We start from the raw sequence: 47,112 nt of genomic DNA, 5'->3' as shown, positions 1-47,112 counted from the left end.
TAAACCCCCCCGGGTCCGGGGGGCTCCCCGGCATTGTGGTCCTCGACACCTGGGGGGGGCGGCGCTGCGGGGCCCCCCCAAAACAGGGGGCGTCCCAAACCCCTCCGGGCGCCGCTTTGCCCCGCGGCCCCCGAGCCGGAAAGTTGAGATCGTGGACTGGGATAGCCGTCAGCTCACGCCGGCAAAAGTGCCTTGCATGAGCAGATCCGGCAGATAGCTTGCCGGCTTGTCGCCAACCGCCTGCCCACCGGTCAAGCCGCCTTGTATTTCAGGGCCGAAGAACGAATACGGAAAGGGCGTGACCGGCCGGCTCACCGCATCGAGCCGTGCCCGAAGGTCTTCGGGAATGTCGAAATCAAGCGCGCCGAGATTGTCCTTGAGCTGGTCAAGCCTGGTGGAGCCGACGATGACGGACGCAATGCCTGGCCTGTTTGCCGCCCAGTTCAGGGCGACCTGGGCCATGCTGCGGCCGAGCTGGCCGGCAACCCTCTCCAGTTCGGCGACGATTTGCCAGTTGCGGTCGGTGAATTTCTGGAAACCGGGATTGGTCGAACCACGCATTGTCTCCAGCCGGCCACCATCCTTGACGATTGTATCGAAACGGCATTTTCCGCTGAGCAGGCCGCTGGCCAACGGACTCCAGACCATGATTCCAGCGCCATAGCGCGTGCCGAACGGCACGAACTCGTGCTCGATGTTGCGCTCGGCCAGCGAATATTCGAGCTGAAGCGCCGAAACCGGTTCATAGCCGCGATGCTCGGCGATCGCCTGCGCCCGGCTTGCGTACCAGGCCGGCACGTCGGACAGACCGACATGCCGGATCTTTCCGGCGCGCACCAGATCGTCCAGCGTCCGCATCACCTCCTCCGGTGGCGTCAGCCTGTCCCAGGTATGGAGGATGTAGAGGTCGATGTAATCGGTGCCGAGCCGCTTCAGCGAACCGTCTACCGCCCGCAGGATGTTCTTACGGCCGTTGCCGCCGGCATTTGGATTACCCGGTTCGGCGTTGTAGGTGAATTTGGTACTGATCACCGCCTTGTCGCGCAGCCCACGCTCGGCGATGAATTCGCCGAGCCAGGTTTCGGCCGTGCCACCGGTATAGAGATCGGCGGTATCGAACAAATTGCCACCGGCTTCGACATAGGCATCAACCAAGGCGCGCGCCGTTTCCTTCTCCGCGCCCCAGCCCCATTCCGTGCCGAACGTCATGGTGCCGAGCGCCAGACGAGTGACACGCAGCCCGCTGTTGCCGAGCGTGTAGTAGGACATGGTCATGGATTTTCTCCTGAAATTTGAAAACGGGATTGAGGTCCTTGCCTGGGATATGCAGTCAGGCCTTGGCCAGCGTATCGACCACCACCTGGAACCGACGCGGATCGAAATAGTCGTGGTAGGCGCTGATCAGACCGCTCTCGAAGCGGAAGATCGCGATATTGCTGTTGGTGTATTCAGAGCCGCCAATCAGCATCGCGCGGTTCTTGTACTCAACGACGATCGCGTCCGAATCCGCTGCCGGATAGACGGCTGTCAGCTGGGAGTCGAAGGATTCGAAATTGCCGAAGAGGCCTCGGAAGGCCGCCAGGATCGCGGCCTTACCATCGATGCTGCTTCCAAATCCTGCCGGCGGGTAGAAGACAAGGATTCGGCCATCTTCAGCCCAAAGGTTGCCCCATGCCTCAATGTCCTTGCGGTGCATCAGGTCAAAGAATTTACGCACTGTCTCGAGATTACGGGTTCGTTCGGACTTGAGGTCGGTCATGGACGTCTCCTTGGCTGCTCGGCGATTGCCGTGTGATGCAGCCAAAGATGCGTTCTTCTTCCCTATCCGATAAGATTGCATTATCCGAATGGACTATGCGATACCATGCATGAATGGATCGCGATCTGCTTAGCCACCTACCTATAATCGTTGCCGTCGCGCGGCGTGGCGGCTTCGCCTCGGCGGCCGCCGAGCTCGGCATGAGCCCGTCAGCGGTCAGCCATGCGGTGCGGCTGGTGGAGGAGCGAATCGGCCAGCCGTTGTTTGCCCGCACCACACGCAGCGTCTCGCTGACCGAGGCTGGCACCGCCCTCGTCGCTGCGGCGGAGCCGGCGCTGGAAGACATTGCCGACCGGATCGAACGCATCCGCTCTGTCAAAGGCCGGGCAAGCGGACTGCTCAGGATCAACGCGCCGCGTTTGGCGCTGCCTCTGGCGCTGATGCCCATCCTGACGGCGATGGCGGAACGTTACCCTGACGTGACGGTGGAGATCGTCACCGACGAACGTCTGAGCGATATCGTCGGCGAGGGTTTCGACGCCGGCATCCGGCTGGGCGAGATGATCGCCGAGGATATGGTGACGGTGCGGCTGACTCAGCCGTTCCGGACGACCATTGTCGCCTCTCCGGCCTATATCGGCCGCCACGGAAAGCCGCGAACAATTGCTGATCTCTCCACCCGCAACTGCATCGGCTATCGGCTGTTGCGATCACGTGCGCTCTACCGTTGGGATCTGTCAGACCAGGGCAAGGATATCGGCGTCGAGACGCGCGGCAGCGTCGTCGTCAGCGAACCGCTGTCGGCAAAAGACATGGCCCTTGCCGGCATCGGCCTCGCATATCTGTTCGAGCCGCTTGTCAAGCCCGACATCGAGGCAGGCCGGCTGGTCGAAGTCCTTGGCGAGGCATCGATCGAGGAACCGGGACTGTTCCTCTATTTCCCGCGCCGCGCCGCGATGGCCCCGAAGCTCCGCGCCTTTATCGACACCGCGCAAGAAATCGGCCGGGCATCCTCGCGGACACCCGGCCGAAAAAGCCTTTCAAACGAATAGTTTACTTCTTGACCGCTGCCGCGACTTCCGCCGCGAAATCGGTCTCTTCCTTCTCGATGCCCTCACCGAGCGCGAAGCGCAGATAGGCGGCGATTTTGGCCGGCGCGCCGATCTCGCTTTCGGCATCCTTCAGCGCCTTCTCGACGGTGATGTCGGGATTGAGCACGAAAGCCTGCTTGAGCAGCACGACCTCTTCGTAGAACTTGCGCAAACGGCCCTCGACCATCTTCTCGATGATCGCTTCCGGCTTGCCGGACTGGCGCGCCTGGTCGGCGAAGATCGCCTTCTCGCGCTCGACCGCGGCCGGATCGAGCTCTTCGGTGGTCAAGGCCATCGGGTTGGTGGCGGCGACATGCATGGCGACTTGGCGGGCAAAGGCGTTGGCGGCCTGCGCGTTGCCTGTCGTCTCGATGGCGACCAGCACGCCGAGCTTGCCAAGGCCATCGGCAACCGCATTGTGGACGTAGGTTGCGACAGCGCCGTGCTCGACGGTGAGCTTGGCCGAGCGGCGGAAGCCCAGATTCTCGCCGATGGTGCCGACTGCGTCCTTGATGGTCTCGGTGACCGACTTGCCCGAGCCCGGATAGGGAGCAGCGGCAACGGCCTCGGTCTTGCCGCCATAGGCAAGCGCGACCTTCGCGACATTGGCGACGATCTCCTGGAACGCAGCATTGCGCGCAACGAAATCCGTCTCGGAATTGACCTCGACGATCGCTGCCTCGCGGACGCCGGAATCGACGCCGATCAGGCCTTCGGCAGCAGTACGGCCAGCCTTCTTGTCGGCCTTGGAAATGCCCTTCTTGCGCAGCCAGTCGATGGCTTCTTCCATGTTGCCGTTGGTCTCGTTCAACGCCGCCTTGCAGTCCATCATGCCCGCGCCGGTCAAGTCGCGGAGTTCTTTGACCTGTGCAGCCGAAATGCTCATTGTCGCCTCTTTGTCTAAATGCACCGACGCACCATCGAGTTTCGATGATGCGCCTGGTGCCGGTAGCGCTTACCGCGCCAACATATTGGAAAGATGAAGGCCGCAGCCGGCCTTCGCTATTATGCTTCCGGGGTCTGGGTTGCCGGGCTCTCGGCGGCCGGGGTCGGTTCGAGCGCCGGCTCGACCGGAGCCTCGACCGATGCGCCGATGTCGACGCCGAGTGCGCCCTGCTGGCGGGCGATGCCGTCGATCGCAGCCTTGGCAATCAGATCGCAATAGAGCTGGATGGCGCGGGCCGCATCGTCATTGCCGGGGATCGGGAAGTCGATCTTGTCCGGGTCGCAGTTGGAATCGATGATGGCAACGACCGGGATGCCGAGACGCTTGGCCTCGAGGATGGCGATCGCTTCCTTGTTGGTATCGATCACGAACATCAAATCGGGCGTCGAACCCATATCCTTGATGCCGCCCAGCGCCTTGTCGAGCTTCTCACGCTCGCGGTCGAGGTTGAGGCGCTCCTTCTTGGTCAGGCCCTGAGCCTCGCCGGCCAGCATCTCGTCGAGCTTGCGCAGGCGCTGGATGGAATTCGAGATCGTCTTCCAGTTGGTCAGCATGCCGCCGAGCCAGCGCGAGTTAACATAGTACTGAGCCGAGCGCTGCGCGGCATCGGCGACGATGTCGGAGGCCTGGCGCTTGGTGCCGACGAACAGCACGCGGCCGCCCTTGGCAACAGTGTCGGAAACCTGCTTCAGCGCCTGGTGCAGCAAAGGCACCGTCTGCGAGAGGTCGATGATGTGGATGTTGTTGCGGGCGCCGTAGATATAGGGCGCCATTTTCGGATTCCAGCGGTGGGTCTGGTGGCCGAAGTGAATGCCAGCTTCCAATAGCTGGCGCATGCTGAAATCAGGCAGAGCCATTCTTATTTCCTTTCCGGTTAGCCTCCACGGACACAGGCATTTTTTGGACTTGGTCCTCGAACGCCACCGGAGGTTTCCGCCGGATTTCTCCCGGGCAGACACCAAAGTCCGTGTGTGGAATGTGCGCGCATATAGAGGGGATGCGCGACAAACGCAAGCGCTGTGGCGTCTTGCGGCTCAGCGTGCGGCGATCAGCGCACCGGTGCCTATCATGGCGCCGCCGGCAAACCTGTTCATCAGCCGCATGCGCCTTGGCGTCTTGAACCAGCTCGAAGCCCGCCCGGAGAGCGCTGCGTAGAAGCCCATGGTGACGATGTTGACGCAGATCACGACCGCAACCACGAGCAGCCCATCGGCGAAGGTCATCGTATTGAGGTCAAGAATCAGCGGCATGATAGAGGCGTGGAACAGGATCGCCTTGGGATTGCCCAATGCGATGGAGATACCGAGGAAAAACGATCGAGACAGTCTTGCCTGGGTTGCGTGCTGTCCATGCGATCGCGCGGAGGCCGATCGCCACATCCGGATGCCGAGAAACACCAGATAGGCAGCACCCGCATACTTCAGGATTAAAAAAACCCATTCGAAGGCCTGTACCAGCGCCACGAGACCGAGCAGTGCCAAGGTGACCAGCACCGCGTCGCCTGCGGCGATGCCGAGTCCAGCCAGGAAAGCGCGAACGAAGCCAAGCGAGACGCCATTGGCGATAACCGTGAACATCGCCGGACCAGGCGTGGCGGCGGCAAATGTGATCGCGGCGCAGTAAGCCAAAAATGCCGTCAATGTCATCGTCGCATCTTCCCCCTCGGCACGCGCACACGCCGGAAAACAGCGACGATCTCCTCGCGGCTGCACTCGATGGCGCCGAGCCGCACCGCGCGGTCGCGCTCGAACCCGGTTATGTCATAATGCGGCGCCGATGTCTTCGGCGGCCCTTGGTAGGACGAGCGCTTGATGCCGAGCTGCGCGGCGAAGCGATGCAACTCGTCGGTGTCGTCTGCCAGCAGATGACACCAGCGGTGGCCGACCCATTTCCAGATCGCCGCATCGACATAGACCGCCATGAGGCTTGCCGCACTCCTTCATCTTGCGCCGACCAACACGCCGCTAACGATGATAGAAGGGATTAGCATAGAATATGAAGCCGCCGCCGGCCTGGAGTTGCGCTATGGTGCTGGTGATGGTCTCCTGCATGCGGTCGTGCAGTTCGACGAGTGCCGCCTCGACGGAGCCTTTATAGGCGTGCAAGCCTAAAGGGTCCGGCACCCGGATATGGGCGCGGCGTGGGCCTGCCGGCTGCGGCACGAAACGGTCGATCGTATCGCGCAGTGTACCCTTGCAATAATCGTTGCGGATCCGCTTCAAGTGTTCGGCGATCTCCTCCTGCGTGATGCGCGGATTGGCTGAAGCCCAGGGCCCGACACGCCGCAAGCGCTGGATCGTATCCGCCAGCGTTCGGACCTGCTTCCGGCTTCCGGTATCATCCGTGTTTTCTCGCAGCCAGCGGCGCGACCGGCGCAAAAGCTCGCCACTGTCGAGCGTGCCGGCGCCGACCGAGACAAGTTCAGCAAGGCGACGGCCGAGTTCCACGAGCAGGTCCTTCTGACGTGCGTCATACGAAACCCGCTCATCGGACCGCAGGCCATATGCAGCCTCATCGCGCGACAGCAATGTCGCATAGATACGATGGACGCGCTCCGGCAGCGAATCGGCGGCATGGCGTTCGATCTTCAGGCTGCGCTCGACGTAGGCGCACTCCTTTGCCAGCGCTGCCTCGACATTCCCCGTGAAAGCGAGCTTCCAGATCACGGGCGCGATCCAAACTTTGAAATCCGGATCCGTCAGGCGGCCGCGCTTCAGCGCTTCGAGCCCCATCTCGACCGCGCCCGGCAGCAGCGGGGCAACGATGTTGGCATGCCAGCCGACGCCGCCTTCGGGATGCAGGAGAACGCCGTGCCCTTTCAGCGCCCAGGCCACCGAATGTTCCTTGGCGGCCCCGCTATTGCCCGGGATTTGGGCGATTAGATTGTTGGCCAGCCAGAATTTCTGCATCAGCCGGCCAAGCCCGTTGACGACGCCGTGCGTGGCCCAGGATGCCGCCAGCGGGCTTACCCGCGAGACGACCTCCTTGTCGATCATCCAGTCGGTAAAGAACTCCGGATGGTTGGGCGTGATGAACGTCGCCTTGCCCGCGCCGCAACAAGCCTTCAACCTTTGCCGGTCGTCCTCCGGAAAATCGATGTGGCGGACATTGGCGACGCCGCGCAGACCGGCCAGACGGTTGAACGGCAACAGGTCGCGAAGCCCCGGAATGCCGTGCAGCATGACAATGCGGTTGACGAATGTCATGGCCTTGATCAGCGTCGCATTGGGCCGCGGCGCCACAAAAACGTCGATCCTGCTCAACCTGCTCCCCCCGCGGCGCTTACCGTCGTAAGACGTTGATATGCAATTGCGGCATGCTCAAGTCGGTGCAACATGCCCGCAAGATCAAGCGCCACTATCGCGGAGAGCAGCCGGCAGCAGCTTGCCGTCGGTTCGAGCCTATTTCGACGGGCAGGTCTTTGGCTGATCGAACAGCGACAGATTGACCAGCTTGCCGGTCATCGAGAACTCGCCATAGTCCATTACGAGACCGCGCGTGATGCCGTTCTCGTGCAGCTTGAAGCTGATCCGGTATTCCGGCACTTCCTCGCCGCCTTTGTCGGTATCGTCGAAATAGGCGATGTCAACCGGCCAGTATTTGTCGCTGGCGAGCTTGGCCAGCGCCGGCACTTCCGGATCAGTCTTGTCGGCATTGGCTTGCTTGCCGACGACGACGGTGGTGGTCATCACCTTGTTGGCATCCTCCGAGCCGTCGAACAGGTTGGTTTCGTAAAAACGCTCGCCCTTTTCCGCCTTGCCGATCATTTCAACCATTTGCTGGGTCGGGAACTGGGTCGCGGCGAGTTCCAGGCTGTTCTTCTCGGGCTTGTCGATTTCGACCTTGAGACCATTGGCCTCCTTCGTTGCCGTCCCCTTGACCTCCTTGTCGAGGTTCTGGTCGACAAAGGACTTGTTGACGAAGGAGAAGGTCTTGCCTTCGGCATCCTCGAAGGTGGTCATCTGCTGGTCGGTCAGCCTAGTATTGTCGTTGGTGACGATCTGGGTGACCAGGCGGAACTTTACCGTGTAGCCCTCGCAAGGCGAGCCATTGAACTCGTAGACCATACGGCCCGATATGCCGGTGATCCCCGAGCGATCCGACGCCTTGTCCAGGGTGATATCATAGACGGCACGGTGCGCCTGCAGCGCCGGCACCGCAAAAGCGGGAGCCGCCCAGGAAGCCGCTGTCAGAAGAACGGCGTTGAATGCGAGGCGCGTTGCGCGCATGGGGTGCTCCGATCATCGCGGCTAATGGCAGGCCGCATGGAAAGATGGTCCAGCTTAAAAAAAGTCGTGGCGGAAGCGAGGCAAAAATAGCAATTTCGGCCCGGCCTGCGCGGCACCTTCAAGCAATAGGGAAATAGCATGAGCGAAACAATCGAAAAGCGGCTAAGCGATCTCGGCGTGACGCTGCCGGCTGCCGCTGCGCCCGCCGCCAACTACGTTCCCTATTGCAGGACCGGCAATCTGCTGTTCACCGCCGGGCAGTTGCCGCTCAAGGAGGGCAAGCTCCAGGCGAGCGGGCTGCTTGGCCGCGATGTCGACACCGCGACCGGAAAGGAAGCCGCAAAATACTGTGCGATCAACATATTGGCGCAGGCCCAGGCGGCACTTGGCGATCTCGACAAGATCCGCCGCCTGGTGAAGATCACCGTCTTCGTCGCCTCGGCACCGGATTTTGTCGAACAGCATCTGGTCGCCAACGGCGCCTCGGATTTTCTCGTCGCCGTGCTCGGCGACCGCGGCAAGCACGCCCGCTCCGCCGTCGGCACCCCCTCCCTGCCGCTTAATGCCGCAGTGGAAATCGAAGCGATCTTCGAAGTCGAATGACCGGGACTGCGACCATGACCGACCTTTCCTGGCTGACTGCCCGGCCCGTCGCCCATCGCGGCCTCCACGACATGAACAAGGCGCGCTGGGAGAACACTCTTTCCGCCTTCGCCGCGGCAGCCGAGCGCGGCTATGCGATCGAGTGCGACGTGCACCTGTCATCCGACGGCGTCCCCGTCATCATCCACGATGGCGATCTGCGGCGGCTGACCGGCGAGGACGGCTTCGTCTGGCAGCGTACGGCTGCTGAGATCACGGCGCTGAAGGTCGGCGGCACCGCCGACCATTTGCCGACGCTGCAGCAGGCGCTTAATCTGGTCGACGGGCGTGTGCCGATGGTTGTCGAGCTGAAAGGCGCTGCCGGACACGACGAAGGCCTGGTCGAAGGCGTCGGCAAGATGCTCAAGCGCTATAAGGGCAAGACCGCGATCATGTCGTTCGACCATTGGCTGATCCGCGAGTTCCCGAAACATGCACCCGGCATACCCGGCGGGTTGACCGCCTACGGCAACGACAACCATCTGATCGAGGCGCATTTCGCCATGCTGGCGCATGACATCGCCTTTATCTCCTACGCCGCCGGCGACCTGCCGAACCGGTTCGTGTCGTTCGTACGTGAAAGGCTCGGCATGCCGGTGATCACCTGGACAGTGTATGACCAACCTGCCGTCGACCTGACCTTCAAATATGCCGACCAGATGACGTTCGAAGGATTCGAGCCCGATCTTGTGCGGCTTGCTTGAACGGGCTTGTATGGGTTCGCAGCGAGCTTAAGTAAGCCACATGGATCAAGGGGACGACTGCGACAGACAAACGGCGAATGCGGAGCTGTCGATCCGCATCGCCGCGGGCATCGGCGCCTTCACCAGCGCGGAATGGGACAGCCTCGGCGGCACTACGCGGGGCGAGGCAGAAAACGCCTACAACCCGCTTGTTTCATTCGCTTTTTTGAGCGCGCTAGAAGATTCCGGCTGCGCCGTTCGACGCACCGGCTGGCAGGGTCATCATCTCAGGCTGGAAACCGCGCAAGGCAAGCTGCTCGGTGCGGTCCCCTGCTATCTGAAGTCGCACAGCCAGGGCGAATATGTCTTCGACCATGGCTGGTCGGACGCATTCGAACGCGCCGGCGGGCGCTACTATCCGAAGCTGCAATGCGCGGTGCCGTTCACACCCGTCACCGGCCCTCGCCTGCTGGTCGGCAAGCGCGAGGACAGCCCCACCGTCAAGGCCGGCCTTGCGGCCGGCCTAAAGGCGGTGACGGATAAGCTCGGCGTGTCTTCCGCGCATGTCACCTTCGCGCCGGAGGATGATGTCCAGATCTTGGCGGCAGCCGGCTTCCTGCATCGCACCGACCAGCAGTTTCACTTCTTCAACGAAGGCTTTTCGAGCTACGACGATTTTCTCTCGACGTTGGCCTCGCGCAAGCGCAAGGCGATGAAAAAGGAGCGGCGTGAGGCGCTCGCCGACGGCATCTCGATCGACTGGCTGACCGGCAAGGATCTGACCGAAAAAGCCTGGGACGACTTTTACGCGTTCTACATGGATACCGGCAGCAGGAAATGGGGCCGGCCCTACCTCAACCGCGATTTCTTCTCCTTGATCGGCGAGCGCATGGCCGACGACATCCTGCTGGTGATGGCCAAACGCAACGGGCGCTACATAGCCGGCGCCATCAACTTCATCGGTTCAGACGCGCTCTACGGCCGCAATTGGGGCTGCATCGAGGACCACCCGTTCCTGCATTTCGAGGTCTGCTACCATCAGGCGATCGATTTCGCCATCTCGCGAAAGCTGAAGGTGGTTGAAGCCGGTGCGCAGGGCGAGCACAAGCTGGCGCGCGGCTACCGGCCGGTGACGATGCATTCGGCGCACTACATCGCCCATCCAGGTCTGCGCAATGCAGTGGCCGACTACCTCCAGCGCGAGCGGCGCGAAGTCGAGCGGATGAGCGAATATCTGGAAGAGCACACCCCGTTCCGCAAGGACATGGCGGAGTAGCAAAACCCGCCCGATCGCTCAACCACGTTCGAGCCTGCATGGCCGATGTCGACCGATCGTCTTGCCCGCCCGCAACAGCTTCGCTACACGAGACCGCGAGCCAAGAACCGGAGCGTGCGCCATGGCCGAAGCAACCTACGACAGCAGCAACATTTTCGCAAAAATCCTGCGCGGAGAAATCCCTTCGCACCGCGTCTACGAGGATGATGCGGTCATCGTCTTCATGGATGTGATGCCGCAAGGACCGGGTCACACGCTGGTCGTGCCGAAAGCGCCGTCGCGCAACCTGCTCGACGCGGATCCGGCGGTGCTTGGCCCCCTCTTCGCTCACGTGCAGAAAGTTGCGCGGGCAGTAAAGAAGGCCTTCGATGCCGATGGCGTCACGGTCATGCAGCTCAACGAACCAGCTTCGGGCCAGACCGTCTACCACCTCCATGTCCATGTCATTCCGCGCTTCGAAGGCATCCCCTTGAAGCCGCACAGCGGACAGATGGAACAGCCTGAAGTCCTGGCTGAGAACGCCGGCAAGATACGGACGGCGCTGGCAAACTGAATCGGGGCGAAGCCGCTCGGCCGACACTCGACCACAAGCTTCATGAAAAAAGCCCCGTTGCCGGGGCTTTTTTACTTGCAGGATTGTCAGTTCTTACGCGGCAGTTGCGGCACCAGGCTGCGCTTGCCGCCATCCTTGCCCTTCGGCTCCGACTTCTGCGCCACCGCCTTTTTCCCGGCGGGCTTTTTCGCCACCGCCTTCTTGGCTTTCGGCACGTCGTCCGGCTCTTCCTTCTTCGGCTTCACCGGCGCCTCGTCGGCGAGCGATTCGAGCTTCAGGCCGGTCTCGCCGGTTTCCTTCTTCTCGACGGTGACACGCACCGTGCCGCCCTTCTTGAGCTTGCCGAACAGCACCTCGTCGGCCAGCGGCTTCTTGATGTGCTCCTGAATGACACGGCCAAGCGGCCGCGCACCCATGCGCTCGTCATAGCCCTTGTCGGCCAGCCAGGCGATTGCATCCTGCGACAGGTCGAAGGTCACGCCGCGTTCGGAAAGCTGCGCTTCCAGCTGCATGACGAACTTCTGCACCACCTGATGGATGACCGGCACCGGCAGCGAGCCGAACGGAATGATCGCATCGAGACGGTTGCGGAACTCCGGCGTGAACAGCCGGTTGATCGCTTCGACATCGTCGCCTTCGCGTTTGGTCGAACCGAAACCGATCGCCGCGCGCTGCGCGTCGGATGCGCCCGCATTGGTGGTCATGATCAGGATGACATTGCGGAAGTCGATCTGCTTACCGTTATGGTCGGTCAGCTTGCCGTGATCCATGACCTGCAACAGGATGTTGAACAGGTCCGGATGCGCCTTTTCGACTTCGTCCAGCAACAGCACGCAATGCGGATGCTGGTCGACGCCGTCGGTCAGAAGGCCGCCCTGGTCGAAGCCGACATAGCCGGGAGGCGCGCCGATCAGCCGCGAAACGGTGTGGCGTTCCATATATTCCGACATGTCGAAGCGGATCAGCTCCACGCCGAGCGAGGCGGCGAGCTGCTTGGCCACTTCCGTCTTGCCGACACCGGTCGGACCGGAGAACAGGTACGAGCCGATCGGCTTTTCCGGTTCCCGCAGGCCGGCCCGCGCCAGCTTGATGGCCGAAGTCAGCGCGGTGATCGCGGTGTCCTGGCCATAGACGACGCGCTTCAACTCGATGTCGAGACCTTGCAGCACCTTCTCGTCGTCGGCGGAAACCGTCTTCGGCGGGATGCGCGCCATCGTGGCGATCGTCGCTTCGATCTCCTTGATGCCGATGGTCTTCTTGCGCTTGGCTTCGGGCACCAGCATCTGCGAGGCGCCGGTCTCGTCGATCACGTCGATCGCCTTGTCCGGCAGCTTGCGGTCGTTGATGTAACGGGCCGAGAGCTCGACCGAAGCCTTGATCGCTTCACTCGTGTAGCGAACCTTGTGGAACTCCTCGAAATAGGGCTTCAGTCCCTTCATGATCTCGATGGCGTCCTCGACGGTCGGCTCGTTGACGTCGATCTTCTGGAATCGCCGCACCAGCGCGCGGTCCTTCTCGAAGAACTGCCGGAACTCCTTGTAGGTGGTCGAGCCGATGCAGCGGATCGCGCCGGACGACAGCGCCGGCTTCAACAGGTTCGACGCATCCATGGCGCCACCAGAGGTGGCTCCTGCCCCGATCACGGTGTGGATCTCATCGATGAACAGCACGGCGCCGGGATAGTCCTCGAGCTCCTTGACGACCTGCTTCAGCCGCTCCTCGAAATCGCCGCGATAACGGGTGCCGGCCAGCAGCGTGCCCATGTCGAGCGCGAAGATGGTGGCATTGTGCAGCACTTCGGGAACGTCGCCCTCGACGATGCGCTTGGCGAGGCCTTCGGCGATCGCCGTCTTGCCGACGCCGGGATCGCCGACATAGAGCGGGTTGTTCTTGGACCGGCGGCACAGCACCTGGATAGTCCGGTTGATCTCGCTCTCGCGACCGATCAGCGGATCGATCTTGCCAGCCTTGGCCTTGTTGTTCAGGTTGACGCAATAGGCAGTCAGCGCGTCCTGCTGCTGCTTCTTCTTGCCGCCTTCTTCTTGCGGCTCAGCTCCGCCCTGGCTGCCTTGCTCGTCGTCGGCGCCGCGCGGCGTCCGCGTCTCGGAAGCGCCTGGGCGCTTGGCAATGCCATGCGAGATGTAGTTGACCGCGTCGTAGCGGGTCATCTGCTGTTCCTGCAGGAAATAAGCGGCGTGGCTCTCGCGCTCGGCGAAGATGGCGACGAGCACGTTGGCGCCGGACACCTCCTCGCGGCCTGACGACTGCACATGGATCACCGCGCGCTGGATGACGCGCTGAAAACCGGCCGTCGGCTTGGAATCTTCATCGTAGCCGGTGACGAGATTGTCGAGCTCGGTGTCGATATAGGTGAGAACCGTATGCTTCAACTCGTCGAGATCGACGTTGCAGGCACGCATGACTGCGGCCGCCTCGGTGTCGTCGATCAGGGCGAGCAGCAAATGTTCAAGGGTTGCATATTCATGGTGCCGCTCATTGGCGAGCGTCAGCGCTTGGTGAAGCGCCTTTTCCAGGCCTTGGGAGAAAGCCGGCATGTTACCTCACTTCTTCTCCATCACGCATTGCAGCGGATGCTGATTCTGTCGGGCGAAATCCATGACCTGAGACACTTTGGTCTCGGCCACCTCGAATGTATAGACCCCGCACTCGCCCACCCCATGATTGTGAACATGAAGCATTATGCGTGTGGCGGCTTCGCGATCCTTCTGGAAAAAACGCTCCAGCACGTGAACCACGAACTCCATGGGTGTGTAGTCGTCGTTAAGGATGAGGACCCGATACAGACTGGGCTTCTTGGTCTTGGTTTTTGTGCGCGTGATGACGGCCGTGCCGCGACCGGCCTCATTGCCGTTGCTGCCGTTCTGCATTCGCACCACGTAGCTCGTGGCAGTCAAACCTGTAGTCACGTAGTCCTGCCTCTTTCGAATCCTCATGCATGCTCGACATGTAGGTGCTCGATGGACGATTTTAAGCCCTTCTGTTTAGCTGACAATATGGCTAGGTGGCCAAACTTGACCGATTTTTCAAATCGTGAAGACCGCAAGGACCCCGATTTCGAGCTGGCATGAAAAAACCCGGCCGCGCGTTCGCGACCGGGTCTGTCTTTTGAGGCCCAAGGGCCGGCTTGGAACGTTCGTCGAATTTACTTCGCCTTGGCGACAATCGATTCGAACGGCTTGTAGGCTTCCTTGGCGAGTTCGGCATAGAGATCGCCAAGCTTGGTGGCCTCGGTGACGAAGCTCTCATAGGACTGCTTGGCGTAGTCGGACTGGATTTCGATCGCCTTATCCAGCGACTTGGCGGAGAAGAGCTTCTCGACAACGGCGCTGCCGGCCTCAAAACTTTTCTTGGTGTACTCGCCCGCCTCGGTGGCGATGGCCTGCGCACCCTTGGACAGCGATGCAAAGCTCTTCAATCCGGTGTCGGCAAATTCCTTGCCGTATTTGCTGAAATCTTCATGGGTCTGGGTCATTTCACGCATTCCCTTGAACGGTTGCCTTTGGACGATGGACGCGCCTTGTCCGGGCCGCGTTGTGCAATGCGTGTAAATATATTGTGCAGTGCACAAAAAGTCAAGATTTCCGCGGCAATGCGCATCGTGAGCCGCCGGCAATCGCTAAGATTCGAATAAAGAGAGGCTCAATCCCGCAGAAAATGGTGAACGCGGCGGTTACCATAAACGGATTGGTAACGCTGCCCGCGTTAGCGTGGCCCGAGGTGAGGCAGGACCCTTTGCCGCCTCCAAGGCAACGGAAATTCAAAGGAACTATCAGTGCGTAAGGCGTTGTCGGGCTTCGTTTCCAAATCCGCGTCCCCCCTCAAAACGATCATGATTCTCGCTATGGCGATGAGCTTCGTCGTCGCGGACGCGGCTTCATCCATGGCGGCCAAGTCGGCGGCCATCGTCATCGATGCCAAGTCCGGCAAGGTGCTTTATTCGTCGGATGCCGATGGCCGGCGCTATCCGGCCTCGCTTACCAAGATGATGACGCTCTATCTGACGTTCGAGGCATTGGCGAAGGGCAGGATCAGCAGGAATTCTCCGGTCGTGTTCTCGGCCAATGCCGCTGCCGAACCGCCAACAAAGCTCGGCGTCAAGCGGGGCGGCTCGGTCACGGTCGAGACCGCCATCCTGTCGATGGTGACCAAATCGGCAAACGATTCCGCAACTGCGCTTGGCGAGATGCTCGGCGGCAATGAGGCCAATTTCGCCCGCATGATGACCGCCAAGGCGCGGGCGCTGGGCATGCGGGGAACCGTTTTCCGCAACGCCAACGGCTTGCCTGATCCCGGGCAGTTCACGACGGCGCGCGACATGGCGCTGCTCGGTATCGCCCTGAGAGAGCATTTTCCACAATATTACGGCTATTTCTCGCAGCGCTCCTTTCTTTACGGGCGACAGCGCATCAACGGCCATAACCGTCTGCTCGGACGCATCAAGGGCGTCGACGGCATCAAGACCGGTTATACCCGCGCCTCCGGCTATAACCTGGTCTCCTCGGTATCGGATGGCGACCGGCGCATCGTAGCGGTGGTCATGGGCGGCAGGTCCGGCGGCAGCCGCGACAGCCAGATGGCCGGGTTGATCAATGCCTACATGCCGAAGGCGTCGTCGCGCGGCGGCGGCATGCTGATTGCCAAAGCCGGTGGCGGCAATCCGATTTCAGCCCTGGCCAAGGTGCTTCTGCCGAAGCATGACGCGCCGACGCCGGATAGTAAGCCGGACGACGATGCCGTTGCCTCTCTCGTCGAGGAAAATGCTCCCGTCGTTGAAGAAACCACTCCGGTCGTTCAGACCAGAAAGGTCAAGACGGCGGCCGTGGCGACAGCGGACGATGTGGCGACGGCCCGGGTCGCCGCAGCCTATGCCGAACCGGCTGCAGAGGTCGATCCGGTCAGCACGGCGTCGGTGCCATCCGGCTGGGCAATACAGGTCGCCTCTTCGCCAAAGCAATCCGAAGCAAAGGCTTTCCTCGACAAGGCGACGAAGCAGGTGCCCTCCGTTCTGGCCGATGCCTCCGGTTTCACCGTCGCCTTCGACAAAGACGGCGTCACCTATTACCGCGCCCGGTTCGGTGGTTTTGGTTCGAAGACCGCCGCCTGGAAGGCTTGTAACGCTTTGAAAAAGAAGAAGATCGAGTGCTACGCCGTCCAGCAGTAAGGGCGCGAAACGATATCTTTCCCGAAAGTTCTGCGTCGAAGGAGACTAGTTGTGATTGGAGAGCAAGACGTCCTTGGCTTCGTTGATCCGCGCCGCCAGGAAAGACGTGCCACCGATATCGGGGTGCAGGCGCTGCATCAGGCGGCGGTGCGCCTTGCGGACATCCGCCGCGGCAGCCCCCGCTTCAAGACCAAGGATCTTGTAGGCCTCCTCCTTAGTCATGGCGCCCGAACCTGGCGCAACACCCAGCCCTTCGCCACCATTCGCATCAGCGTCTTTGCGCCAGATGGGAAATCTGCCGTCAAGATACGTCTCTAGCAGCTGGCGGCTCTCCGGATCGCCGGAGAGCTCGCGATAAAGTTGCTGCAATTCGGCAAGCCCCATCGAGCCAAGCATCTTGCCTTCATGGCGCCCAGCCAGCACGAGGCCTTCGAGGCCGCCGGTGTCGTGATCGAGTTCCATCTCAAGCGCCGCGGTACGCACCGTCGAACGCTTGCCCGGTGCCAGTTTTGCGGCCGGCTGATTCATGCGCATGGAGCCATACCAGGCGAGCGCGGCCGACAGGATCAAGCCGCCGAGGCCCTCGCGCCCGACCAGCAGCACGGCAACGCCGACCAGCCCGAGCAGCACGGGTCCAAGGGTCCTCATGCCGCCTGCAAGCTTCCCCGGATCGGCGCGCAGGAAGATGGTGAGCATGCCGAGAAGCACCAGAAGCAATGCTACAAAAGCGATAATCGCGCCCATCAGTTTCCGCCGCCCCGCAGATGCTCGATCATCAGCCGGTCCTCCGGCCTGCCCCGGTCCTCCAGTGCTTTCAGACCGCCGGTCGCAAACACGGCGACGGACGAAAGCAGGCCGGCCAAGGTCGCGGCAGCCCGCCGATCAAACCGGAACCAGGCCCCTTTGGACAGCCGTGCAATTTCCTTGAACGCCTTTTCTGCACCGGCATCATGGCCTTCCTGAAAAACGAAGACAGGAACGCCGTGCAGACCTAGGCTACCGGCCTTTTCGGCCAGATCATCTATGTTTTCTTCCATCGCATCGCCGATATAGACCAGCGCGTTGACCTTGGCCGCCGCCGTCTGTTTCAGCGCATGGGCGAGCACCTTGCCGATCTGGGTGTGGCCGCTACGGCAGTCGATGCGCGTCATCAGCTGCTTCAGAGCTTCGGTATCGGTGACGAATGCGGAGGAACGGCACTCGCCAAGCCCGCGGAAATAGACCAGTTGAACCTTGAGCACCCCAGCCTTGCCGACGGCGTCGAACATCTCGGCCTGCAGCGCACAGGCGAGATCCCAGGTCGGCTGGCGGCTCATCGTAGCGTCGAGGGACAGGATCAGCCTGCCTGAACCGGTGGCGGATGCAGCGAGCGTCCTTGCCTGACGGAGAAAGGCGTCGATCTCGCCGGTGCTCGATTGGGACTCGACCGGCGCAGGATTGGCCTTTGCAGGCACGGGCTGCTTCTTGTCGCTCATGACATTCAAGATGTGGCGTTGTTCCCCAGCTTGCAAGCCCAGATCAGGCGACCTGCAGGACCGGTGATGATGGCAACTGCGGACAAGCGTTCGGCCGGTGCCCTTGGCGTTACGGTTCTTGGCGTCAGAGTAGGCCGAGATCGGCCAGCTCACGCCTGAGCTTCGGCGGCATTTCGATCAGCCCGGCTTTGCCCTTGCCGAGATCGGCCGGCGCGTCCGCCGGCTTCAGGTAGCGCCACCCTTGGAATGCACGGCGCGGCTGCCAGTCGGTGCGCACGACCTCGGGATCGAGGATCAGATGGCAGCGGCCGATGCCATCGTCATCAGTGAAGGGCCGGATTTCGGTGATCAGCTGACGGCATTGGACATTGCCCTTGACCACCCAGTAGAGCGAGCCGCCGTCGGTGATCTCGGCGCCGCGCGTCGGCACCATGCGGGTGGTGTGGTAGTGTTCGGCCGGTTCGCCGGCGCGGCGCCGCTCGTCGAGGCGGAAGGCAATCCACTCTTCCAGATCCTCGACGCTGTCACAGCCGACGCAAAGCTTTATGAGATTGAGAGACATCGTTTAAGGTTTAGCCCAGCACGCGAACGCGTCAACGGCCTGATCGACTTCTCCACAGTGGTGGTCCAGGCCGCCAGACTGGCGCTCAGCACTCCACGACATTGACGGCCAATCCGCCAAGGCTGGTTTCCTTGTACTTTTCGTTCATGTCGAGGCCGGTCTGGCGCATCGTCTCGATCGCCGCATCGAGCGGCACGAAATGAACGCCATCGCCCTTGATGGCCAGCGAAGCGGCGGTCACCGCCTTGACAGCGCCAAGCGCGTTGCGCTCGATGCACGGCACCTGCACCAGGCCGCCGACCGGATCGCAGGTCATGCCGAGATGATGTTCCAGCGCGATTTCGGCAGCGTTCTCGACCTGCTCGGGCGTGCCGCCCATGACGGCGCACAATCCCGCCGCAGCCATCGCCGAAGCCGAACCGACCTCGCCCTGGCAGCCTACCTCGGCCCCCGAGATCGAAGCATTGGTCTTGATGATGCCGCCAACGGCCGCCGCCGTCAGCAGGAAATCGCGGATACTCGGCTGGTCGGCTTCGGGATGGAAATGCAGCCAATAGCGCAACACCGCGGGCAGAGTGCCGGCCGCCCCATTGGTTGGCGCGGTGACGACACGGCCGCCGGCGGCGTTCTCCTCGTTGACCGCCATTGCATAGATCGACAGCCAGTCATTGGCGAGCAGCGGGTTGGGCCGGTTCTGCTGCCATTGCTCCTGCAACTTGTCGTGCAGCATCCGGGCACGGCGGCGCACCTTCAGTCCGCCGGGCATGATGCCGTCTTGCGACAGGCCGCGCTCGATGCATCCCTTCATGGCGCTCCAGATGCCGTCGAGGCCGGCGTCGAGCTCCTTGCGCGACATCTGCGTCTCCTCGTTGACGCGCTTCATCTCGGCGATGGAAAGGCCACTTTTCGCTGCCATTGAGAGCATTTCGACGGCGTTCTTGAACGGATATGGAACCTTCTTGCCTTCGGTTGTCGCCGAGCCCCTCGCCTTCATCCGCTGCAATTCTTCCTCGGAAACGACAAAGCCGCCGCCGATCGAATAGTAGACGCGCCTCAGCAGCAACCGGTCTCCGGCATCATAGGCAGAAAACGCCATGCCATTGGCGTGACCCGGCAGCGGCGTCTTGCGATCCAGCACCAGATCCGTTGCCGGGTCGAAACGATAGGACGGATGGCCGGGCGGCGAAATCCGCTTCTCGGCGGCGATGCGAGCGGCGATGCCGTCGGCCGTCTGCGGCGTCTGGCCGGCGAGGCCGAGCACCACGGCGCGATCGGAGCCATGGCCGATACCGGTATAGGCGAGCGAGCCATGCAGGCTGGCCGCGATTCGGTCGACCCTGGCGTCGGCCGGACGCGGCCAGTCGTCTCCCGCAATCTCGTCGAGAAACCGCCGCGCAGCCGTCATCGGCCCCATCGTGTGCGAACTCGATGGGCCGATGCCGATCTTGAACAGGTCGAAAACCGAAAGGAACACGTGGGCGTTTTCTCCTGGGACCCTGTTGAGATCTACATATAGGAATTCCCATGATGTTTTCCGCTGTTTTGAAGATCGCGGCGCTGCGCCTGCCGACCTTGTTTGCTCCGGCAGCGACATTCCGGCTTCGGCCATCGAAGCGTCCCCTCCGCCTGTGGTAAAAGCACCGCATGAGCGATTCCTTTCATTTATCGACGGCCGACCTTGCTGCGCTGGGGTTCTTCCTTGCCGCGTGGGTGCTGCATACGCTCGCCGCCGACGGAATGCTGGTCAGCCGCATGTCGCTGACGAGGGCGATGAACGCGCAGCGCGAGGCCTGGATGAGGACCATGGCCGAACGCGAGATCCGCATCGTCGACACCGCCATCATGAGCGGCCTGCAACAGGGGACCGCCTTCTTTGCCTCCAGTTCGCTAATTGCGATCGGCGGCTGTTTTGCCTTGCTCGGCACTTCCGATCAGGTTCTCACTGTGCTGAGCGACCTGCCGTTTGGCGCCACATCCTCACGCGCCGCCTTCCAGACGAAGGTGTTCGGGCTGGTGCTGATCCTGGCCTTTTCCTTCTTCAAGTTCGGCTGGGCTTACCGGCTGTTCAACTATTGCTCGATCCTGATCGGCGCGGTGCCGATTCCGCATGGCGAGGCGTCGCGCAATCCGGTCACCGAAACGGCGGTGTGGCGCGCGGCCCGCATGAACATGCTGGCCGGGAAGCATTTCAATTCCGGGCTGCGCGGCGTGTTCTTCTCGATCGGTTATCTTGGCTGGTTCGTCGATCCCGCCGTTTTCGTGCTATCGACGCTGCTGCTTCTGGCGGTGCTGGTGCGCCGCCAATTTTTCTCGGCGGCGCGGCAGGCGGTGCTCGGTCAGCCGCCTGGCCCGGGAAAAGGCTGATCAATGCGGCCCGACAGCCAATAGGCGACGAGCCCGATCCATTCGCGAATCGCGATGGTCGTGGTCTGCAGCGCTTCGTTGGTAGATTTGCGGAACAGGCTGATACCTTCCTTACCGGAGGTGCGGTAGTCGACCGGCCATGGAACCGTCGGGAAGCCGGCTCTGTCGAACAGCGCCTTGGCGCGCGGCATGTGGAAGGCTGAGGTCACCAGCAGCCAGATCTCGCCGGGTTTCGGCGTAATCAGCCGCTTGGTGAAGACGGCATTCTCGTAGGTGTTGCGTGACTTGTCTTCCAGGATCAGACGATCGGCCGCCACGCCGAGCGCAGTGAGTACGCGTGGCGCCGTGGTTGAGTCGCCTTCGTCCTCACCGATTATTGCAACGGGGCCGCCTGAAATGACGACTCTCGCTGTCGGAAAACGCCGCGCCAGCACGGCTGCCTCGACAATTCGATCGCCACTGGCGTTGAGTTCATAACCGCCGCGAACGAAATTGATGGCGCCGTCCATACCGCCGCCGAGCACAACGATTCCGTCAACCCTTTCCGGCAGGGGTGGCTTAGGGAAACGCTCCTCGAGCGGATTGAGCATCACTGCGCCGAGCGAGGTCCATGCTGACAGTGCCAGGACAAGGAAGGCCAGCACGCTGCCGGTGGCAAATAGCCTTTTGCGCCCGACCAATGCCGCAAGCAATCCAGCCAGCAGCAGGATGATCGCGAGATTAAGCGGCTGGACGAAGAGCCACAGGACCTTGGAGACATAGAAGAACATCCCTCACCCCCTCAGATGAGAAACGATCCTACCACCATTTTTCCGGCTGAAATGTGCCGGCCGCCTGTTCGATGACATGGGCGGTCTGGAACAGCGTTTCCTCGTCGAAAGGCCGGCCGATCAGCTGCAGGCCGAGTGGCAGCCCCTTGGCGTCGAGCCCGGCCGGAACCGCGATGCCGGGCAAGCCGGCCATGTTCACCGTCACCGTAAAGATGTCGTTGAGATACATCTTGACCGGGTCGGCGGCCATGTCTTCGTCTGCGATGCCGAAGGCGGCGGACGGCGTTGCCGGCGTCAGGATGACGTCGACACCTGCGACAAACACATTTTCGAAATCGCGCTTGATCAGGTTACGAACCTTCTGCGCCTGCAGATAGTAGGCATCGTAGTAGCCAGCGGAAAGCACATAGGTGCCGATCATGATGCGGCGCTTGACCTCACGCCCGAAGCCGGCGGCGCGGGTCTTTTCATACATGTCGACAATGTCCTTGCCGGGCACGCGCAATCCATAGCGGACGCCGTCGTAACGGGCGAGGTTGGACGAGGCTTCGGCGGGCGCAACAATGTAATAGGCCGGCAGCGCGTATTTCGTGTGCGGCAGCGAGATGTCGACAATCTCGGCGCCGGCATCCCTCAGCCAGGCAATGCCCTTCTGCCACAACGCCTCGATCTCCTCGGGCATGCCGTCGACACGGTATTCCTTGGGGATGCCGACCTTCATCCCCTTGATCGAGCGGCCGATCGCCGCCTCGTAATCCGGCACCGGCAGGTCGACGGAGGTCGTGTCCTTCGGGTCGACCGAAGCCATCGACTTCAACAGGATCGCGGCATCGCGCACGTCGCGCGCGATCGGCCCGGCCTGGTCGAGCGACGAGGCGAAGGCGACGACGCCCCAACGCGAGCAGCGGCCATAGGTCGGCTTAATGCCGACCGTGCCGGTGAAGGCGGCGGGCTGGCGGATCGAGCCGCCGGTGTCGGTGGCGGTAGCGCCGGCGCACAGGAAGGCCGAGACGGCTGATGCCGAGCCACCGGACGAACCGCCCGGCACCAGCTGGGCATTGTCCAACGTGCGCGCGGTCCTGGTGCCGCCCGCCGAAACGAAGCCGCCCTCGCCCTGATGTGTCGTCGGCATTACCACCGTGTCGAGCCGCGAACGCCGCCACGGGTTGATGACAGGCCCGTAATACGAGGTCTCGTTGGACGAGCCCATGGCGAACTCGTCCATGTTGAGCTTGCCGAGCATGACGGCGCCATCCGCCCACAGATTGGCGGTGATAGTCGATTCGTAGCGCGGCTTGAACCCGTCAAGCACGTGGCTGCAGGCCTGGGTGTGGACGCCTTCGGTGCCGAACAGATCCTTGATGCCGAGCGGGATACCCTCGAGCGACCCGCCCTCGCCCTTGGCCAGTTTCGCGTCGGAGGCCTTGGCCATGTCGCGCGCTTTGTCGCCAGTGACCACCACATAGGCATTGAGCGCCGGATTGGCTCGCTCGATAGCCGAAAGATAAGCCTCGGTGACTTCGGTGGCGGTGATCTCCCTGGAGCGCAATTTGGCGCGGGCCTGCGAAATCGTCAGCTGGGTCAGGTCGCTCATCAGGCAAGACTCTTTTCGTAAAACACCGACCACTCGGAATTGGGATAATTCAGCACCGGCCCACAGCGCGAAAAACCGGCGCGTTCGTAGACGGTCCAGGCGGCGGGATGACGGTCGCCCGTCTCCAGCACCAGACGCTTCAGCCCTTCTTGGCGCGCCAAGCCCTCAATCCGCTCGACGATCATCGCACCGATTTTGCGGCCGCGATGCGAAGGCCGCGTATACATACGCTTGACCTCGCCGACGACAGCATCGTGGCGCTTCAGCGCGCCGCAACCGATGGCAAGGCCGTTATCGCGGGCGATGAAGACGGTCGTGTCGCGGTCCGCCATCTGCTCGACCGTCAAATGGTAGCAATGCTCCGGCGGCGTCAACTCCAGCAATGTGGCGTTGAGCTCCTCGACCAGCCCACGCACATCGTCCTGCAGCGGCGTCTCCGCGGCGATCTCGATTACCATCGGCCAGCTACTCCACGACCTTTGGCACGAGAAAGAAGTTCTCTTCGGTTGCCGGCGCGTTGGCGACGATGTCGGCTGCCTTGCTGCCGTCGGTGACGACGTCCTGGCGCTTCTTCATTGCCATCGGCGTGACCGAGGTCATCGGCTCGACGCCGGAAACATCGACCTCGTTCAACTGCTCGACAAAGCCCAAAATGGCGTTCAATTCGCCGGTCATGCGCTCTGCATCCTCCTCGCTCACCGCAATGCGGGCAAGGTGCGCGACGCGCTTCACGGTTTTAATATCAACGGACATGTTGTGCCTCGGGGAAAACCAGCGCTATAGCGGCGCAGCGCGTGCCGCGCAACATGCATCGTGCCGACAACTGCCCTACGGCATCGCCACGCCGTCGCAGAGGAAATAGCTGCCACCGTTGCCGCTCTGCTCGCTTTCGTCCGCGGCAGGCCGAACCGAAACCAGGTCGATCTGCTTCGGGTTCATCTGAGTCAGTGAGAGAACATCCGGAAAGACGTAGCCCGGCTCCTGGCAGATGGCGGTCACCGCCCAGCTTGGCGACCGTGTCGCCTTGGTGATCTGCAGGAACTCGCAGTTATATTCGATGCTTTCCAATCCGTTTGCCGACAGTACGATATTGCCGCCCTCGATCACCGTCTGCAGCGTATCCTTTTTGGCCTGCGCGCAGAGATCCTCCGATTGCAGATAGATGCCCTCGATGAAATCCTCGGCGGCCAGCGCCGGCGATGCGGCAACCAGCATAGAAATGCAAAGAGAGTTTCTCAGACCCATGTCGTCATTCCGGTTCGCTATTCCTACAGCGTAATCGTCTCGCCGATCTTCGGCAACGCCACTTTCACACCCGATCCGTCCAGCCCGGCCACAAACTTGTCGGCGGTCTGATCTATCATCGGAAATGTGCCGAAGTGAGCGGGAACGACCGTCTCGAACTTGAAGAAACGCTGGCAGGCAAGAGCTGCCACCGCGCCACCCATGGTGAAGCGGTCGCCGATCGGCACGATGCCGATCTTCGGCTCATGCAACTCGTTGATCAGCGCCATATCGGAAAAGATGTCTGTGTCGCCCATATGGTAGAGCGTCTTATCCTCGGGGAAGTGCAGGACGAGCCCGCCCGGATTGCCGAGATAGGTGTTCTGGCCGCTCTCGCCTAGAAAGGACGATGAATGCAGAGCCTGAACGAAAGTGGTGGTGAAGCCGCCGCAATCGACGGTACCGCCGATATTGCCGGGATTGATTTGCTTGTCACTGACGCCTTTGCCGACCAGGTACATGCAAATCTCGAAATTGGCGACAAGCATCGCGCCGCTTTTCTTGAGCACTTCGACGGCGCCGCTGATGTGGTCGCTGTGGCCATGGGTAAGCAACACGTGCGTGACCCCTTCGGCCGGCTCTTCCCAGCCGCCTGTCCATGACGGATTGCCGACCAGATACGGGTCGATGAGGATTTTCGCGCCTTCGATTTCGACGCGGAATGCCGAGTGTCCGTACCAGGTAAGTTTCATCAATACCTTCCTCGATTTTTGCTTCGGTAGAGGCTAGAACGCCGACGGCGAAATTAAAGTGCCGCGGCATATGTTGCGCGTATAGGAAGTGCGGCGTCGCGGTCAAAGGAAAAGCCGTTGGGCATCATCACGATCGAGGAGTTGCCGGGCCGGCTCGGCGGCGGCAAGACCCTGGCTGGGCTTGACCTCGGCGACAAGACGATCGGCGTGGCGGTTTCGGACCGCGGCTTGTCCTTCGCGCACCCGCGCCCTGTCATCATGCGCAAGAAATTCTCGCTCGATGCCGCGGTGCTGCTCGCTCTGCTGCAGAAGGAAAATGCCGGCGCAGTGGTGATCGGCCTCCCCATCAACATGGACGGCTCGGAAGGCCCACGCGCCCAAAAATCCCGCGCTTTCGTCCGCAACATGGCTGGATTGACCGATCTGCCGTTCGTCTTTTGGGACGAAAGGCTGTCGACGGTGGCGGCCGAGCGGACACTGATCGAGATGGATTTTTCCCGCAAGAAACGCGCCGGCAAGATCGATTCAGCGGCGGCGGCCTTCATCCTGCAGGGTGTTCTCGACCGGCTTCAGGCGCTCGGAGTCGATGCCTGGTCGAAATAGCGATTGCGCGTTGCCTTGATCCAGCTGCCGATCGCCTTGCGGCGGCGAAATGCCCAGAACGCCATCAGCAGTAGGCCGTCGAAGACGCAAGCCTTCGCCACCATGCCCGGGATGAGCGCCGGATCGACGCCGAGCATCTGCCCATAAAGCTGGAAAACGAGATCGTGCAATTGGCGGCTCAGCATGACATAGCCGAAATTGATATCGTTGAGCGACAGAAAGAACCAGCCCCAGAACAGGAGGAGCGGAGCCGCCCACAGCGCGAACAAGGTGCGCATCAGCGATCGTCCCTCGAATCCGGCCGGCCCGAAATGCGCGCAAGCGAGGAATTGTACGCCGCTGCCTTGGCCATGATATGCGCGGCCGCGCGGATTTCGCCGGTCACTGGAACTGCCGCGGCAGCGGCTGAGCGCCGCTCGGCGAGCATCGCGACATATGACGCCAGAAGTGCCGCCAATTGCACGGCGACAACCATGAACAGCCCATTGATGCCTTGCGCAGCGCCGCCGATGACGATCAACGACAGCACGCCCGAGGCCGAGATGAAGGCGATCCGCACAACACTGTCGGCTGGGTCCGGGTTGGTGGCGTCGCTGGTCAATGCTTCAACAAAGGCCCAGCAGAACAGCACCGCGACGACAAGCAATGCCACGGCGAGCGGCGCCACGACGACGGCGTTTTCAAGATCGGCAAAGCGAGTGTTCTGGACGGGAACGCCGAGCACGCCAAGGGCCGCCGCGACGCCACGATTCCCATCGATGCAGATGAACGCCAGCAGGGCGAAAACGGCCGCCCAATGCAATGCCAGAAAAGAGCTCAAAATATGCCGCATGACGCTCCTGCTTCGCAGGACAAAGACCGCTCAGCCGAACAGTCCTTGCCTTAACCATAACACTGGGCTTTGCCACCGGCCGCCGCAATGGAAACCATTTGTTAAGGTTAACGATCATCCACAGGGCGCGCGAAAAAAAGCGGCTACGACCCGGGCGACGGCACTAGTTGATCGGCGGGTAGAGCGTGTCGATGATCATCCGCGCATCGTGGCGCGAATCGAGCATTCCATAGGTGTTGCGCCACTGGCCGGCGAGGCGCGTCTCGACGAAGGCGTCGGCGATCCGCCCTGCCCCCAGCCTGCGAAGCTCTGCCGCCGCCGCCGACAATGCTAATTGCTCGGTCAACAGCCGCGCTGAGCCCTCGTCGGTTGCAGCGACCTGCATTGCTGCCTTGAGCACGCCGACGGTGCCGCGTCCGCCAGCGCCGAGATCGCGGTCGATGCCGGCCAGCACGTCATCGAACAGGCCTGGCGCGCGGCCGAGCACTCGCAACACGTCGAGCGCCATGACGTTGCCTGAACCCTCCCAGATCGCGTTGACCGGAGCTTCGCGATAGTAGCGGGCGAGCGGCCCCTCCTCGACATAGCCATTGCCGCCGAGGCATTCCATCGCCTCATAGAGCAGCGGCGGCGCAATCTTGCAGACCCAGTATTTGACGACCGGCGTCATGGCGCGGGCGAAGGCCGCCTCGCCGCGGTCGCCGGCCGCCTCGTCGAAGGAGCGCGCCAGCCGGAACGACAGCGCGGTAGCGGCGGCAACGTCGAGCGCCATGTCGGCCAGAACACGCTGCATCAGCGGCTGCTCGATCAGATTGGTTCCGAACACCTGGCGGTGGCGCGTATGGTGGACGGCCTCGGCCAGTCCGGCCCGCATGATCGCCGAGGAGGCGACGGCACAGTCGAGCCGCGTCAGGGTCACCATGTCCATGATCGTCTTCACGCCGGCGCCGGGCTCGCCAACCATCTCGCCGATGGCATTGACGAATTCCACCTCGGAGGACGCATTGGAGCGGTTGCCGAGCTTGTCCTTCAGCCGCTGAAAGCGGAAGCCGTTGCCGGATCCGTCGCCAAGCAAGCGGGGAACGAGAAAGCACGACAGTCCCTCCGGCGCCTGTCCGAGCACCAGGAAGGCATCCGACATCGGCGCCGACATGAACCATTTGTGGCCGGTCAGGCGATAAAAACCGCTGCCGGCGCGCTCGGCCTTGGTGACGTTGGCACGAACATCGGTACCGCCTTGCTTCTCGGTCATGCCCATGCCGAGCGTCAGCCCGGCTTTTTCGACCGGCGGCTTTTGGCCCTGATCGTATTTGCGCGTCGTCACCCGAGGCGCCCATTCGCGAAACAGCTTCGGGCTGGCCATCAGCGCTGCCAGCGAAGCGCTGGTCATGGTGATCGGGCAAAGATGCCCGGTTTCGAGCTCAGCCGTGAGGTAAAAGCGCGCGGCGCGCACCTGGTGGCGGCGGCCGATCTCGGCGTCGCCATTCTCCCAGACCGACGAATGCAGCCCGTTGGCGACCGAGCGGCGCATCAGCGCGTGATAGGCGGGGTGGAACTCGACCTGGTCGATGCGCCGGCCCTGGCGATCATGGGTCCTGAGCTTCGGCGTCTCGACATTGGCAAGACGGGCCAGCTCCTGCGCCTCATGCGTCAAAACGAAACGGCCAAGCCCGTCGAGGTCCTTGCGCACCGGATCGGAAAAGCGCTCGGCAAGCTGGATCAGCAACGGATCGCCCCGCCAGGCGTTGCCGCCGGCCAGCGGCGGCGGCTGGTTGGTCACGTCGTCGGTCACGCTTCGTCCTTATCACCTGAAGTCTGCGAATCCAAAGTCATCGCGGTTTATAGCCTATGGCCGGCGGCGCGCGACGAAAATACCGGGGAGAACCGATCCAATCCCAAGCCGGTGCTTGCAGCCGCGGAGCCTCCCCCCTATAGCAGCGACTTGAGATGACTGACGCATCGTCCCTTCCACTTTATCCCCACCGCCATCTTCTAGGCATCCGCGATCTTTCCCCCGCCGACATCGAGCTTCTGCTCGACCGGGCGGACCGGGCCGTTGCCATCTCGCGGCAATCGGACAAGAAGACATCGACGCTGCGCGGCCGCACCCAGATCAATCTCTTCTACGAAGCCTCGACCCGTACGCAATCGTCGTTCGAGCTGGCCGGCAAACGGCTCGGCGCCGACGTCATGAACATGTCGGTGGCAAGCTCGTCGGTGAAGAAGGGCGAGACGCTGATCGATACCGCGATGACGCTGAACGCCATGCGCCCCGACATATTGATCATCCGCCACCAATCGGCGGGCGCGGCGGCACTTCTTGCTCAAAAGGTCGGCTGCTCGGTGGTCAATGCCGGCGACGGCGCTCATGAACATCCAACGCAGGCGCTGCTCGACGCGCTGACCATCCGCCGCGCCAAGGGTCCGTTGTCGAAGCTGATCGTGGCGATCTGCGGTGACATCCTGCATTCGCGCGTGGCCCGCTCCAATATCATTCTGCTCAACGCACTCGGTGCCCAAGTACGGGTCGTCGCCCCTTCGACGCTTTTGCCCGCCGGCATCGAGAAGATGGGCGTCATCGTCACCCGCTCGATGGGCGAGGGTCTGAAGGACGCCGACGTGGTGATGATGTTGCGCCTGCAGCGCGAACGCATGGAAGGCGCTTTCGTACCCTCGGTGCGTGAATATTTCCGCTATTTCGGGCTCGACGCCGAGAAGCTGAAAGCGGCCAAGGAGGGTGCGCTGGTCATGCATCCCGGCCCGATGAACCGCGGCGTCGAGATCGCCTCCGAGATCGCCGACGGCCCGCAAAGCGTTATCCAGGAACAGGTTGAGATGGGCGTCGCCGTGCGCATGGCGGTGATGGAAGCGCTGCTCGACCCCCGTCGAAACCACGAGGGCCGCGGCGCATGAGCATAACGGTCTTCAGCCGCGCCCGCATCGTCGACCCATCGCGCGGCATCGACGAGATAGGCACCGTCATCGTCGAAGGACGCAAAATCGTTGCCGCCGGCAAGGCGGCCTTGAACCAGGGCGCGCCCGAAGACGCCACGATCATCGAGTGCGCTGGTAAGGCGATCATCCCCGGCCTGATCGATGCACGTGTCTTCATCGGCGAACCGGGCGGCGAACACCGCGAAACCATCGCATCGGCGAGCATTGCTGCGGCGGCGGGCGGCGTCACCTCAATCGTCATGATGCCCGATACCGACCCGGTGATCGACAATGTCGCACTGGTCGAGTTTGTGCTGCGCACCGCCAAGGACACGGCAATCGTCAACATCTTTCCGGCGGCAGCGATCACCAAGGGGCTGGAAGGCCGCGAGATGACCGAATTCGGCCTATTGCGCGAGGCTGGAGCGGTCGCCTTCACCGACGGCCGGCATTCTATCGCCAGCGCGCTGGTGATGCGTCGCGCGCTGACCTACGCGCGCGATTTCGACGGCGTCATCGCGCATGAAACCCAGGACGCCGATCTCGCCTCGGCCGGCGTGATGAACGAAGGCCTTTACGCAAGCTGGCTTGGCCTTGCCGGCATTCCTCGCGAGGCCGAATCAATCCCCCTGGAGCGCGATCTCGCGCTGGCTCGCCTGACCGGCGGCTCCTATCACGCTGCCAAGATCTCGACGGCTATGGCGGCAGACGCGGTAGCGCGCGCAAAAGCCGACGGGGCCAACGTCACAGCAGGCGTGTCGATCCACAATCTGTCGCTCAACGAGAATGATGTCGGCGAGTACCGCACCTTCTTCCGGCTGACGCCGCCGCTGCGCGCCGAGGAAGACCGGCTGGCGATGATCGAGGCGGTCAAGGACGGCACCATCGACCTCATCGTCTCCTCGCACGACCCGCAGGACGTCGACACCAAGCGCCTGCCCTTCGCCGATGCTGCGGCCGGCGCCATCGGGCTGGAAACGCTGCTGGGCGCGGCGCTGCGGCTCTATCACAATGGCGACGTGACGCTGCTCCGGCTGGTCGAGACCTTATCCACCGCGCCGGCAAGATTGTTCAGCCTGCCCGGCGGCACGCTGAAACCGGGGGCTTTGGCCGACCTTGCACTCGTCGATCTGGACGAGCCATGGATCGTCAGCGAGAGCGGCATCCGCTCGCGCTCGAAAAACACCTGTTTCGAAGGCGCGCGGCTGCAAGGCAAAGTCTTGCAAACGATGGTGGCGGGCCGCACAGTGTTTTCGGCCTAGGACGGAACAGGCGTCACGCCTTCAAATCCGTTCAGCCAAGGAAACTTCGGGGGAACAATGGCTTACAGTCCCGTCTTGGCATTGGTGTTCGGCTATCTTCTCGGCTCGATCCCCTTCGGGCTGCTGATCACCCGTGCCGCCGGCCTCGGCGACGTGCGCAACATCGGCTCCGGCAACATCGGCGCCACCAATGTGCTGCGCACCGGCAACAAGGGTCTGGCGGCGGCCACCCTGCTGCTCGACGCCCTTAAAGGCACCGCGGCTGTGCTGATCGCCGGCCGCTTTGCACCTGAGCTCGGACTCTGGGCCGGTTTCGGTGCGTTTCTAGGCCACCTCTTTCCGGTCTGGCTCGGCTTCAAGGGCGGCAAGGGTGTCGCCACCTACCTCGGCGTGCTGATCGGCCTTGCCTGGCAGGTGGCGGTGATCTTCGCCGTTGTCTGGCTCGCGGTGGCTTTCCTGTTCCGCTACTCCTCGCTGGCGGCATTGACGGCAGCGGTCGTCGTGCCAGTGGCCTTGTACTTCCTGAGCACGCCGCAGATTGCCGGGCTTTTCGCGGCGATGAGCCTGATCGTCATCATAAAGCACCGCGCCAACATTGCGCGGCTGCTTGCCGGCACCGAGGGTAAGATCGGGGCAAAGGAGTGAGCGAGCCCGCCGCCGGGCCGCGCCTCAGCGACCGGCAGCGGCTGAGCTGGCTTCGCCTGATCCGCACGCCGAATGTCGGCCCGGCTTCCTTTCGCGACCTGATCAACCGGTTCGGTTCGGCCGAAGCAGCGCTTGCGATGCTGCCGGAGCTGATGATTTCGGGTGGCGCCAAAAAAATCGTCCGCATTCCGTCCATTGCCGAGGCCGAGGCCGAGCTGGAGGCAGCCAGGCGGGCGGGCGCCCGCTTCGTCGGCATCGGCGAGGCGGATTATCCGCCGCTGATGAAGAGCATGGACCATCCGCCGCCGTTGCTCGCGGTCAGGGGCAGTAGTGCGGTTTTCCGCTTGCCCGCGGTCGCCATCGTCGGCGCTCGCAACGCCTCGCTGGCCGGCATCAAGATGGCGCGGATGCTGGCGGCGGATCTCGGCCGCGACGGCTATGGCATCGTCTCCGGCTTGGCGCGCGGCATCGATACGGCCGCGCACCAGGGCAGCCTTTCGACCGGCACGATCGGTGTGCTCGCCGGCGGCATCGATTTGCCCTACCCGCCCGAAAATGCCGGGCTGTGCGACGAGATTGCCGAGCGCGGTGGCGCCATCGTCTCGGAAATGCCGTTTGGCTGGCAGCCGCGCGCGCACGATTTTCCGCGCCGCAACCGGCTTGTTGCTGGCGCCGCATTGGGATTGGTGGTGGTCGAGGCCGCACAGCGCTCCGGCTCGCTGATCAGCGCCCGGCTTGCCGGTGAGATGGGCCGACTGGTCTTCGCCGTTCCCGGTTCGCCGCTCGATCCGCGCGCCGCCGGCACCAATGGCCTGCTCAAGGACGGCGCCACCCTTGTCACCGAGGCCGCCGATGTCACCAGTGCGATCGCGCCGCTGGTCGGCGCCTGGGCGCCAAGGACATCGCCGCTTGAAGAGCCGCCCGACTTTTCGGCAACGCCGCCGCCGCGCGAGGATGACCGCGACCGCGTCGTCGAGGCACTCGGCCCGACGCCGGTAGCAGTCGACGAGATCATCCGCCACACCGGCCTGCATCCCGCCCAAGTGTTCATGGTGCTGCTGGAGCTCGACCTCGCCGGCCGGCTCGAACGCCATGCCGGCGGTAGTGTCTCGCTGATTTGACCGGGAGCTTGCGCATGTCCCGGCGCGCATTCAGACGTGATTTCATGACCGATCTAAGCAACAAACCAAAGCGGACGCTGTTCACTCGTAAGACGGCCTTCGTTTGGGCGGCATTGAGCGTCGTGCTGGCGCTGCAATGGTCGATGGATCTCGGCACGCTGGGTTTTCCCGACAGCTATACAACGCCCTTCGCAAGAGGGACGAGCACGCTTCTGGGCATTCTGACGGCAGCCTGCATGGCCCAGGGTCTCTACTTTTTCCTGGCCGGCGTGTTCGGCAGAAAGGTAAGCGCCGTCGGTCTTTGCCCGCAAATCCTTGCCGCAGCGGTTCTCACGGTGGTGCCGGCGCTTATCGTGAAGGATTGTCCGCATTCGCAGCTGTGCAGCAGAGCCTATGAGGCGCTCACCGGCACGATGATGGACGATGGGGCGGTGGTTAAGGCCACCGCATGCGTTCGGCACGAGGTTGTCACCCATTTCTTAGGTACAAACTGTTACCCATGTCTCCGGGCCGTACATCTGGATTTTGGTGAGCGCGATGGGATTCGAACCCATGACCTACTGATTAAAAGTCAGTTGCTCTACCGGCTGAGCTACGCGCTCCCGCGGGCTCAGAAAGGCCGCCCTCGAAATTGCGCGGAACATAGGGAGAGTGCCTCTGCCGGTCAACCGGAAAAAGACGGCTCGCACACCGGGCTTTCCAGCAGTGTCATCATGCCTTGCGGAGCGCTTCGGCGTTGACGGAACTGCCTCCCTCTCGCACAAGGCCGAAGCTCGCCCTCTATGGCGACAAAGGCAAGCAGCAAATCGGGAGAACCTTTGCGGATCAGCAACTTGGGATTTTTGGCGGAACAATTTGCGCAGCCTGCCCGTTTCCCGCGATAAGGGACATGCGTTTCAAGGAGAAGATCATGAATAGGATCATGTCGGGCCTGCTGGCGACCACTCTTTCGATCTCATTCGCTGCCGCGGAGATCGTGCCAGTCAACGCTCAGCCCAGCTATGCGCCCCCGGCCCAGGGGATCACCTCGAATGTCCAGACCGTCCAGTACGAGCCGTGGCGGAGGCACCGGAGTTTCAACCGCGATTTCTCGCGTCGCGATTTCTCCCGGCGCAGTTTTGCGCGTGACGATGGCATGTATTGGCGTGGCCATCGCGGCTATCGCGAATATCGTCGCGGCTATCGCCGTCACGGTGACTACTGGTTCCCGCTGGCCGCCTTCGCCACCGGAGCGCTGATTACGGGCGCTATCGTCAACAGCCAGAATCGTGTCTATCGTGGCGATGCCCACGTGCAGTGGTGCTACGACCGTTATCGGAGCTATCGCGCTTCTGACAACACTTACCAGCCCAACTACGGTCCGCGCCGGCAGTGCCGGTCGCCTTACTGAGTCCTAAAGCGCGTCGCGTTCGATCGGCCTCATGCGACGCGCTATCGCAAAACCGCTGTTTGCGCGACATGCATTAGATTAGAGGCTGCAGGCCCGCGCCCGAAACGGCGCGGGTGTTTCATTAGTGCGTATCCGGTGGCATCCCTGCCTATTGAGTACTGAGCGTCCTGCGTACAGCGTGGCGCCAACCTGCCAGCTTGGCGGCACGTGTCGAAGCATCCATGTCCGGCTTGAACCGGCGCTCGAGCGCCCAACTCCTGGCGAATTCCGCGGCCTTCGGCCAGACACCCGCCTTCGAGCCGGCCAGCCAAGCCGCACCAAGCGCCGTCGTCTCGAGAATTGTCGGCCGGTCGACCGGCGCATCGAGAATGTCGGCCAGCCGCTGCATGGTCCAGTCCGACGCCACCATGCCGCCATCGACCCTGAGCACGGTCTTGGCCGAGGCGCCCTTCCAGTCCTTTCGCATGGCGTCAAGCAGGTCGCGGGTCTGGAAGGCAACGGATTCCAGTGCCGCGCGGGCAAATTCCGCCGGCCCCGAATTGCGGGTCAGCCCGAAGATGGCGCCGCGCGCCTCGGCATCCCAGTGCGGTGCGCCGAGCCCGACGAAAGCCGGCACCAGATAGACGTTCTGCGTTGGATCGGCTTCCGCCGCCAATTTGCCGCTCTGCTCGGCCTTGCCGATCACCTTGATGCCGTCGCGCAGCCATTGTACGGCGGCGCCGGCGATAAAGATCGAGCCCTCCAGTGCATAGGTGGTCTTGCCGTTCAGCCTATAGGCGATGGTGGTCAAAAGCCGGTTCTTCGAACGCACCAGATCGCTGCCGGTGTTGAGCAGCGCGAAGCAACCGGTGCCGTAGGTGGATTTCATCATGCCCGGATCGAAACAGGCCTGGCCGATCGCCGCCGCATGCTGGTCGCCGGCCACACCGAGGATTCTGATCTCTGCACCAAACAGGCTTTCGTCTGTGATTCCAAAATCATCGGCACAATCTTTCACCTGCGGCAGCATTCTTGCAGGTATGCCAAGAATGGCCAGCAGCTCGTCGTCCCAGGCATTTTGTTCGATGTTGTAGACCAGTGTGCGCGAGGCATTGGTGGCGTCAGTGGCGTGGACCTTGCCGCCAGTCAGGCGCCAAATCAGAAAACTGTCGATGGTGCCGGCCAGCAGTTCGCCCTTCTCGGCGCGTTTTCTGGCGCCCTTCACCTTGTCCAGCATCCAGGCGATCTTGGTGCCGGAGAAATAGGGATCGAGTAGCAGGCCGGTCTTTTTTGTGAATTTCTTCTCCAGCCCCAGCTTCTTCAGTTTCTGGCATAGCGGCGCGGTGCGGCGGTCCTGCCAGACAATCGCGTTGTGGATCGGCTTGCCGGTCTCTTTGTCCCAGATGACGACGGTTTCGCGCTGGTTGGTAATGCCGATCGCGGCGACTTCGGCTGCGTTGCGGCCAGCTGTCTTCAGCGCGGCCTTCACCGTTTCCACGACGCTTGCCCATATCTCCTCGGGATCGTGCTCGACCCAGCCGGAGGCCGGATAATATTGAGTGAATTCCTTTTGCCCGCTGCCGACGACCTTCATCTTGTCGGCGAACAGGATCGCCCGGCTCGATGTCGTCCCCTGGTCGATTGCAAGGATGTATCCGGTCATTCTCTCTCCCGTCGAAGCGAATTCAAAGGTGCTACGGTGTCTCGACGCCAGACGGCGCGGAGCCGTTCACGCAAACAGGGGAGACGGCAACATGCCGCCTCCCCGGAGCATGGCGATGCGGGCGCGGACGCCCGCATCAAACGGTCCTATTGCTGCCAGCTCTTCACCAGCTCGTCGTAGTTGATGGTGACCGGCTTTTCCTTCTCGTTCTCGATCTTGAGCTGAGGAGCGAGATTGCCCTTCTTGACCGCGTCGGCGTTCCAGTAGGCGAGGTCATGCTCTTCGGCCATCTTCGGGCCAATATCGCCCTGGACGCCCGACTTCTCGATGCGGCTCATCACCTTTTCCTGCTCGGCGCAGAGCGAGTCCATCGCTTCCTGCGGGCTCTTGGCGCCCGACGAAGCATCGCCGATCGCCTGCCACCAGAGCTGTGCCAGCTTCGGATAGTCCGGCACGTTGGTGCCGGTCGGCGACCACTGGACGCGCGCCGGCGAGCGGTAGAACTCGATCAAGCCGCCGAGCTTTGGCGCACGTTCGGTGAAGCTCTTGTCGTGGATCGTGCTCTCGCGGATGAAGGTCAGGCCGACATGGCTCTTCTTCACGTCGACCGTCTTCGAGGTGACGAACTGCGCGTAGAGCCAGGCGGCCTTGGCGCGGTCGGTCGGCGTCGACTTCATCAGCGTCCAGGAACCGACGTCCTGATAGCCGAGCTTCATGCCGTCCTTCCAGTAGACGCCATGCGGCGACGGCGCCATGCGCCACTTCGGCGTGCCGTCGTCGTTCAGCACGGCCTTGGCGCTGGCGTCGACCATGCTGGCGGTGAAGGCGGTGTACCAGAAGATCTGCTGGGCAACCGCGCCCTGCGCCGGAACTGGCCCCGATTCGGAGAAGGTCATGCCTTGGGCTTCCGCCGGTGCATAGGCCTTCAGCCAATCGAGATACTTCTGGATGGAGTAGACGGAAGCCGGACCATTGGTGTCGCCGCCGCGCGCCGTGCAGGAACCGACCGGACGCGAATTCTCGTCGACCTTGATGCCCCATTCGTCGACGGGCAGACCGTTCGGAATGCCCTTGTCGCCATTGCCGGCCATCGACAGCCAGGCGTCGGTGAACCGCCAGCCGAGCGACGGGTCCTTCTTGCCATAGTCCATATGGCCGTAGACCTTCTTGCCGTCGATCTCACGCCCGGTGAAGAACGCTGCAATGTCCTCATAGGCCGACCAATTCACCGGCACGCCGAGGTCGTAGCCGTATTTGGCCTTGAAGTCCGCCTTGTTCTTCTCGTCGTTGAACCAGTCGTAACGGAACCAGTAGAGGTTCGCGAACTGCTGGTCAGGAAGCTGGTAGAGTTTCTTGTCGGGCGCGGTGGTGAACGAGGTGCCGATGAAATCCTTCAGGTCGAGATTCGGATTGGTGACATCCTTGCCGTCGCCTGCCATCCAGTCGGTCAGGTTGCGCACCTGCTGGTAGCGCCAGTGCGTGCCGATCAGATCGGAATCGTTGACCCAGCCGTCATAGAGGTTCTGGCCGGTCTGCATCTGGGTCTGGATCTTCTCGACAACGTCGCCTTCCTGGGTGACGTCGTGCGTAACCTTGATGCCGGTGATGGCTGTAAAGGCCGGCGCCAGCACCTGCGATTCATACTGATGCGTGGCGATGGTTTCGGAAACCACCTTGATATCCATGCCGGCGAAAGGTTTCGCGGCATCGATGAACCATTGCATTTCGGCTTCCTGGCCGGCGCGGTCGAGCGTCGACAGGTCGCCGATTTCCTTGTCCAGGAAGGCCTTGGCCTCGTCCATTCCGGCATAGGCGTTGCTTGCCCCGAGCAACAGGACAAGCGCAGTTGTTGATGTCAAGAATTGCCGTCGCATGTATTTCCTCCACTGTTAAGTTCAAAGTGCGATCTGGATCGGCGGCCGGCACGCCGCCGTTCCAACAGTTTCCCCCTCTATACGTAGCGGAACACGCCGACGGCGTAGACCACGGAGAGAGCGAGAGCCCACCACAGATTGGGTCCGACTAGACCCAGCCAAGCGAGATGGATAAAGGCACTGCCAAGCAGCGACAGGAACAAGCGGTCGCCGCGCGTCGTTTCGAAGCGCAGCACGCCGACGCGCGGATTGCCGCCCGGCGAGACGTATTCCCACACCGCCATGCCGCAAAGCAGCAGAAAGATGGTTCCAAAGAAGGCCGCGGTCGGCCACGTCCACGCCATCCACGAAAAATCGAGGTTGGACGAGAGGTTAAATCCCCACAGGCGGATATTGGCCGGATCGCTGAAGCCTACCGTTATTGCCACGAAATCGATTTGAAGGGCCACCCAGGCCACGACGACCAGGGCGAGAAACAGCACGGCCCACCACCATGGGCTTCTGTCGACCTGCTCCATCATACCCTCCCCAGGGCAAAGCCCTTGGCGATGTAGTTGCGCACAAACCAGATGACGAGCGCGCCGGGAATCAGCGTCAGCACGCCGGCTGCGGCGAGCAGCCCCCAATCCATGCCGGCGGCCGAAACGGTGCGGGTCATGGTCGCGGCGATCGGCTTGGCGTCCGTGGTCGTCAGCGTGCGGGCGATCAGCAGCTCGACCCACGAGAACATGAAGCAGAAGAAGCACGCCACGCCGATGCCGCTCGCAATCAGCGGCATGAAGATCTTGATGAAGAAGCGCGGGAACGAATAGCCGTCGATATAGGCGGTCTCATCGATCTCCTTCGGCACCCCCGACATGAAGCCTTCGAGGATCCACACCGCCAGCGGCACGTTGAACAGGCAATGCGCCAGAGCCACGGCGATATGGGTGTCGATAAGGCCGAAGGCCGAATAAAGCTGGAAGAATGGCAGCGCGAACACCGCCGGCGGCGCCATGCGGTTGGTCAGCAGCCAGAAGAACAGATGCTTGTCGCCGAGGAAGCGATAGCGCGAAAAAGCATAGGCAGCAGGCAGTGCTGCGGCCACCGAAATCACCATGTTCATAACCACATAGGTGATCGAGTTGATGTAGCCCGAATACCAGGACGCGTCGGTGAAGATGGTGCGGTAATTCGCCAATGTCGGTGCGTGCGGGTAGAGCGTCAGCGACGAGACGATCTCGCCATTGGTCTTGAAGCTCATATTGATGAGCCAGTAGATCGGCAAAAGCAGAACGATGATGTAGAGCGTCGGCACGATCCACCACCAACGCGACTCCTCGCCGCGACGGCGCATCAGCCGTGCGATCTCGTCCTGCCGCAGCGTGCTGGCTAATCCTTGCGAAGCTGTCGTCTCGCTCACTCTGTCGGCTCTTTCGTCAGCGCGGCTCATCTCAGCGCTCCGCGTCGTAATTGGTCATCACGGTGTAGAACACCCATGACAACAACAGGACGATAAGGAAGTAGACCAGCGACATCGCCGCCGCCGGGCCGAGGTCGAACTGGCCGAGCGCCGTCTTGACGAGATCGATCGAAAGAAAGGTCGTCGAGTTGCCGGGTCCGCCGCCGGTCACCACGAACGGTTCGGTGTAGATCATGAAGCTATCCATAAAGCGCAGCAGCACGGCGATCAGCAGCACGCGGTTCATCTTCGGCAGCTGGATGTAACGGAACACCGCCCAGCGCGAGGCACCGTCGATCTTGGCCGCCTGATAAAAGGCATCCGGGATCGAGACCAGGCCGGCATAGCAGAGCAGAACGACGAGGCTGGTCCAATGCCAGACGTCCATGATGATGACCGTGACCCAGGCGTCATAGGGATCTTGCACATAGTTGTAGTCGATGCCGAGCGCGTTGACGTAATAGCCGAGCAGGCCAATGTCGTTGCGCCCGAACACCTGCCAGATGGTGCCGACGACGTTCCACGGGATCAGCAGCGGCAACGCCATCAAAACAAGGCAAACAGGCACGCCCCAACCCTTCTTCGGCATATTGAGCGCAATGAAGATGCCGAGCGGCACTTCGATCGCCAGGATGATGAAGGAGAAGACAAGGTTGCGGATCATCGCCTGCCAGAAGCGGCTGGAGGAAAGCAGTTCCTCGAACCACTCGGTGCCGGCCCAGAAGAAGACGTTGTTGCCGAAAGTGTCCTGCACCGAATAATTGACAACCGTCATCAGCGGTATGACCGCCGAGAACGCCACCAGCAGCAGCACCGGCAGCACCAGGAACCAGGCTCTGTTGTTCCAGGTCTTTTCCACTTCAGGCTCCCATCTCGACGCGCCAGGAATCGGCATAGATGTTGATGCCGGCCGGGTCGAACCGCACCTTCGGATCAGCCGGAACTGTCTCGTCCTCGCCGATGATGGCGGCGATCTCGCGCCCTTCGAGATTGGCACGGACCACCTTGTGGCGGCCGACGTCCTCGACCTTGCTGACCCGGACGGCCATGCCCTGGCTGCCCAGGCGCACATATTCGGGACGGATGCCGAGCTCGATGGCGCCGCCGCCCGCCTTGGGCACGCCCGGCAGTTCGATCTGCTGCGAGCCCAGCTTCGCGGTCTTGCCGTCGATCGCCACCGGCATGACATTCATGCCGGGCGAGCCGATGAAATAGCCGACAAAGGTATGGCGCGGGCGCTCGAACAGCTCCGCCGGTGTGCCGATCTGCACGATTTCGCCGTCATACATGACGACCACCCTGTCGGCGAAGGTCAACGCCTCAGTCTGGTCGTGCGTGACATAGACCATGGTGTAGCCGAAGCGGCGGTGAAGCTGCTTCAACTGCGAGCGCAGCACCCATTTCATATGCGGGTCGATGACGGTCAAAGGCTCGTCGAACAGGATGGCATTGACGTCGGAGCGCACCAGCCCGCGTCCGAGCGAGATTTTCTGCTTCTGATCGGCGGTCAGTCCGCGCGCCTTTCGTTTGGCCATATCGGCCAGCCCGGTCATCTCCAGCGTCTCGCGCACCTTGCGGTCGACGTCGGCCTCCGGCACGCCGCGATTGCGCAGCGGGAACGCCAGATTGTCGTAGACGGTCATCGTGTCGTAGATCACCGGGAACTGGAAGACCTGGGCAATGTTGCGCTCTTGGGTCGACAGATTGGTCACGTCCCTGCCGTTGAACAGCAACTGGCCGTGCGAGGGATGCAGCAATCCCGAAATGATGTTGAGCAGCGTAGTCTTGCCGCAGCCGGACGGGCCTAGCAGCGCATAGGCGCCGCCATCCTCGAACGTGTGGTGCACTTCCTTCAGCGCGAAATCGGCATCCGTGCGGGGGTTCTGCAGATAGGAGTGGCGGATATGGTTGACGTCGATGCGCGCCATCGCTTCCTCCTAAGCCGCCAGCCTCGGCGCGGCCACGGCGCGGCCGTGCTCGTCGAAGACCATGATGTGGCGCGGGTCGATGAACACCTCGACCTCCTCGTCCGGCTCGAAGTCGCGAATGCCGTGGGTCAGCATGACCCAGCGCGCATCGGCAAAATCGAGATGGATGAAGCTTTCCGATCCCGTGATCTCAGTGATCGTCACCTTTGCGCGCACCGGCACCGCGGCGGCGTTGGGCCGATCGAGGGAAAGATGATGAGGCTGGAAGCCGATCGTATAGATCGCATCGGCAATGCCGAAGAGTTCGGCCGGCACCGGCAATTTCACGCCGCCCTCGAGCAGGAAATCCAGGCCCTTCTTGGCAAGCACGATGGTGTTGAGCGGCGGATCGGCGAAGGTTCTCGCCGTCACCAGATCGACCGGCTTGCGGAACACTTCGATGGTCGGCCCGAACTGGGTGATGCTGCCTTCGGAAAGCGTCGCCGTGTTGCCGCCGAGCAGCAAGGCCTCGTGCGGCTCGGTCGTGGCATAAACGAAGATTGTGCCGGCGGCCGCGAAGACCTTCGGCAGTTCCGCGCGTAATTCTTCGCGCAGCTTGTAGTCTAGGTTGGCGAGCGGCTCGTCGAGCAGCACGAGGCTGGCATTCTTGACGATGGCGCGGGCCAGCGCGGTGCGCTGCTGCTGGCCGCCCGACAGACTGAGAGGCGTGCGATCGAGATAGGGCGTGAGTTTGAGAAGGGCGGCGGCATTGCGCACCTCCCTGTCGATCGTTGCCTGATCCGTGCCGGCCACCCGCAGCGGTGAGGCGATGTTTTCGTAGACCGTCATCGCCGGATAGTTGATGAATTGCTGGTAGACCATGGCGACGTTGCGCTTTTGCACAGGCATGCCGGTGACATCCTTGCCATCGAACCAGACCGAGCCGGAGGTCGGCACGTCGAGGCCCGCCATCAGCCGCATCAGGCTGGTCTTGCCGGAGAGCGTCGGCCCGAGCAGGACGTTGAGCGAGCCGTGCTGAAGCGTCAGCGAGACGTCGCGGATATGTTCCGCCGCACCCACCGTCTTCGTCACGTTTCTCAGTTCAAGCATGATGCCTCCTCCCAGGCTTTCTGCATCAGTCGGCCGTCCCTATTCGGCAGCCGCTACGTGCTGCCGGCTTATTCCGCGCATGAACTCGTCGAGCACTGCCGCCTGCTCACGGCTGAGACGCAGGCCGCGCTTGGTCCGGCGCCACAATACATCCTCGGCGGTCATCGCCCATTCGTTTTCGACGAGGTAGCGCACCTCGGCTTCGTAGAGATCGGCGCCGAAGTTGCGGCCAAGATCGACGTTCGACTTGGCGAGGCCCAGCAGCTTCCTTGCGCGGGTGCCGTAGAGCCGAGTCAACCGGCGGGCCAGCCGCGCGTCGAGGAACGGGTACGCCGTTTTCAGTTTCGCCACCTCGGCATCGAAGCCGGTGACGGGAAAGTCACCGCCGGGCAGCGGCGCGTTTGCCGTCCATGGTTTGCCGCGCTTGCCGAGAAAACCCTCGATCTTCTCGAGCATCGATTCCGACAATCGGCGGTAGGTCGTGATCTTGCCGCCAAAGGCGTTGACGATCGGGGCGGCACCCTCGCCTCCATCGGCCTTCAGCACATAGTCGCGGGTGGCTTCCTGCGCCTTTGAGGCGCCATCGTCGTAGAGCGGGCGCACCGCGGAATAGGTCCAGACGATATCCGACGGATTGACCGGCTGCGCGAAATATTCGCTTGCCGCAGCGCAGAGATAGTCGATCTCGGCATCACTGATCCTGACGTCGTGCGGATCGCCGGGATAGTCCCGGTCGGTGGTGCCGATGAGCGTGAACTCGTCTTCGTATGGGATGGCGAAAATGATGCGCCCGTCCTTGTTCTGAAAGAAATAGGCGCGTGGGTCGTCGAATTTCTTGCCAACGACGATGTGGCTGCCTTGCACGAGGCGGACATTGTGCACGTCGTTCAAGCCGACGGTCGCTGAAAGCACCTGATCGACCCACGGGCCGGCGGCATTGACCAACAGCCGCGCCTTGACCTCCTCGGTATCGCCGGTCCGCACGTTTTCAAGCCTGACCGTCCAGAGATTGCCTTCGCGGCGTGCGCTGACGACCCTTGTTCGGGTTCGAACGGTTGCACCGCGCTCGGCAGCGTCACGGGCGTTCAACACAACCAGCCGGGCATCGTTGACCCAACCGTCGGAATATTCGAACGCCTTTCGAAAAAGCGGCTTCAGCGGCTTGCCGGCCGGATCCTTGGCCATGTCCAGCGTTTTCGTCGGCGGCAGCAATTTGCGCCCGCCAATATGGTCGTAGAGAAAAAGCCCGAGCCGGATCAGCCAGGCCGGACGCAGCCCCTTGGCGTATGGCAGCACGAATCGCATCGGCCAGATGATATGCGGCGCGTTCCTCCACAGGATCTCGCGTTCCATCAGCGCTTCGCGCACCAGGCGGAATTCGTAGAATTCGAGATAGCGCAAGCCGCCATGGATCAGTTTGGTCGAGCCGGAAGAGGTTCCGCTGGCCAGATCGTTCATCTCGGCAAGGAAGACCGAAAAGCCACGCCCAACGGCATCGCGGGCAATGCCGCAGCCATTGATGCCGCCACCGATGACGAAAATGTCATGGATCGGTGATGCGCCCAAAGAAGTCCTCCCTCGATTTCGCATTGCAGCATTTTTGAGTTTTGCGAAACCGTGGCGGGATTATTTCGAAATGATAACGAATGTCAAACGAAATATGATCGGCGGCAGATGCCGCAGCGGCATCTCTAGGAGAGCGACGTTTCGATCAGCTGAACCTCTGCCTCCTGGCAGATCTTGCGCACCGACGGGATGTCGCAACGATCGGTGATGAAGGTGTTGACCTGCGACAGATGGCCGATGCGGACGGGCGCGGTGCGCTCGAATTTGGTCTGGTCCGACACCAGGATCACATGCCGCGCGTTGGCGATGATCGCCTGAGCCACCTTCACCTCGCGAAAATCGAAGTCGAGCAGTGCGCCGTCATGGTCGATGGCCGAGGCGCCGATCACCGCAAAATCGACTTTGAACTGCCTGATGAAATCGACCGCTGCCTCGCCGACCACGCCGCCGTCGGAACCGCGCACGACACCGCCGGCGATCACCACCTCGATCGAAGGATATATGCGCATTCTGTTGGCAACATTGATGTTATTGGTGATGACCATCAGGCCAATATGATCGAGCAGCGACTTGCTGACCGCTTCCGTCGTGGTCCCGATATTGATGAACAGAGAGGCGTTGTCAGGGATCAGCCGGGCTGCCGCGCGGCCGATCGCCTCCTTCTCCTCGGCGGCGATCTTGCGCCGGGCCTCATATTCCATGTTCTCGATGCCGGACGGGAACAATGCCCCGCCATGAATGCGGGACAAAAGCCGCTGGTCGCAGAGATCGTTGAGATCCTTGCGGATCGTCTGCGGCGTCACGTTGAAATGCGTCGCCAACTCCTCGACCAGTACGCGGCCATGATCTTTGGCCATCTGGATGATTTCGGAATGACGCGGCGACAGATACATCTAGCAACCTCTCATTTTCGTTTTTCTCGTCTATAGCTGAAAACGAAAGCCATGAACAGGTATGAGCCGGCTAATGAAAATCGGGCGACTGCAGAGAGAAAAGCTCCGGCGCAATCTCGACGAGGCTATCAACTCAGGCCCCGCGCGATCTCAGTGATGACCTCGAAAGCAGTATCGACGTCCGCCGCAGTCGTTTCGAACTGCCCGACCTGAAAGCGGATCGCCACCTGCCCGTCCACCCGAGTCTGCGTCAGGTAGATGCGGCCGTCATCGTTGATCGCGCTGACCAACCGCAAATTGTGCTCGTCAGAGTCGATGCCCGCAGCCGTAAGATGCCGGAACGAGAGCAGCGACAGCATCGGCTCCGTTACGATCTCGAAATCCGGTTCCCGAGCCAGCCGCGCGGCAAGGCTCTCGCTCCAGGCGACATGATTGCGGATCATGGTTCGCAGATTTTCCAAGCCATGTGCACGCAGCAGGAACCAAAGTTTCAGCGCGCGGAACCTCCGTCCGAGCGGCACCGACCATTCGGAATAATTGATGACCCCGTCGCGGCCATGTGTTCTCAAGAATTCGGGCTTGATCGCCAGCGTACGCACGAGGTCTTCCGGCTGGCGAACGAACTGCATCGAGCAATCGAACTGTGCGCCCAGCCATTTGTGCGGATTGAAGACGATCGAATCCGCATGTTCGGCGCCGGCCCAGAAATGCCGGAACTCGGGGCAGATCATGGCGGAGCCGGCCCATGCGGCATCGACATGCAGGTAGAGCCCGTGCCGCTTCGCCACCGCGCCAACAGCCGCGACATCGTCGGTGCCGCCGGTACTGGTGCCGCCGACGCTGGCGATGATGCCGGCCGGCAGCATGCCGTTTTCGCGGTCGGTGACGATCGCCGCTTCCAGAGCCGCCGTCTGCATGGCGCGAAAGCGTCCGGCGACCGGAATGCGCACGAGGTTCGCCTCGCCGATGCCCGACACCCAGATCGCCCGGTCTATGGAAGTATGGACTTGGTCGGAAGAATAGACCCGCACGATCGGCTGGCCTTGCAGGCCGCTCTTGTTGCCTTGCCAGTCGAGCGCGCGCTCGCGCATGGTCAGCACGGCGGCAAGCGTCGCCGATGAAGCCGAATCCTGCATGACGCCGGAAAATCCCTCCGGCAGACCAAGCGCCTGCCGCATCCAGTCGACGACCCGCATCTCGAGCTCGGTTGCTGCCGGCGAGGTCTGCCAGAGCATGCATTGCGCAGGCATCGCGGAAACCAGATACTCGGCCACGACGGAGGCCGGTGCCGCATTGGCCGGAAAATAGGCGAAGAAACGCGGATGCTGCCAGTGCGTCATGCCCGGCAGGATCTTTTGCTCGAAATCGGCGAAGATTGCCTGCATCGTTTCGCCGTCTTCCGGCGGCGCGACATCGATGCTTTTGAAGATTTCGCCCGGCTCGACAAGCGGCCGCACCGGTCTTTCGCGAAGGCTGTTTCTGTAGTCGGCGCCCCATTCAGCCGCTCGCAGCGACCATTCGCGGAATTCGTTGCTATTCATCTTCGCCTCCGTAGCGCCTCATCGAGCCGCGATCAAAGAGCACGAAAAACGAAGGTTTTCATTCGGGAAAATCAGGCAAGCTCGCAAAGGCGGTCTTCAGCGCGTTCGACCAGCTATCCGAGATCGTGCGATAATATTGATCGTCATGGTTTATTCGCTTTTTGAGGCCGACCTTGAAAGTGTCCTTTTCATAGAACAGCAGGTCGAGCGGCAGGCCGACCGACAGGTTCGACTTCAGCGTCGAGTCGAACGACACCAGCAGCAGCTTTACCGTCTCGGCGAAACTCATCGTCTTTTCGTAGGCCCGGATGATGATCGGCTTGCCGTATTTGGTCTCACCGATCTGGAAGAACGGCGTATCGTCGGTCGATTCGATGAAATTGCCTTCCGGATAGATCATGAACAGGCGCGGCGCGCTGCCCTTGATCTGACCGCCGAGGATAAAGGAGGCGTTGAAATAGGAATCCGCCTTTTCGCCGGCCGGCGACGAACTGGCGATGACCTCCTTGACGGTGTCTCCGACCAACCGGACTGTCTGGTACATGGAGGGCGTTTCGAGCAGCGTGGCATGGCGCTCCGCCACTGCCTTGGTGCGTTCGTCGAGCAGGCTGACTACGGCCTGGGTTGTCGCCAGATTGCCGGCCGACATCAAAACGATGACGCGCTCGCCCGGCTCCTCCCAGACATGCATCTTCCTGAAGGTCGAGATCGAATCCATGCCGGCATTGGTGCGCGTGTCCGACATGAACACGAGCCCGCGATCGATCTTCAGGCCGACGCAATAGGTCATCGAATCTCTTTGGCAACAATCTTGCCGGGATTACTGCTCCACGGTGACGGTGACCGCAAGCTGTTCTTCCGCCTGTCCCAGCCGAATTCCCGATACCGGCGTGGCGTCGCGATAATCGCGGCCGATCGCCACCTTTACATAGCGCTCGTCGGGAGAAATGCCGTTGGCGACATCGAAGGAGACCCAGCCCAGGCCCGAGACATGCGCCTCGGCCCAAGCGTGGCTTGCCGCCTGCTCGATCGCTGCATCCATCATCAGATAGCCGCTGACGTAGCGCGCCGGGAAATCCATGGCGCGAGCCGCGGCAACGAAGATATGGCTGTGGTCCTGGCAAACGCCGGTCTTGAGCGCAAGGGCCTCTTCGGCCGGCGTCGTCGCGTTGGTGGTGCCGGGTGTATAAGCGACACGCTCGCCGATCACGGCCATTAGCCGGTGCAGCCTTTCGATGTCGGTGCCCTT

Annotated in this window: 49 protein-coding genes and 1 tRNA gene (1 of these 50 running past the window's edge); 13 read left to right on the top strand and 37 right to left on the bottom strand. The window is 62.1% G+C overall.

The genetic code is table 11. The features are described 5' to 3' along the window. Nucleotides 1-168: 168 nt before the first annotated feature. Both NKH71_RS26485 and NKH71_RS26480 read right to left on the bottom strand, forming a co-directional pair. A complete protein-coding gene (locus NKH71_RS26485; protein ID WP_352789262.1) occupies nt 169-1,275 on the bottom strand; it encodes an aldo/keto reductase in 1,107 nt (368 codons plus the stop codon). Nucleotides 1,276-1,330: 55 nt separating this feature from the next. Then, nucleotides 1,331-1,759, bottom strand: a complete 429-nt coding sequence (locus NKH71_RS26480) for a nuclear transport factor 2 family protein (RefSeq protein WP_352789259.1) — start codon at nt 1,757-1,759, stop codon at nt 1,331-1,333. A 113-nt stretch (nt 1,760-1,872) separates the two neighbouring features. Here NKH71_RS26480 and NKH71_RS26475 point away from each other — a divergent pair, with 113 nt between their 5' ends. Then, nucleotides 1,873-2,811: a LysR family transcriptional regulator gene (locus tag NKH71_RS26475; RefSeq protein ID WP_023717732.1), complete on the top strand. Its 939-nt coding sequence runs from the start codon at nt 1,873-1,875 to the stop codon at nt 2,809-2,811. Nucleotide 2,812: 1 nt separating this feature from the next. Here the strand turns inward: NKH71_RS26475 and tsf are convergent, their stop codons facing one another. From tsf to NKH71_RS26445, 6 genes are all read right to left on the bottom strand, one after another. Next, nucleotides 2,813-3,736, bottom strand: coding sequence for a translation elongation factor Ts (gene tsf / locus NKH71_RS26470; RefSeq protein WP_023717733.1), 924 nt, complete (start codon nt 3,734-3,736; stop codon nt 2,813-2,815). A gap of 119 nt (nt 3,737-3,855) precedes the next feature. Then, on the bottom strand, nt 3,856-4,653 hold the full coding sequence (gene rpsB / locus NKH71_RS26465) for a 30S ribosomal protein S2 (RefSeq protein ID WP_023717734.1): 798 nt from the start codon (nt 4,651-4,653) through the stop codon (nt 3,856-3,858). 177 nt (nt 4,654-4,830) lie between these two features. After that, entirely contained in the window at nt 4,831-5,442 is a 612-nt protein-coding gene (locus NKH71_RS26460) for a LysE family translocator (RefSeq protein WP_352587146.1), read from the bottom strand. After that, nucleotides 5,439-5,717: a DUF4031 domain-containing protein gene (locus NKH71_RS26455; RefSeq protein ID WP_023717736.1), complete on the bottom strand. Its 279-nt coding sequence runs from the start codon at nt 5,715-5,717 to the stop codon at nt 5,439-5,441. Before NKH71_RS26455 ends, NKH71_RS26460 begins: the two co-directional genes overlap by 4 nt. Before the next feature lie 43 nt (nt 5,718-5,760). Continuing rightward, nucleotides 5,761-7,059, bottom strand: a complete 1,299-nt coding sequence (locus NKH71_RS26450; RefSeq protein ID WP_023717737.1) for a lysophospholipid acyltransferase family protein — start codon at nt 7,057-7,059, stop codon at nt 5,761-5,763. A 138-nt stretch (nt 7,060-7,197) separates the two neighbouring features. Further along, nucleotides 7,198-8,025, bottom strand: a complete 828-nt coding sequence (locus NKH71_RS26445; protein WP_023717738.1) for a cell envelope integrity EipB family protein — start codon at nt 8,023-8,025, stop codon at nt 7,198-7,200. Between the two features lie 138 nt (nt 8,026-8,163). Between NKH71_RS26445 and NKH71_RS26440 the strand changes: the two genes are divergently transcribed. The 4 genes from NKH71_RS26440 (at nt 8,164) to NKH71_RS26425 (ending at nt 11,179) form a co-directional block, all read left to right on the top strand. Further along, complete coding sequence (locus tag NKH71_RS26440) at nt 8,164-8,628, top strand: RidA family protein (RefSeq protein WP_023717739.1); 465 nt, start codon at nt 8,164-8,166, stop codon at nt 8,626-8,628. Between the two features lie 14 nt (nt 8,629-8,642). After that, nucleotides 8,643-9,371 (top strand): glycerophosphodiester phosphodiesterase, encoded by a 729-nt coding sequence (locus NKH71_RS26435; protein ID WP_352895417.1) that lies wholly within the window; start codon nt 8,643-8,645, stop codon nt 9,369-9,371. Between the two features lie 40 nt (nt 9,372-9,411). After that, on the top strand, nt 9,412-10,626 hold the full coding sequence (locus NKH71_RS26430) for a GNAT family N-acetyltransferase (RefSeq protein ID WP_352587134.1): 1,215 nt from the start codon (nt 9,412-9,414) through the stop codon (nt 10,624-10,626). A gap of 121 nt (nt 10,627-10,747) precedes the next feature. Beyond that, complete coding sequence (locus NKH71_RS26425; RefSeq protein WP_023717742.1) at nt 10,748-11,179, top strand: HIT family protein; 432 nt, start codon at nt 10,748-10,750, stop codon at nt 11,177-11,179. 86 nt (nt 11,180-11,265) lie between these two features. Here the strand turns inward: NKH71_RS26425 and clpA are convergent, their stop codons facing one another. The 3 genes from clpA to NKH71_RS26410 all read right to left on the bottom strand — a co-directional run bounded on the left by clpA (nt 11,266) and on the right by NKH71_RS26410 (nt 14,672). Then, nucleotides 11,266-13,734, bottom strand: coding sequence for an ATP-dependent Clp protease ATP-binding subunit ClpA (clpA, locus tag NKH71_RS26420; protein ID WP_023717743.1), 2,469 nt, complete (start codon nt 13,732-13,734; stop codon nt 11,266-11,268). 6 nt (nt 13,735-13,740) lie between these two features. After that, nucleotides 13,741-14,067: an ATP-dependent Clp protease adapter ClpS gene (gene clpS, locus NKH71_RS26415; RefSeq protein WP_023717744.1), complete on the bottom strand. Its 327-nt coding sequence runs from the start codon at nt 14,065-14,067 to the stop codon at nt 13,741-13,743. 275 nt (nt 14,068-14,342) lie between these two features. Next, entirely contained in the window at nt 14,343-14,672 is a 330-nt protein-coding gene (locus NKH71_RS26410) for a phasin family protein (RefSeq protein ID WP_352789255.1), read from the bottom strand. A gap of 300 nt (nt 14,673-14,972) precedes the next feature. On the opposite strand from NKH71_RS26410, the gene NKH71_RS26405 reads away from it, so the two are divergent. Continuing rightward, complete coding sequence (locus tag NKH71_RS26405) at nt 14,973-16,361, top strand: SPOR domain-containing protein (RefSeq protein ID WP_352494596.1); 1,389 nt, start codon at nt 14,973-14,975, stop codon at nt 16,359-16,361. A gap of 45 nt (nt 16,362-16,406) precedes the next feature. Here the strand turns inward: NKH71_RS26405 and NKH71_RS26400 are convergent, their stop codons facing one another. The 4 genes from NKH71_RS26400 to NKH71_RS26385 all read right to left on the bottom strand — a co-directional run bounded on the left by NKH71_RS26400 (nt 16,407) and on the right by NKH71_RS26385 (nt 19,872). After that, the gene (locus tag NKH71_RS26400) at nt 16,407-17,105 is read right to left on the bottom strand and encodes a DnaJ domain-containing protein (protein WP_023717747.1); all 699 of its coding nucleotides are present in this window, start codon (nt 17,103-17,105) and stop codon (nt 16,407-16,409) included. Next, nucleotides 17,105-17,836, bottom strand: coding sequence for a vWA domain-containing protein (locus NKH71_RS26395; RefSeq protein WP_352482282.1), 732 nt, complete (start codon nt 17,834-17,836; stop codon nt 17,105-17,107). Before NKH71_RS26395 ends, NKH71_RS26400 begins: the two co-directional genes overlap by 1 nt. A 124-nt stretch (nt 17,837-17,960) precedes the next feature. Next, the gene (locus NKH71_RS26390; RefSeq protein ID WP_023717749.1) at nt 17,961-18,398 is read right to left on the bottom strand and encodes a DUF1489 family protein; all 438 of its coding nucleotides are present in this window, start codon (nt 18,396-18,398) and stop codon (nt 17,961-17,963) included. An 85-nt stretch (nt 18,399-18,483) separates the two neighbouring features. Further along, complete coding sequence (locus tag NKH71_RS26385; protein WP_352895416.1) at nt 18,484-19,872, bottom strand: L-serine ammonia-lyase; 1,389 nt, start codon at nt 19,870-19,872, stop codon at nt 18,484-18,486. A 170-nt stretch (nt 19,873-20,042) separates the two neighbouring features. Between NKH71_RS26385 and NKH71_RS26380 the strand changes: the two genes are divergently transcribed. Then, nucleotides 20,043-20,762, top strand: coding sequence for a DUF599 domain-containing protein (locus tag NKH71_RS26380; RefSeq protein WP_023717752.1), 720 nt, complete (start codon nt 20,043-20,045; stop codon nt 20,760-20,762). Here the strand turns inward: NKH71_RS26380 and NKH71_RS26375 are convergent. From NKH71_RS26375 to NKH71_RS26350, 6 genes are all read right to left on the bottom strand, one after another. After that, on the bottom strand, nt 20,735-21,532 hold the full coding sequence (locus NKH71_RS26375) for a YdcF family protein (protein ID WP_023717753.1): 798 nt from the start codon (nt 21,530-21,532) through the stop codon (nt 20,735-20,737). The genes NKH71_RS26380 and NKH71_RS26375 overlap by 28 nt on opposite strands. A 28-nt stretch (nt 21,533-21,560) precedes the next feature. Beyond that, on the bottom strand, nt 21,561-23,126 hold the full coding sequence (locus NKH71_RS26370) for an amidase (protein ID WP_023717754.1): 1,566 nt from the start codon (nt 23,124-23,126) through the stop codon (nt 21,561-21,563). Then, the gene (locus NKH71_RS26365; RefSeq protein WP_352482278.1) at nt 23,126-23,584 is read right to left on the bottom strand and encodes a GNAT family N-acetyltransferase; all 459 of its coding nucleotides are present in this window, start codon (nt 23,582-23,584) and stop codon (nt 23,126-23,128) included. Before NKH71_RS26365 ends, NKH71_RS26370 begins: the two co-directional genes overlap by 1 nt. A gap of 7 nt (nt 23,585-23,591) precedes the next feature. Beyond that, nucleotides 23,592-23,879, bottom strand: a complete 288-nt coding sequence (gene gatC / locus NKH71_RS26360; protein ID WP_023717756.1) for an Asp-tRNA(Asn)/Glu-tRNA(Gln) amidotransferase subunit GatC — start codon at nt 23,877-23,879, stop codon at nt 23,592-23,594. Between the two features lie 75 nt (nt 23,880-23,954). Next, complete coding sequence (locus NKH71_RS26355) at nt 23,955-24,371, bottom strand: hypothetical protein (RefSeq protein WP_023717757.1); 417 nt, start codon at nt 24,369-24,371, stop codon at nt 23,955-23,957. A 23-nt stretch (nt 24,372-24,394) separates the two neighbouring features. Beyond that, nucleotides 24,395-25,102 (bottom strand): metal-dependent hydrolase, encoded by a 708-nt coding sequence (locus NKH71_RS26350; protein ID WP_023717758.1) that lies wholly within the window; start codon nt 25,100-25,102, stop codon nt 24,395-24,397. A 117-nt stretch (nt 25,103-25,219) separates the two neighbouring features. Between NKH71_RS26350 and ruvX the strand changes: the two genes are divergently transcribed. Then, nucleotides 25,220-25,705, top strand: coding sequence for a Holliday junction resolvase RuvX (gene ruvX, locus NKH71_RS26345; protein WP_023717759.1), 486 nt, complete (start codon nt 25,220-25,222; stop codon nt 25,703-25,705). Here ruvX and NKH71_RS26340 read toward each other — a convergent pair. The 3 genes from NKH71_RS26340 to NKH71_RS26330 all read right to left on the bottom strand — a co-directional run bounded on the left by NKH71_RS26340 (nt 25,672) and on the right by NKH71_RS26330 (nt 28,329). Further along, the gene (locus NKH71_RS26340; protein WP_023717760.1) at nt 25,672-25,983 is read right to left on the bottom strand and encodes a DUF6105 family protein; all 312 of its coding nucleotides are present in this window, start codon (nt 25,981-25,983) and stop codon (nt 25,672-25,674) included. The genes ruvX and NKH71_RS26340 overlap by 34 nt on opposite strands. Further along, nucleotides 25,983-26,537: a hypothetical protein gene (locus tag NKH71_RS26335; RefSeq protein WP_023717761.1), complete on the bottom strand. Its 555-nt coding sequence runs from the start codon at nt 26,535-26,537 to the stop codon at nt 25,983-25,985. The genes NKH71_RS26340 and NKH71_RS26335 overlap by 1 nt, the downstream gene beginning before the upstream one ends. Before the next feature lie 163 nt (nt 26,538-26,700). Then, nucleotides 26,701-28,329 (bottom strand): DNA alkylation response protein, encoded by a 1,629-nt coding sequence (locus NKH71_RS26330; RefSeq protein ID WP_023717762.1) that lies wholly within the window; start codon nt 28,327-28,329, stop codon nt 26,701-26,703. 155 nt (nt 28,330-28,484) lie between these two features. Here NKH71_RS26330 and NKH71_RS26325 point away from each other — a divergent pair, with 155 nt between their 5' ends. From NKH71_RS26325 to dprA, 4 genes are read left to right on the top strand one after another with little or no spacing between them, the layout of a single operon-like run. Continuing rightward, complete coding sequence (locus tag NKH71_RS26325; RefSeq protein ID WP_352494588.1) at nt 28,485-29,450, top strand: aspartate carbamoyltransferase catalytic subunit; 966 nt, start codon at nt 28,485-28,487, stop codon at nt 29,448-29,450. Next, nucleotides 29,447-30,733: a dihydroorotase gene (locus tag NKH71_RS26320; protein ID WP_023717764.1), complete on the top strand. Its 1,287-nt coding sequence runs from the start codon at nt 29,447-29,449 to the stop codon at nt 30,731-30,733. The genes NKH71_RS26325 and NKH71_RS26320 overlap by 4 nt, the downstream gene beginning before the upstream one ends. Before the next feature lie 57 nt (nt 30,734-30,790). After that, nucleotides 30,791-31,378, top strand: a complete 588-nt coding sequence (plsY, locus tag NKH71_RS26315) for a glycerol-3-phosphate 1-O-acyltransferase PlsY (protein WP_352482272.1) — start codon at nt 30,791-30,793, stop codon at nt 31,376-31,378. Continuing rightward, the gene (dprA, locus tag NKH71_RS26310; RefSeq protein WP_352494586.1) at nt 31,375-32,499 is read left to right on the top strand and encodes a DNA-processing protein DprA; all 1,125 of its coding nucleotides are present in this window, start codon (nt 31,375-31,377) and stop codon (nt 32,497-32,499) included. The genes plsY and dprA overlap by 4 nt, the downstream gene beginning before the upstream one ends. Nucleotides 32,500-33,025: 526 nt before the next feature. Here the strand turns inward: dprA and NKH71_RS26305 are convergent. Next, nucleotides 33,026-33,101 (bottom strand) — tRNA-Lys (locus NKH71_RS26305). A 308-nt stretch (nt 33,102-33,409) separates the two neighbouring features. Here NKH71_RS26305 and NKH71_RS26300 point away from each other — a divergent pair. Continuing rightward, nucleotides 33,410-33,889 carry a BA14K family protein gene (locus NKH71_RS26300; RefSeq protein WP_023717768.1) on the top strand — a complete coding sequence of 160 codons (480 nt, stop codon included), beginning with the start codon at nt 33,410-33,412 and terminating at the stop codon, nt 33,887-33,889. 148 nt (nt 33,890-34,037) lie between these two features. Here the strand turns inward: NKH71_RS26300 and glpK are convergent, their stop codons facing one another. The 12 genes from glpK to NKH71_RS26240 form a co-directional block, all read right to left on the bottom strand. Next, the gene (gene glpK / locus NKH71_RS26295; protein WP_352895415.1) at nt 34,038-35,531 is read right to left on the bottom strand and encodes a glycerol kinase GlpK; all 1,494 of its coding nucleotides are present in this window, start codon (nt 35,529-35,531) and stop codon (nt 34,038-34,040) included. 146 nt (nt 35,532-35,677) lie between these two features. Beyond that, nucleotides 35,678-37,405 carry an ABC transporter substrate-binding protein gene (locus NKH71_RS26290; RefSeq protein WP_023717770.1) on the bottom strand — a complete coding sequence of 576 codons (1,728 nt, stop codon included), beginning with the start codon at nt 37,403-37,405 and terminating at the stop codon, nt 35,678-35,680. Between the two features lie 77 nt (nt 37,406-37,482). Next, on the bottom strand, nt 37,483-37,749 hold the full coding sequence (locus tag NKH71_RS26285) for a DUF2160 domain-containing protein (RefSeq protein WP_031193610.1): 267 nt from the start codon (nt 37,747-37,749) through the stop codon (nt 37,483-37,485). Between the two features lie 173 nt (nt 37,750-37,922). Then, nucleotides 37,923-38,837, bottom strand: coding sequence for a carbohydrate ABC transporter permease (locus NKH71_RS26280; RefSeq protein ID WP_023717772.1), 915 nt, complete (start codon nt 38,835-38,837; stop codon nt 37,923-37,925). 1 nt (nt 38,838) lies between these two features. Beyond that, complete coding sequence (locus NKH71_RS26275; protein WP_023674893.1) at nt 38,839-39,705, bottom strand: carbohydrate ABC transporter permease; 867 nt, start codon at nt 39,703-39,705, stop codon at nt 38,839-38,841. Nucleotide 39,706: 1 nt separating this feature from the next. Next, nucleotides 39,707-40,774: an ABC transporter ATP-binding protein gene (locus NKH71_RS26270; RefSeq protein WP_023717773.1), complete on the bottom strand. Its 1,068-nt coding sequence runs from the start codon at nt 40,772-40,774 to the stop codon at nt 39,707-39,709. 9 nt (nt 40,775-40,783) lie between these two features. After that, on the bottom strand, nt 40,784-41,863 hold the full coding sequence (locus NKH71_RS26265) for an ABC transporter ATP-binding protein (RefSeq protein WP_352789249.1): 1,080 nt from the start codon (nt 41,861-41,863) through the stop codon (nt 40,784-40,786). A 39-nt stretch (nt 41,864-41,902) separates the two neighbouring features. Next, nucleotides 41,903-43,429 (bottom strand): glycerol-3-phosphate dehydrogenase, encoded by a 1,527-nt coding sequence (gene glpD / locus NKH71_RS26260; RefSeq protein ID WP_023717775.1) that lies wholly within the window; start codon nt 43,427-43,429, stop codon nt 41,903-41,905. A 125-nt stretch (nt 43,430-43,554) separates the two neighbouring features. Beyond that, a complete protein-coding gene (locus NKH71_RS26255; protein ID WP_023717776.1) occupies nt 43,555-44,322 on the bottom strand; it encodes a DeoR/GlpR family DNA-binding transcription regulator in 768 nt (255 codons plus the stop codon). Nucleotides 44,323-44,450: 128 nt separating this feature from the next. Continuing rightward, nucleotides 44,451-45,863, bottom strand: coding sequence for a pyridoxal phosphate-dependent decarboxylase family protein (locus NKH71_RS26250; protein WP_352895414.1), 1,413 nt, complete (start codon nt 45,861-45,863; stop codon nt 44,451-44,453). A 58-nt stretch (nt 45,864-45,921) separates the two neighbouring features. After that, nucleotides 45,922-46,653 carry a proteasome-type protease gene (locus tag NKH71_RS26245; RefSeq protein ID WP_352482263.1) on the bottom strand — a complete coding sequence of 244 codons (732 nt, stop codon included), beginning with the start codon at nt 46,651-46,653 and terminating at the stop codon, nt 45,922-45,924. A gap of 30 nt (nt 46,654-46,683) precedes the next feature. Beyond that, nucleotides 46,684-47,112, bottom strand: the 3' portion of a protein-coding gene (locus tag NKH71_RS26240; RefSeq protein WP_023717778.1) for a transglutaminase family protein. 366 nt of this gene lie beyond the right edge of the window; 429 of the gene's 795 nt are visible here — the last part of the coding sequence; its start codon lies beyond the right edge, outside the window — the gene reads right to left on this strand; the stop codon is at nt 46,684-46,686.

It is taken from the genome of Mesorhizobium sp. M0983, assembly GCF_040318975.1.
GTDB lineage: Bacteria > Pseudomonadota > Alphaproteobacteria > Rhizobiales > Rhizobiaceae > Mesorhizobium.
The sequence above is the reverse complement of the archived record's forward strand: the minus strand, read 5'-3'. Positions and strand labels throughout refer to the sequence as shown.

Coding starts and splice junctions, on each gene's coding strand:
- NKH71_RS26485 (WP_352789262.1), bottom strand. CDS start 1,275: ATGACCATGTCCTACTACACGCTCGGCAACAGCGGGCTGCGTGTCACT.
- NKH71_RS26480 (WP_352789259.1), bottom strand. CDS start 1,759: ATGACCGACCTCAAGTCCGAACGAACCCGTAATCTCGAGACAGTGCGT.
- NKH71_RS26475 (WP_023717732.1), top strand. CDS start 1,873: ATGGATCGCGATCTGCTTAGCCACCTACCTATAATCGTTGCCGTCGCG.
- tsf (WP_023717733.1), bottom strand. CDS start 3,736: ATGAGCATTTCGGCTGCACAGGTCAAAGAACTCCGCGACTTGACCGGC.
- rpsB (WP_023717734.1), bottom strand. CDS start 4,653: ATGGCTCTGCCTGATTTCAGCATGCGCCAGCTATTGGAAGCTGGCATT.
- NKH71_RS26460 (WP_352587146.1), bottom strand. CDS start 5,442: ATGACATTGACGGCATTTTTGGCTTACTGCGCCGCGATCACATTTGCC.
- NKH71_RS26455 (WP_023717736.1), bottom strand. CDS start 5,717: ATGGCGGTCTATGTCGATGCGGCGATCTGGAAATGGGTCGGCCACCGC.
- NKH71_RS26445 (WP_023717738.1), bottom strand. CDS start 8,025: ATGCGCGCAACGCGCCTCGCATTCAACGCCGTTCTTCTGACAGCGGCT.
- NKH71_RS26440 (WP_023717739.1), top strand. CDS start 8,164: ATGAGCGAAACAATCGAAAAGCGGCTAAGCGATCTCGGCGTGACGCTG.
- NKH71_RS26435 (WP_352895417.1), top strand. CDS start 8,643: ATGACCGACCTTTCCTGGCTGACTGCCCGGCCCGTCGCCCATCGCGGC.
- NKH71_RS26430 (WP_352587134.1), top strand. CDS start 9,412: ATGGATCAAGGGGACGACTGCGACAGACAAACGGCGAATGCGGAGCTG.
- NKH71_RS26425 (WP_023717742.1), top strand. CDS start 10,748: ATGGCCGAAGCAACCTACGACAGCAGCAACATTTTCGCAAAAATCCTG.
- clpA (WP_023717743.1), bottom strand. CDS start 13,734: ATGCCGGCTTTCTCCCAAGGCCTGGAAAAGGCGCTTCACCAAGCGCTG.
- clpS (WP_023717744.1), bottom strand. CDS start 14,067: ATGCAGAACGGCAGCAACGGCAATGAGGCCGGTCGCGGCACGGCCGTC.
- NKH71_RS26410 (WP_352789255.1), bottom strand. CDS start 14,672: ATGACCCAGACCCATGAAGATTTCAGCAAATACGGCAAGGAATTTGCC.
- NKH71_RS26400 (WP_023717747.1), bottom strand. CDS start 17,105: ATGGGCGCGATTATCGCTTTTGTAGCATTGCTTCTGGTGCTTCTCGGC.
- NKH71_RS26395 (WP_352482282.1), bottom strand. CDS start 17,836: ATGAGCGACAAGAAGCAGCCCGTGCCTGCAAAGGCCAATCCTGCGCCG.
- NKH71_RS26390 (WP_023717749.1), bottom strand. CDS start 18,398: ATGTCTCTCAATCTCATAAAGCTTTGCGTCGGCTGTGACAGCGTCGAG.
- NKH71_RS26380 (WP_023717752.1), top strand. CDS start 20,043: ATGAGCGATTCCTTTCATTTATCGACGGCCGACCTTGCTGCGCTGGGG.
- NKH71_RS26375 (WP_023717753.1), bottom strand. CDS start 21,532: ATGTTCTTCTATGTCTCCAAGGTCCTGTGGCTCTTCGTCCAGCCGCTT.
- NKH71_RS26370 (WP_023717754.1), bottom strand. CDS start 23,126: ATGAGCGACCTGACCCAGCTGACGATTTCGCAGGCCCGCGCCAAATTG.
- NKH71_RS26365 (WP_352482278.1), bottom strand. CDS start 23,584: ATGGTAATCGAGATCGCCGCGGAGACGCCGCTGCAGGACGATGTGCGT.
- gatC (WP_023717756.1), bottom strand. CDS start 23,879: ATGTCCGTTGATATTAAAACCGTGAAGCGCGTCGCGCACCTTGCCCGC.
- NKH71_RS26355 (WP_023717757.1), bottom strand. CDS start 24,371: ATGGGTCTGAGAAACTCTCTTTGCATTTCTATGCTGGTTGCCGCATCG.
- NKH71_RS26350 (WP_023717758.1), bottom strand. CDS start 25,102: ATGAAACTTACCTGGTACGGACACTCGGCATTCCGCGTCGAAATCGAA.
- NKH71_RS26340 (WP_023717760.1), bottom strand. CDS start 25,983: ATGCGCACCTTGTTCGCGCTGTGGGCGGCTCCGCTCCTCCTGTTCTGG.
- NKH71_RS26335 (WP_023717761.1), bottom strand. CDS start 26,537: ATGCGGCATATTTTGAGCTCTTTTCTGGCATTGCATTGGGCGGCCGTT.
- NKH71_RS26325 (WP_352494588.1), top strand. CDS start 28,485: ATGACTGACGCATCGTCCCTTCCACTTTATCCCCACCGCCATCTTCTA.
- NKH71_RS26320 (WP_023717764.1), top strand. CDS start 29,447: ATGAGCATAACGGTCTTCAGCCGCGCCCGCATCGTCGACCCATCGCGC.
- plsY (WP_352482272.1), top strand. CDS start 30,791: ATGGCTTACAGTCCCGTCTTGGCATTGGTGTTCGGCTATCTTCTCGGC.
- NKH71_RS26300 (WP_023717768.1), top strand. CDS start 33,410: ATGAATAGGATCATGTCGGGCCTGCTGGCGACCACTCTTTCGATCTCA.
- glpK (WP_352895415.1), bottom strand. CDS start 35,531: ATGACCGGATACATCCTTGCAATCGACCAGGGGACGACATCGAGCCGG.
- NKH71_RS26290 (WP_023717770.1), bottom strand. CDS start 37,405: ATGCGACGGCAATTCTTGACATCAACAACTGCGCTTGTCCTGTTGCTC.
- NKH71_RS26285 (WP_031193610.1), bottom strand. CDS start 37,749: ATGGCGTGGACGTGGCCGACCGCGGCCTTCTTTGGAACCATCTTTCTG.
- NKH71_RS26280 (WP_023717772.1), bottom strand. CDS start 38,837: ATGAGCCGCGCTGACGAAAGAGCCGACAGAGTGAGCGAGACGACAGCT.
- NKH71_RS26270 (WP_023717773.1), bottom strand. CDS start 40,774: ATGGCGCGCATCGACGTCAACCATATCCGCCACTCCTATCTGCAGAAC.
- NKH71_RS26265 (WP_352789249.1), bottom strand. CDS start 41,863: ATGCTTGAACTGAGAAACGTGACGAAGACGGTGGGTGCGGCGGAACAT.
- NKH71_RS26255 (WP_023717776.1), bottom strand. CDS start 44,322: ATGTATCTGTCGCCGCGTCATTCCGAAATCATCCAGATGGCCAAAGAT.
- NKH71_RS26250 (WP_352895414.1), bottom strand. CDS start 45,863: ATGAATAGCAACGAATTCCGCGAATGGTCGCTGCGAGCGGCTGAATGG.
- NKH71_RS26245 (WP_352482263.1), bottom strand. CDS start 46,653: ATGACCTATTGCGTCGGCCTGAAGATCGATCGCGGGCTCGTGTTCATG.